The 57,394-nt window shown below is 49.9% G+C and carries 50 protein-coding genes, 4 tRNA genes and 1 pseudogene (2 of these 55 only partly in view); 27 read left to right on the top strand and 28 right to left on the bottom strand.

The annotated features are described in order from the left end of the window. Positions 1 to 422: the 3' portion of a 50S ribosomal protein L9 gene (rplI, locus tag EIH22_RS03865; RefSeq protein WP_124054462.1), read on the top strand. Its footprint begins 25 nt before the window's first position; only the last 422 of its 447 coding nucleotides appear in the window; the start codon falls outside the window, past its left edge; the stop codon is at positions 420 to 422. 127 nt (positions 423 to 549) lie between these two features. Here the strand turns inward: rplI and EIH22_RS03860 are convergent, their stop codons facing one another. The 3 genes from EIH22_RS03860 to EIH22_RS03850 form a co-directional block, all read right to left on the bottom strand. Next, positions 550 to 2,295 (bottom strand): FAD-dependent oxidoreductase, encoded by a 1,746-nt coding sequence (locus tag EIH22_RS03860; RefSeq protein ID WP_124054461.1) that lies wholly within the window; start codon positions 2,293 to 2,295, stop codon positions 550 to 552. Between the two features lie 71 nt (positions 2,296 to 2,366). Beyond that, entirely contained in the window at positions 2,367 to 3,836 is a 1,470-nt protein-coding gene (locus EIH22_RS03855) for a DHA2 family efflux MFS transporter permease subunit (protein ID WP_160149017.1), read from the bottom strand. A 113-nt stretch (positions 3,837 to 3,949) separates the two neighbouring features. Further along, positions 3,950 to 5,314, bottom strand: coding sequence for an MATE family efflux transporter (locus tag EIH22_RS03850; RefSeq protein ID WP_124054459.1), 1,365 nt, complete (start codon positions 5,312 to 5,314; stop codon positions 3,950 to 3,952). Between the two features lie 647 nt (positions 5,315 to 5,961). Between EIH22_RS03850 and dnaB the strand changes: the two genes are divergently transcribed. Then, the gene (gene dnaB / locus EIH22_RS03845) at positions 5,962 to 7,311 is read left to right on the top strand and encodes a replicative DNA helicase (RefSeq protein WP_124054458.1); all 1,350 of its coding nucleotides are present in this window, start codon (positions 5,962 to 5,964) and stop codon (positions 7,309 to 7,311) included. Positions 7,312 to 7,540: 229 nt separating this feature from the next. On the opposite strand, the gene EIH22_RS03840 is transcribed toward dnaB, so the two are convergent. The 3 genes from EIH22_RS03840 to EIH22_RS03830 are packed head-to-tail and all read right to left on the bottom strand — an operon-like array spanning position 7,541 to position 9,909. Then, entirely contained in the window at positions 7,541 to 8,242 is a 702-nt protein-coding gene (locus tag EIH22_RS03840; protein ID WP_124054457.1) for an HD domain-containing protein, read from the bottom strand. After that, the gene (gene thiD / locus EIH22_RS03835) at positions 8,242 to 9,042 is read right to left on the bottom strand and encodes a bifunctional hydroxymethylpyrimidine kinase/phosphomethylpyrimidine kinase (protein ID WP_124054456.1); all 801 of its coding nucleotides are present in this window, start codon (positions 9,040 to 9,042) and stop codon (positions 8,242 to 8,244) included. Before thiD ends, EIH22_RS03840 begins: the two co-directional genes overlap by 1 nt. An 18-nt stretch (positions 9,043 to 9,060) precedes the next feature. Beyond that, the gene (locus EIH22_RS03830) at positions 9,061 to 9,909 is read right to left on the bottom strand and encodes an aldo/keto reductase (protein WP_124054455.1); all 849 of its coding nucleotides are present in this window, start codon (positions 9,907 to 9,909) and stop codon (positions 9,061 to 9,063) included. Between the two features lie 39 nt (positions 9,910 to 9,948). Between EIH22_RS03830 and EIH22_RS03825 the strand changes: the two genes are divergently transcribed. Beyond that, complete coding sequence (locus tag EIH22_RS03825) at positions 9,949 to 10,587, top strand: methylated-DNA--[protein]-cysteine S-methyltransferase (RefSeq protein ID WP_235001763.1); 639 nt, start codon at positions 9,949 to 9,951, stop codon at positions 10,585 to 10,587. Here EIH22_RS03825 and EIH22_RS03820 read toward each other — a convergent pair. From EIH22_RS03820 to ilvA, 4 genes are read right to left on the bottom strand one after another with little or no spacing between them, the layout of a single operon-like run. Beyond that, positions 10,584 to 11,960 (bottom strand): alpha/beta fold hydrolase, encoded by a 1,377-nt coding sequence (locus tag EIH22_RS03820; protein WP_124054454.1) that lies wholly within the window; start codon positions 11,958 to 11,960, stop codon positions 10,584 to 10,586. The two genes, EIH22_RS03825 and EIH22_RS03820, sit on opposite strands and share 4 nt — an antisense overlap. Next, a complete protein-coding gene (locus EIH22_RS03815; RefSeq protein WP_124054453.1) occupies positions 11,957 to 12,559 on the bottom strand; it encodes a 1-acyl-sn-glycerol-3-phosphate acyltransferase in 603 nt (200 codons plus the stop codon). Before EIH22_RS03815 ends, EIH22_RS03820 begins: the two co-directional genes overlap by 4 nt. Before the next feature lie 3 nt (positions 12,560 to 12,562). After that, positions 12,563 to 13,492: a DsbA family protein gene (locus tag EIH22_RS03810; RefSeq protein ID WP_124054452.1), complete on the bottom strand. Its 930-nt coding sequence runs from the start codon at positions 13,490 to 13,492 to the stop codon at positions 12,563 to 12,565. Positions 13,493 to 13,528: 36 nt separating this feature from the next. Continuing rightward, positions 13,529 to 14,806 carry a threonine ammonia-lyase IlvA gene (gene ilvA, locus EIH22_RS03805; RefSeq protein WP_124054725.1) on the bottom strand — a complete coding sequence of 426 codons (1,278 nt, stop codon included), beginning with the start codon at positions 14,804 to 14,806 and terminating at the stop codon, positions 13,529 to 13,531. A gap of 43 nt (positions 14,807 to 14,849) precedes the next feature. Between ilvA and EIH22_RS03800 the strand changes: the two genes are divergently transcribed. Then, on the top strand, positions 14,850 to 15,527 hold the full coding sequence (locus EIH22_RS03800) for a CYTH domain-containing protein (RefSeq protein WP_124054451.1): 678 nt from the start codon (positions 14,850 to 14,852) through the stop codon (positions 15,525 to 15,527). A 353-nt stretch (positions 15,528 to 15,880) separates the two neighbouring features. Here EIH22_RS03800 and EIH22_RS03795 read toward each other — a convergent pair whose 3' ends face one another. Further along, positions 15,881 to 17,665, bottom strand: a complete 1,785-nt coding sequence (locus EIH22_RS03795) for a BCCT family transporter (RefSeq protein ID WP_124054450.1) — start codon at positions 17,663 to 17,665, stop codon at positions 15,881 to 15,883. 170 nt (positions 17,666 to 17,835) lie between these two features. Continuing rightward, on the bottom strand, positions 17,836 to 18,744 hold the full coding sequence (locus EIH22_RS03790; protein ID WP_124054449.1) for a DUF4862 family protein: 909 nt from the start codon (positions 18,742 to 18,744) through the stop codon (positions 17,836 to 17,838). Between the two features lie 114 nt (positions 18,745 to 18,858). Between EIH22_RS03790 and EIH22_RS03785 the strand changes: the two genes are divergently transcribed. From EIH22_RS03785 to EIH22_RS03765, 5 genes are all read left to right on the top strand, one after another. Then, positions 18,859 to 19,692, top strand: coding sequence for a DUF4261 domain-containing protein (locus EIH22_RS03785; protein ID WP_160149016.1), 834 nt, complete (start codon positions 18,859 to 18,861; stop codon positions 19,690 to 19,692). A 52-nt stretch (positions 19,693 to 19,744) separates the two neighbouring features. After that, entirely contained in the window at positions 19,745 to 20,038 is a 294-nt protein-coding gene (locus tag EIH22_RS03780; RefSeq protein ID WP_124054447.1) for a GNAT family N-acetyltransferase, read from the top strand. 265 nt (positions 20,039 to 20,303) lie between these two features. After that, positions 20,304 to 20,984 (top strand): queuosine precursor transporter, encoded by a 681-nt coding sequence (locus tag EIH22_RS03775; protein ID WP_124054724.1) that lies wholly within the window; start codon positions 20,304 to 20,306, stop codon positions 20,982 to 20,984. Between the two features lie 42 nt (positions 20,985 to 21,026). Beyond that, complete coding sequence (gene tgt / locus EIH22_RS03770; protein ID WP_124054446.1) at positions 21,027 to 22,256, top strand: tRNA guanosine(34) transglycosylase Tgt; 1,230 nt, start codon at positions 21,027 to 21,029, stop codon at positions 22,254 to 22,256. A gap of 151 nt (positions 22,257 to 22,407) precedes the next feature. Then, positions 22,408 to 23,682 (top strand): dicarboxylate/amino acid:cation symporter, encoded by a 1,275-nt coding sequence (locus EIH22_RS03765; RefSeq protein WP_124054445.1) that lies wholly within the window; start codon positions 22,408 to 22,410, stop codon positions 23,680 to 23,682. 99 nt (positions 23,683 to 23,781) lie between these two features. Here the strand turns inward: EIH22_RS03765 and EIH22_RS03760 are convergent, their stop codons facing one another. After that, positions 23,782 to 25,101 (bottom strand): hypothetical protein, encoded by a 1,320-nt coding sequence (locus tag EIH22_RS03760; protein ID WP_124054444.1) that lies wholly within the window; start codon positions 25,099 to 25,101, stop codon positions 23,782 to 23,784. A 185-nt stretch (positions 25,102 to 25,286) separates the two neighbouring features. On the opposite strand from EIH22_RS03760, the gene EIH22_RS03755 reads away from it, so the two are divergent. From EIH22_RS03755 to EIH22_RS03730, 6 genes are all read left to right on the top strand, one after another. Next, a complete protein-coding gene (locus EIH22_RS03755; RefSeq protein ID WP_124054443.1) occupies positions 25,287 to 25,916 on the top strand; it encodes a TetR/AcrR family transcriptional regulator in 630 nt (209 codons plus the stop codon). Between the two features lie 59 nt (positions 25,917 to 25,975). Next, positions 25,976 to 26,635, top strand: a complete 660-nt coding sequence (locus tag EIH22_RS03750) for an HAD family hydrolase (RefSeq protein WP_124054442.1) — start codon at positions 25,976 to 25,978, stop codon at positions 26,633 to 26,635. Between the two features lie 111 nt (positions 26,636 to 26,746). After that, entirely contained in the window at positions 26,747 to 27,916 is a 1,170-nt protein-coding gene (locus EIH22_RS03745) for a methyltransferase domain-containing protein (RefSeq protein WP_235001761.1), read from the top strand. Between the two features lie 28 nt (positions 27,917 to 27,944). Beyond that, positions 27,945 to 28,484 carry a GNAT family N-acetyltransferase gene (locus EIH22_RS03740; RefSeq protein WP_124054440.1) on the top strand — a complete coding sequence of 180 codons (540 nt, stop codon included), beginning with the start codon at positions 27,945 to 27,947 and terminating at the stop codon, positions 28,482 to 28,484. A gap of 99 nt (positions 28,485 to 28,583) precedes the next feature. Beyond that, on the top strand, positions 28,584 to 29,498 hold the full coding sequence (gene dapF / locus EIH22_RS03735) for a diaminopimelate epimerase (protein ID WP_200829160.1): 915 nt from the start codon (positions 28,584 to 28,586) through the stop codon (positions 29,496 to 29,498). Positions 29,499 to 29,507: 9 nt separating this feature from the next. After that, on the top strand, positions 29,508 to 30,668 hold the full coding sequence (locus EIH22_RS03730; protein WP_124054439.1) for an LL-diaminopimelate aminotransferase: 1,161 nt from the start codon (positions 29,508 to 29,510) through the stop codon (positions 30,666 to 30,668). 132 nt (positions 30,669 to 30,800) lie between these two features. Here the strand turns inward: EIH22_RS03730 and gdhA are convergent, their stop codons facing one another. Together gdhA and EIH22_RS03720 are read right to left on the bottom strand one after the other, a co-directional pair. Next, positions 30,801 to 32,138, bottom strand: a complete 1,338-nt coding sequence (gene gdhA / locus EIH22_RS03725; RefSeq protein ID WP_124054438.1) for an NADP-specific glutamate dehydrogenase — start codon at positions 32,136 to 32,138, stop codon at positions 30,801 to 30,803. Positions 32,139 to 32,377: 239 nt separating this feature from the next. Then, positions 32,378 to 32,450: transfer RNA gene (locus EIH22_RS03720), tRNA-Arg, on the bottom strand. A 284-nt stretch (positions 32,451 to 32,734) separates the two neighbouring features. Between EIH22_RS03720 and EIH22_RS03715 the strand changes: the two genes are divergently transcribed. Further along, a complete protein-coding gene (locus tag EIH22_RS03715; RefSeq protein WP_148086823.1) occupies positions 32,735 to 33,145 on the top strand; it encodes a DUF1801 domain-containing protein in 411 nt (136 codons plus the stop codon). 78 nt (positions 33,146 to 33,223) lie between these two features. On the opposite strand, the gene EIH22_RS03710 is transcribed toward EIH22_RS03715, so the two are convergent. Beyond that, positions 33,224 to 33,312 (bottom strand) — tRNA-Ser (locus EIH22_RS03710). 95 nt (positions 33,313 to 33,407) lie between these two features. On the opposite strand from EIH22_RS03710, the pseudogene EIH22_RS03705 reads away from it, so the two are divergent. Beyond that, positions 33,408 to 34,348, top strand: a pseudogene (locus EIH22_RS03705) (nucleoside hydrolase). A gap of 134 nt (positions 34,349 to 34,482) precedes the next feature. Continuing rightward, positions 34,483 to 36,420: a solute carrier family 23 protein gene (locus EIH22_RS03700; protein ID WP_235001760.1), complete on the top strand. Its 1,938-nt coding sequence runs from the start codon at positions 34,483 to 34,485 to the stop codon at positions 36,418 to 36,420. Between the two features lie 42 nt (positions 36,421 to 36,462). Here the strand turns inward: EIH22_RS03700 and EIH22_RS03695 are convergent. Then, positions 36,463 to 36,550 (bottom strand) — tRNA-Ser (locus EIH22_RS03695). 151 nt (positions 36,551 to 36,701) lie between these two features. Between EIH22_RS03695 and EIH22_RS03690 the strand changes: the two genes are divergently transcribed. Then, a complete protein-coding gene (locus EIH22_RS03690) occupies positions 36,702 to 37,733 on the top strand; it encodes an NAD(P)H-quinone oxidoreductase (protein WP_124054436.1) in 1,032 nt (343 codons plus the stop codon). On the opposite strand, the gene EIH22_RS03685 is transcribed toward EIH22_RS03690, so the two are convergent. Genes EIH22_RS03685 through serS form a run of 3 tightly spaced genes read right to left on the bottom strand, consistent with a single transcriptional unit; the run spans position 37,624 to position 42,359 of the window. After that, complete coding sequence (locus tag EIH22_RS03685) at positions 37,624 to 40,149, bottom strand: hypothetical protein (protein WP_124054435.1); 2,526 nt, start codon at positions 40,147 to 40,149, stop codon at positions 37,624 to 37,626. The two genes, EIH22_RS03690 and EIH22_RS03685, sit on opposite strands and share 110 nt — an antisense overlap. Positions 40,150 to 40,164: 15 nt before the next feature. After that, a complete protein-coding gene (locus EIH22_RS03680) occupies positions 40,165 to 41,085 on the bottom strand; it encodes an HAD family hydrolase (protein ID WP_235001759.1) in 921 nt (306 codons plus the stop codon). Further along, on the bottom strand, positions 41,082 to 42,359 hold the full coding sequence (serS, locus tag EIH22_RS03675) for a serine--tRNA ligase (protein WP_124054434.1): 1,278 nt from the start codon (positions 42,357 to 42,359) through the stop codon (positions 41,082 to 41,084). Before serS ends, EIH22_RS03680 begins: the two co-directional genes overlap by 4 nt. 73 nt (positions 42,360 to 42,432) lie before the next feature. Here serS and EIH22_RS03670 point away from each other — a divergent pair, with 73 nt between their 5' ends. Further along, on the top strand, positions 42,433 to 43,647 hold the full coding sequence (locus EIH22_RS03670; protein WP_124054433.1) for a diacylglycerol/lipid kinase family protein: 1,215 nt from the start codon (positions 42,433 to 42,435) through the stop codon (positions 43,645 to 43,647). 6 nt (positions 43,648 to 43,653) lie between these two features. On the opposite strand, the gene pheA is transcribed toward EIH22_RS03670, so the two are convergent. Further along, on the bottom strand, positions 43,654 to 44,625 hold the full coding sequence (gene pheA / locus EIH22_RS03665; RefSeq protein WP_124054432.1) for a prephenate dehydratase: 972 nt from the start codon (positions 44,623 to 44,625) through the stop codon (positions 43,654 to 43,656). Positions 44,626 to 44,871: 246 nt separating this feature from the next. On the opposite strand from pheA, the gene EIH22_RS03660 reads away from it, so the two are divergent. After that, complete coding sequence (locus tag EIH22_RS03660) at positions 44,872 to 47,097, top strand: DUF2339 domain-containing protein (RefSeq protein ID WP_124054431.1); 2,226 nt, start codon at positions 44,872 to 44,874, stop codon at positions 47,095 to 47,097. On the opposite strand, the gene EIH22_RS03655 is transcribed toward EIH22_RS03660, so the two are convergent. From EIH22_RS03655 to upp, 3 genes are all read right to left on the bottom strand, one after another. After that, the gene (locus EIH22_RS03655) at positions 47,094 to 47,876 is read right to left on the bottom strand and encodes a glycosyltransferase family 2 protein (RefSeq protein WP_124054430.1); all 783 of its coding nucleotides are present in this window, start codon (positions 47,874 to 47,876) and stop codon (positions 47,094 to 47,096) included. The two genes, EIH22_RS03660 and EIH22_RS03655, sit on opposite strands and share 4 nt — an antisense overlap. 166 nt (positions 47,877 to 48,042) lie before the next feature. Then, complete coding sequence (locus EIH22_RS03650) at positions 48,043 to 48,900, bottom strand: DUF5926 family protein (protein WP_124054429.1); 858 nt, start codon at positions 48,898 to 48,900, stop codon at positions 48,043 to 48,045. Between the two features lie 78 nt (positions 48,901 to 48,978). Continuing rightward, positions 48,979 to 49,617, bottom strand: coding sequence for a uracil phosphoribosyltransferase (gene upp, locus EIH22_RS03645; RefSeq protein ID WP_124054428.1), 639 nt, complete (start codon positions 49,615 to 49,617; stop codon positions 48,979 to 48,981). 50 nt (positions 49,618 to 49,667) lie between these two features. Between upp and EIH22_RS03640 the strand changes: the two genes are divergently transcribed. From EIH22_RS03640 to EIH22_RS03620, 5 genes are all read left to right on the top strand, one after another. Continuing rightward, entirely contained in the window at positions 49,668 to 50,159 is a 492-nt protein-coding gene (locus tag EIH22_RS03640; protein WP_235001758.1) for a nucleoside deaminase, read from the top strand. A 34-nt stretch (positions 50,160 to 50,193) separates the two neighbouring features. Beyond that, positions 50,194 to 50,279, top strand: a tRNA-Ser gene (locus EIH22_RS03635). 294 nt (positions 50,280 to 50,573) lie between these two features. Then, positions 50,574 to 51,374: an Abi family protein gene (locus tag EIH22_RS03630; RefSeq protein ID WP_124054427.1), complete on the top strand. Its 801-nt coding sequence runs from the start codon at positions 50,574 to 50,576 to the stop codon at positions 51,372 to 51,374. Between the two features lie 155 nt (positions 51,375 to 51,529). Beyond that, on the top strand, positions 51,530 to 51,796 hold the full coding sequence (locus EIH22_RS03625; RefSeq protein ID WP_124054426.1) for a MoaD/ThiS family protein: 267 nt from the start codon (positions 51,530 to 51,532) through the stop codon (positions 51,794 to 51,796). Positions 51,797 to 51,800: 4 nt separating this feature from the next. Continuing rightward, positions 51,801 to 52,586 (top strand): HesA/MoeB/ThiF family protein, encoded by a 786-nt coding sequence (locus EIH22_RS03620; protein WP_124054425.1) that lies wholly within the window; start codon positions 51,801 to 51,803, stop codon positions 52,584 to 52,586. Here EIH22_RS03620 and EIH22_RS03615 read toward each other — a convergent pair. Continuing rightward, positions 52,570 to 54,519 carry an ABC transporter permease gene (locus EIH22_RS03615; protein ID WP_124054424.1) on the bottom strand — a complete coding sequence of 650 codons (1,950 nt, stop codon included), beginning with the start codon at positions 54,517 to 54,519 and terminating at the stop codon, positions 52,570 to 52,572. The two genes, EIH22_RS03620 and EIH22_RS03615, sit on opposite strands and share 17 nt — an antisense overlap. Before the next feature lie 59 nt (positions 54,520 to 54,578). Continuing rightward, complete coding sequence (modA, locus tag EIH22_RS03610) at positions 54,579 to 55,373, bottom strand: molybdate ABC transporter substrate-binding protein (RefSeq protein ID WP_235001757.1); 795 nt, start codon at positions 55,371 to 55,373, stop codon at positions 54,579 to 54,581. A 154-nt stretch (positions 55,374 to 55,527) separates the two neighbouring features. Here modA and EIH22_RS03605 point away from each other — a divergent pair, with 154 nt between their 5' ends. Beyond that, positions 55,528 to 56,028: a MogA/MoaB family molybdenum cofactor biosynthesis protein gene (locus EIH22_RS03605; protein WP_124054423.1), complete on the top strand. Its 501-nt coding sequence runs from the start codon at positions 55,528 to 55,530 to the stop codon at positions 56,026 to 56,028. On the opposite strand, the gene EIH22_RS03600 is transcribed toward EIH22_RS03605, so the two are convergent. Together EIH22_RS03600 and moaC are read right to left on the bottom strand one after the other, a co-directional pair. Beyond that, positions 55,997 to 57,301, bottom strand: coding sequence for a molybdopterin molybdotransferase MoeA (locus tag EIH22_RS03600; RefSeq protein WP_124054422.1), 1,305 nt, complete (start codon positions 57,299 to 57,301; stop codon positions 55,997 to 55,999). The genes EIH22_RS03605 and EIH22_RS03600 overlap by 32 nt on opposite strands. Beyond that, positions 57,295 to 57,394: the 3' end of a cyclic pyranopterin monophosphate synthase MoaC gene (gene moaC, locus EIH22_RS03595; RefSeq protein ID WP_456061854.1), read on the bottom strand. 407 nt of this gene lie beyond the right edge of the window; 100 of the gene's 507 nt are visible here — the last part of the coding sequence; the start codon falls outside the window, past its right edge; the stop codon is at positions 57,295 to 57,297. Before moaC ends, EIH22_RS03600 begins: the two co-directional genes overlap by 7 nt.

Here is a 57,394-nt window from a genome sequence, read left to right as displayed (position 1 = left end):
TTAAGGGTTTGGGCGCTGCAGGCGAAGTAGTTTCTGTAAAGGACGGTTACGGTCGTAATTTCCTTATTCCACGCGGCTACGCAACCGTTTGGTCTAAGGGTGCACAGAAGCAGATTGATCAGATTGCTGAGTCCCGCCGCAAGCGTGCGACGGACGACATCGAAGCAGCTCGCGAGCTTCGCGACGCTCTCGAAGCACAGACCATCGTCGTTACGAAGAAGGCTGGCGAAAATGGTCGCCTCTTCGGTGCAGTAACCACTGCTGATGTTGCTGTTGCCGCATCTGAGCTAACCGGAAAGTCAGTTGATCGTCGCTCGGTCAACCTCCACACCACTGTTAAGTCGGTTGGAGACTACACCGGTGTTGTAAAGATTCACGATGAAATCGTGGCAAATATTAAGGTTCAGGTTGTTGCTGCGTGAGCAAGTAGTTCACTGAACGATGCCGCTTAGTGAGCAATCTTGTTCATTAAGCAAAAGCCAAGGTGGTGGGTGAGAATCTAATCAGATTCTCACCCACCACCTATTTTTGATTGCAGATCTAAGATGATCAGTGAGCTACCATCTTCGATGGAAGTTGATCAGCAATCGTATTAGCAGCAACATGACCAAACGCGATAGCTGCTCCGATAGAGGTTCCGCCTGCGGTGTAGGTATGACCGATCACCGACTTGGTGGTGTTGCCTGCCGCGTAGAGACCTTCAATAATAGATCCGTCTTCACGGGTGACGCGTGCCTTGGTGTCGATAACCAAACCTCCGGAAGTTCCGATATCGCCAGGGTAAACGCCTGTTGCGTAGAACGGACCTTTTTTGATTTCACCGAGTGATGGATTCGGCTTATGGTAGCGGTTTCCATAGAAGCGATCATGTTCATCTTCGCCACGATGAAAATCTTCATCCACACCTGTACGAGCGAAGCTGTTAAAGCGATCAAGTGTTTCCTTCAGTTGTACAACCGGTACATTGATTGCCTCAGCAAGTTCTTCGATCGTGTCGCGCTTTATAACTGCGCCAGAATCGTAGAACTCTTGAGGGAGGTCAACGATTGGAAGGTAGCCGTAGGAGAACATGTACTTGTTACGGAACTGTTGGTCGAAGATAAGCCAGGCTGGTAGATTCTCAGCATCTCCTTCGCCCTTACCGAAGTGTCCACCGTATAAACCTTGACCGGCAGTGCAGTAAGGAAGTGCCTCGTTCATGAAGCGTTTTCCTTTACCATTAACAATCATGGTGTGCGGCAGCGAGCGGTCAGGAACAATGAAGCGCTCGACGTCGTCAATAACGATCGGGGCGAATGCTTTGACCTGCGGCAACTGGATAACAGGAGACCAGATTGCGTCTGCCATATTGCTGATAGCGGCACCGTGTTCAACACCGATCTCAATTCCATCGCCGGTATTTCCTTCAACACCAACTGTCCATTCGCCATTAATTGGATGGCGTTGGTACTTCTTGCGCATTTCGTCGTTGCGTTCGAATCCGCCACAGGCAAGGATGACGCCGTGGTTAGCCTTGACTTCGATCTTACGGCCACGTTGCTCAAGAACGATACCGGTGACGCGGTCGCCGTCGCGAATCAAGTCGATGATTGCCGTTTCGAGTTTGACTTCCACGCCGTTCTTCAAAGCGTTGTGCATAATTGCACCGGTGAGAGCGGCACCCATGGTCACAACCTTTTCACCACGGAGCTTTTGCTTTGCGTTACGAAGAGTCAACTTCAATCCGCGTAGAAGTGGCTTAGGGTTCGTGGCAAACAAGAGTAGGTCTGCTGAATCAAAGGAGCTGATGTCGAGGCTAATCATCGGACGGAAGTACGATTTAACGTGCGTGCTCTCCCATTCTCCAAGTAAACGAGTGTCGAATGCGCCGGCCTCAACGCCACGACCCGTCTTTGCGGCGCCCGGAGCGTCCAGCCAGTAATCGGGGTAGCCTTCCATATTGCGCCATTCGAGTTCGGGGCAGGAAGCGGACAAGAAGTCCATCGCTTTAGTTCCCTCAACTAAGAAAGCCTCAATCATTTCGTCGGAAGTGCAATCTCCAACTGTGGCCTTCATGTACTGGCGGCCAAGGTCAATCGAATCGTTCTTTCCAACTTGGGCGAGAATATTGTTTCCTGGAATCCATACCATTCCTGCGGACTTTGCCGTGGAGCCTCCCCATTCAGAGGACTTTTCCACGAGAAGCACGCTCATTCCTCGCCGTGCGGCGGTGAGCGCGGCGGTGAGGCCGGCAGCGCCGGTTCCCACTACTACAACATCGTAAGCGTCTTTGCTTGGAGCGTTATATGCGTTCATATGCAATATGCTAGCGTGTTTTACGCCACTTTTGGGCGAAAACTAAGAATCTGAGTATCAGGTATTTTAGGTTATTTGACCTTGGTTTTTATTTGAGATGCGATGAAGAGAGTAGCTACCAAGCCGAGCGAGAGGAAGATGATCGAGGCCAGGAGAGAGTTAGTTGTTCCGGTCGTAAACAAATCTGGGGTGGTGTGCATGAAGTCCACACCGATTGAGTGTGCCAAGATGGACCCAGCGATGGCGCTTCCGGTGGCACTTCCTAGTTGGCGTACAGTGCTTTGTGTTGCCGACGCCGATCCTGAAAGTGAGCGTGGTACGTCACCAAGTACGGTTGAAGTAAGTTGTGCTGAAGCAAGACCAAGCCCGAAGCCGTAGATTGCTAGTGTTCCTGCGACTTTCCAAGCCGTTGGTGTATGGGTGAGGATGACGATGGTTTGAGCAATTCCAACGAGCTCTAGGACCAAACCAATAATTACAACTTTGATTGGTGAAAGTTTCAGTGCGATGTTTCGTGCCATACCTCCTGCAAAAAAGGCACCGAATGCCATTGCTGCCAAAACCCAACCTGATTGCAGCGCGTCAAGGTGTAAAACAGAAACCAGGAACAGTGGTGTGACGAACACCAGAATGAACTCTCCGATAGAGATCATGGCTGCCGCTACGTTTCCGGCGCTAAAGCTTTTGATTGAAAACAAAGATACGTTAAGCAGCGGCTTTTGTGTGCTGCGCAGTAGGGATTCCCACGCTAAGAAGAAAATGATAGAGATCGCGCCAATGATCAGTGCAACCGGAGCAGCTGAAATTTCCCAGGGCCAGGTGAAGGAGCCAAGGGTGAAGGGCGCCGAGGAAGTCCACCATCCTAGGGAGTTTCCTTCGATAAGGCCGAAGATAACTAGCCCGAAGCCGATGGCACTAAAGATAAGGCCGACGACGTCGAATCCAGTTCCGGCTTCGCCGCGAGTATTTCGGATGAAGATGGAGCCGAAAATGAAGACGATGATGCTGATGGGGATATTGACGATGAAGATCCAGCGCCAAGAATAGGAGGTGGTGAGCCATCCACCTAAAAGGGGGCCGATCGCAGCAGCTCCAGACATTACCGCTCCCCATATTCCGAAAGCGGTGGCGCGTGCTTTTCCTCTGAAGATTGCATTGACTGTGGATAGTGAGCTTGGTAAAACCATAGCTCCACCAATCCCTTGTAGGGCGCGAGCGGTGATCAGTGCGCTGGTGTTGTTGGCAAGTGCAGCCATAAGTGAGGTAGCTGCAAAAATAACGATTCCAAGTAAGAAAATTCTTTGACGCCCACGCGCATCTGCAACTTTACCTACAGAGAGCAGAAGCGCCGCAAAGACTACAGAATAAAGGGAATTCACCCACTGTGCATCGGTGAGGTTGAGTTTTAAATCAGCGATGATTGAAGGTAGTGCAACGCCTACGATCGTTCCGTCTAGGACGATCATGCCAAGTCCAAGTGCAAGCGTGGCCAGACCAACCCAGTCTTTTGCTTGCGGTTTTTGAGGTTCTTCGCAATTCATTATGTACTTCCAAATGATTAAATATTTTAGCGACAAGGTGTCGCGCATAGTGGAAATACTGCTCCTTTGGAGTGTTAAAGTCAAGATAAGGACATGGTGTCCTTAAAGTGTGGTTAGAATCCCATCCAGCTATTGCCACGGACCCGAAAGAACATGGTTATTCCACGAGCTACCATAAAGAGGAGTGCATAGCCACCCCAAAGAAGGAGCATCCCGGGCATCCCCCAACTACTGCCACACAACAAAATTATTAGGGGAACGGGAGCGAAGACGATCAGGGCAGCTACCATATAGCGGGCAAGTTTTCGTGTGTCTCCAGCGCCGATCAACACGCCGTCGAGCATGTATGCAATTGCGGCAATCGGCATTGAAACCGACGTAACCCACATCGTCTGTGTTGCAAGATGCTGAACTGAGGGGTCCGTCGTCATAATTCGAGGGATGAAAAAGGAAAGAGCGCCGAGGATGATTCCAAGTCCAAAGCCGACTCGCGCTCCCCAACTGAGGCAACGGTGGAGAACGTGGTGAACACGGTGTTTGTCTTGCGAACCGAGGTTTTGCCCCACAAGGATCTGTGCTGCCGTTGCCAACGAATCAAGACCGTAGGCTGCAAAGTTCCACACAGTCATAACAATTTGGTTAGCAGCCAGCGCTACTGTTCCAAGCGACGTCGCTGCCGCGATTTGGAGCAGGATAGCGCCACGTAGTGAAAGCGTACGAACGATAAGAGGTATCGCTTCTCGGAGGGAACGAAGTACACCGACGCCGGTGGGTTTGGCGCTTACCTGAAGATGATGAGCGCGTCGACGGATCGCAGACATCAGGTAGATGGCCATTAGTGTTTGAGCGATCGCTGTTCCTAGCCCGGCACCACCGACTCCCATGTGGAGCACATAGATGAGGATGTAATTCAAAGGGATGTTGAGCAAAGCACCTGCGGTAGAGGCATAGAGCGGAGTCTTTGCGTCCGCAAATCCGCGAAGAGTGCCGGTGGCAGCGAGAACTAAAAGCATTCCAGGAAGTCCGAAACAACTGAACTTGGTGTAAAAAATTGCTTGGGCAAGAACTTCTTTGGAGGGATGAAAGAATTCCAATATTACTGGTGAACCAAAGAAGAGGATGGCGCCAAGGATTATTCCAAGCCCGGCCGCCAACCATAGGCTATCAATCCCCTGACGTAGACCTTGCTTGGGTTTTCCGGCTCCGACGAGTCGAGCCGTTGCAGCTGTTGAGGCGTACGCCAAGAAAATACAAAGTCCAACCAACGTGGTCAAAATGGTTGAGGAGAGTGAGAGCCCTGCTAAAGGTGTAGTGCTTAGGCGACCGACCATTGTTGAGTCTGCTGCAACTAAGAGTGGCTCGGCTAAGAGTGTGGCTAGCGAAGGAAGAGCGAGCTTGAGGATCTCAGCATCAACTTGTTGTTTATCGAGTGGATTGACATCGTGATCGGAGCAGGACGTGTTGATGGGCTTAGACATGAAGAAATAATCAAATTCTAGAAAAGTAGCAAATTCATTGAGCTTTGATGCTCAACGAAGCAGTATCGGACTCAAGATAACGCTACCAAAGCAAGATAGTACGAGCATCCTGATAAAAGAGAGAATGAGATGCGCTTGGGCGGTGACACGAGTATGTGATTCGTCTAAAAAATGAGATGTTTACCCTTGACTTACAGTGTTGTTACTTTAAGTTTCTTAAGATTTAAAAATTACCTCGAAGAATTTTTGTAACTCGTTTTATCCACTGTTGTGGGTAAAAATGGGGACGAAATTAAGCCGTTTTCCATAACTAGTCCACAGTTGTGGAAAAAAGATTTCAAGTCTGTGGGTAAGTGGGGTGTGTCGTCCACGGTTTGTCCACGAAATCTACGGCGTGTATCCACAAAATTTCTTAAAGAATCCACAGGTTGAGGTTTTTATGATTTGACATTTTAAGAAAATATCTTCTAGTTTGCCTACCTGCATGATTGTTGAAAACCTGATTTCTACACCGGTTAAACACGGGGTTTCACTAGTTTTTGTCATTTTTAAGCGCTTGGTTTCGCCGTATCCTCAGCCTTAAGGAACGGTGCGATTCCCCTCTAAGTAGGGCATACTTGTAACGTCTAGGAGGAATAGAGGGATATATGTCTACCGTTTCAGAACACGGATTTGATCGTGTGCCACCGCAGAATATTCAAGCCGAACAATCGGTGCTTGGAGGAATGCTCCTAAGCAAGGATGCGATTGCGGACGTCGTGGAAATCTTAAACGTCAAGGACTTCTATAAGCCAGCACACGCAAGTATCTACGGTATTATCCTTGACCTGTTCTCCCGTGGAGAGCCTGCCGATGCAGTTACAGTTGGCAATGAACTCCAGCGCTCAGGTGAATTAGAGCGAATCGGCGGTTTTGCTTACCTTCACTCTCTAGTTCTTTCGGTCCCGACGGCAGCAAATGCCGCCTATTATGCAAATATCGTCAAGGACCAGGCGAAACTTCGTGCACTTGTTGAAGCTGGTACTCGAATTGTGCAACTTGGTTACAACACTGACGGTGGTGAAGTTCAAGGTCTGCTCGATATGGCACAAGCGGAGATGTTCGCAGTCACCGAATCGCATGTAAAAAATGATTACGCGACTTTCCATGAAATTGTTCCATCGGTTATCGAAGAAATCGAAAAAAATGCGGCACGCGATGGTCAACTAGCCGGTCTCGAAACAGGATTTACCGATTTGGACAACGTTCTTTCGGGACTTCGCCCTGGACAGATGATTATCGTGGCCGCCCGTCCCGGTATGGGTAAATCTACGCTTGCTATGGATTTCTGCCGAACCGCAGCAATTAAGAATGGACGCCCAGTGGCGTTCTTTTCCTTAGAAATGAACCGTATCGAATTAACGATGCGTGCGCTCGCGGCAGAGTCAGATGTTTTCCTCAACAACCTTATTAAAGGTGACCTGAAGCAAGATCAGTGGCAGCGAGTTCTTGAAACTTGTGAACGTTTAGATAAAGCACCCTTGATCGTTGACGATTCTCCAAACCTCACCATGACCGAGATTCGAGCAAAGGCACGACGCTTGCGTCAGCAGAACCACATTGAGCTTATCGTAATCGACTACCTTCAGCTTCTCACTTCAGGTGGACGCACGCCTGAATCCCGCCAGCAAGAAGTATCGGAGTTCTCACGTTCGATCAAGCTTCTTGCTAAAGAACTCGATATTCCGATCATTGCGGTTGCGCAGTTGAACCGAAACCCTGAACAGCGAGCCGATAAGAAACCTCAGGTTGCCGACCTTCGTGAATCTGGCTCGCTTGAACAAGACGCGGACGTTATTTTGTTGATACACCGTAAGGATGACGACGGGTCACCAGACATGCCACCGTCAGAAATCATTATTGGTAAACATCGTGCAGGACCAACAGGATCGGTAGAGCTTATGTTCCAAGGAAATCGTGCTAGATTCTCTAACTTTGGTGGAAGTGGAGACTACTAAACGAACGGACAGAACATTCGGCCGGAAAAAGATCATACTTGAGTATGATGCATTTCCTTAGGGTTGCCATAGATAATATTAGTGTCTACTTAATTCGATAACGCCTAACGATTATTCGTTTTCTACGCAGGTCCCTAAGCCTGTTTAAGTAGATTTTTCATTGCCCGGTGTGTTGCATTCCTTCCAACACACCGGGCAAGTTCGTTTTTACGAGTCCTCGTTATTCGAGTTAATGACAGTCGATCTCAATCAATAGCCGTTTGAAGAACATTGCCTGGTAGTTGAGATTTTCGATCCACATCTTTTGAGCCATCTCCGTGGCACACTTCTGATTTCGGCAGGTGTGGAGCGAATCGATATAGTTCATGATCCATTCACGCTGCGAATCCTTATCCATGCCCAGGAAATCTACATAACGCAAGGTATCGCAAATTCGGTAGGTAGAGTAGCGATCGATATTATCGCAATCTCCAATGGACTGAGCTAGAACCGATGGCTCGTGGGCAAATACGATATAGGGCTTACCATGAATGTTTGTGCCGGTTCCTTCGCCGTCGGTGCGGGTATTCCAGTAACCGTCGGTATGCATAGCAATTCCTTGAGCGAGATCAGCACAGATTTCATTTGGCAACTCGGCTTCGGTAAATAAGTCATAAGCAATAAGCGCCCCAGCGCGACCGTGATCTACCGGATCTTCGGCATCCCATTTTCCAATATCGTGCACTAGGCAACCAAGCTCAAGGAGCTCGGCATCCATACCTTCAACTTCTGCAACAAGTCGCCCGATCTTCGCCACACGTTCGCAGTGTTCGATGCGGTAACGTTTCGCACGGTCGGTCGGCCGATCTGCTTGTTGAAGGTTGGCAACTAGCGCTTCGTGAAGAAAAGAGCGCAACTCAGCAAAGGTATCAAATTTTCCGTAAGTATCCATCAGGCGGAGTAAGCTCCTTGCCAAACTGTATCGAATGGGGTGTGGGCGCTAACTCGCGCATTAATACCTTTCGTTACAACTTCTTTGGCAATTCGCACTGCCTCGTGGATATCGGTGCCCTTAGCCAGCTCTGCGGTAATCGCAGCAGCCAAGGTGCAGCCTGCGCCAGATACGCGTTCCTGACCGATCTTCGGCGTGCGGTAGGCGGTGGCTTTCTTTCCGTCCCACAAAACGTCTACGGCGTCGTCGCCAGGGAAATCAATTCCACCCTTGACTATTACGTAACGTGGCCCGAGCGCGGAGATACGGCGTGCGGCTTCTTCGAGGTCCTCGATGGTGTTGAGTGATTCCATCCCAGCAAGAGTGCACGCTTCAAAGTAGTTTGGCGTGGCAACGGTGGCAAGCGGAAGGATCTGCTCGCGTAGTGCGTTGTCGGTATCTAGTGCGTGTCCCGGCTCTTGACCTTTGCAAATCAAAACAGGATCAAGAACGATATTGCGCCATGATTGTTTGCGCAAGCTTTCTGATACTGCCTTAATTGTGTCTGGGTGACCGAGCATACCGATCTTAACGGTATCGAGATCTTGAGCTTCGGTAGCTGATTCGATCTGATCTTTGATCACTTGCGGATCCACAGGGACGAAACGGTGACCCCAGTTGTTCTTAGGGTCGAAGGAAACGATGCAGGTGAGTGCACCCATTCCATACGTTCCAAGCTCGTGGAAGGTCTTTAAGTCTACCTGAAACCCGGCACCGCCGGTGGCTTCAGAACCCGCAATCGTGTATGCGAACGCGACCATAGTGCCGCCAGTCCTCTCTCAGTTAGGTATAAGGTTCATCTCGTCTGGGTGTTTACCCGTTCGACCAGCTTCTCCCTTATCTAACGTGTCTATAGCTTCCATATCGGCAGAACTCAAAGTAACGTTCGCGGATTCGAAGTTTTCGCGCTGACGTTCCACTGAACTTGCCTTCGGAATGGCAATATTACCGTGTTGGAGGTGCCAAGCAAGAATTACCTGTGCCGGTGACGCTCCAATCCGTTGTGCAATCTCCACGATAGTCGGATCTTCGAACTGCCGTCCACGACCAAGTGGAGACCACGCTGTGATTACAATCCCTTGATTGCGGCAAAACTCAGACGTTGCTTTGTTTCGCAAATAAGGATGCAGCTCAATCTGGTTAGTGGCGGGAACAATTGTTGCCTCGCGCAAAATTGGAACCAGATGGTGTGGCTCGAAGTTCGACACACCGATTGCACGTGCACGTTTGTCGATCGCGAATTCTTCCATCACCTTGTAGGTTGTGACGAAGTCGCCATCGTAGAGCTTAGGGAGCGGCCAATGCATCAAGAACATATCGACGTAGTCTGTGCCGAGCTTCTCAAGGGACTCCTCGAACGTACGGCGAGCGTCGTCAGGACGATGGTTGCCGTTGTTGAGCTTCGTGGTGAGGAAGATTTCTTCGCGTGGAATACCTGATTCCTTGATCGCAATACCGACTTCGCGTTCGTTTCCGTACATTTGAGCAGTATCGATGTGGCGGTAGCCGATCTTCAGCGCTTCAAGCACTACTTCGGTTGCGTTGTCTGGGGTGAGCTTGTACGTGCCAAAGCCAAGCTGTGGCATGAGCTTTCCGGTATTTAGCTTCATTGCTGCAATTTCTGTCATGAACCTATTGTGCACAATTTCCCCGCTAAGGTGGTAGGTATGAACACAATTCGAACATCCGCGGTACCGATTTCTGAGGAGTTTTCCACAGCAATTAGGCTCTCAACTGGGCGTTCATTTCTTGATGAACACTACTTTGCCTATTCCTTGGACGACGCCGGTAGTTTAAGTCGCGGATGGATTATGCACGAATTGCTGTGGTCTGATTTTTTAGAGCGTCATGGTGTGGGCTCGAGTGGTTCAAATAAGAGGCTCGTGGGTAGCCTTGCCGATGCTCATACTGCTGTTCGCGAGGCAATCGGCGCATGGTGCCAGCAAGACCCAGATGCGTTCCAGAATCTGAAAATTACCTTTACCGGAACCGAGTTCTTAAAGGCAGCCAGAAAAGCAATGTGCAAAGTACCCTTTGGAGAGATGGTCACCTACGGTGAACTGGCGGCGGAAATTGGGCATCCACGCGCAAGCAGGGCAATCGGGACTGCGTGTGCCACTAACCCAGTTGCGCTGATTGTTCCGTGCCACCGGATTATTCCTCAGTCCACCCGCACCCAGATTTTGCGCAAAGGTAAGGGAAGTTCCAAAGTAATTGATGTAGGAAACTACGGTATCGACGTCGGAAACTATGCCATCGGCTCAAAGCTGAAGTATGAATTACTATCCTTTGAAGGAGCAATTTAGTCATGCAGTGCTTTGAGTAGTTCTCCTACCACTCGAGCTGAATCGGTGCGTAACGCATCATGATGGTAATCCTCTGAAATTAAAGGAACCAGTCCCCTGATGCGATTCGCGGTTTCCATCGAAACCTCAAAAGGTACGAACATATCGTTGCGATAGATCCAGGCTGCCACCGGCACAGAATTTTGTGCGAGTACTTGCGCATCATGCAAAGCCGGGAAATCGGCTCGTTGCGCTAGTAATTCCGTTGCGGGAGCCAACCCCACCAGCGCAGGGTCTTCTTCGCCCTGCCAGGGGAAAACATGCTCACCGGAAAACCGGAATCCAAAACCAGAACGCTGCATTTGTTCTTCGAGTTCCTTTTCACCAGCCGAACCAAGGTGAATATCTGGAACATGGAATTGGGGCAGAGTTTGGCGCACTCGATTAGCAGCCCACTCAGTTGCGCCAGAGGAACACTGAGCGTAGATAGATTCGTGGAGTGCCCAGTAAAGCGGACTTCCACCAAAGCTCAGTTGTTCGCCCATGGAAACCAAGAAACGGCCGCGCAGCTTAGTCTTTCCACCGATTTCCACAAAAGGATCTTCAAGCAGATGGTGGAGTTTTTCTAGCCCGTAGGACCACCCCAAAGAAATGCCGATCATTCGGAATCGCCTTGGTGTGAGGCGCTCACCCGTTGGCAAGAATTCCTTAACGTCAGCTAGGTGTTGGACTATTTTCCAGCAGGTAGCTTCGTCTTCTGGATAACGATCGAAGAACTCACGGTTGCGTTGTTCAGTTTGTTCCCATGTGCGCTCGTAGACGTCGGTTGCGGACCGGTCTACTGACGGTAGCCCAGCGGTGATCATTGCTTCCTTGAGGCCCTGTGGCGCTCGCGAAAGATACGTCGTAATGCAAAATCCACCAAAAGACTGGCCGAGCGTACTCCATGGTTCCTCGCCCTGAAGGGCAATTCGGAGGGCCTCGGCGTCGTCAACAATCGAATCTGCACGGAAACAGGACAGGTAGGCCGCTTGCAACTCCGGTGTGCCGACGTCGGTAACCACAGTGGCATCCAGGGCATGTGAGAGTCCAGTACCTCGTTCGTCAAGAAGAAGCACACGATATTTTTCCAATAAGCACTCAACGAAGCCACCTACCGGCTCTGGTCGCGGTGATGGAGAACCTGGACCGCCTTGAAAATAAACTAAGCGGGGGAGCTCGGCGCCGCCGTCACGAACATATTCACGAGCGAAAACCCGAATAGTCGCTGGAAGCTGAGTGCGCTCAGACTCTGAAAGCAGAGTCCCCTTGTGGTCGAGTGGAACTGTAAGTTGATGCTCGTAAGTCGTGAAACCTGGGATTTTTACTTCGGTGGTGTGTAGCGCAGGGGTCATTTCGACGATTCCTCGTTGCCCAGTGGCTCGCTATCTTCTTCACCTCGCAACCGCGGTGTGCTCTTCCACTGCGGATTGATGCCTTCTTTATCTGCATAGAAAGCACGGATTAGGTCCATGTCTGCTCGCATATCTCCGGTCAACATAATTCCGTGCTCCCAACCGTACGTTTTCGTGGCTGAATCGATGTAACCAAGTACAACCGGAATATTCGCTTTGCGCGCAATGTGGTAGAACCCAGATTTCCAGAACTCGCGCGGAGAACGAGTTCCCTTTGGTGCAATAACCAATAGGAATTCGTCAGACTCAGCAGCTTTCGTGGCGATCTGGTCAACCAGACCGTGGGCGGAACTGCGGTCTACCGAAATCCCACCGACCTTACGAATAATTGGGCCAAAAGGTGATTTCATCGCCGAATCTTTAACGAGAAAATTGAAGTTACGCTTGGCGTCCCAAAAGGCAACCGCCATCAAGATTCCATCCCAGTAGGAGGTGTGTGGACCGCCAATGACGATTGCCTTCTTAGGAAGTTCTTGATACTGGAGCTTTAGGCGTGAAAATTTTTGAAATGTGTGCGAAATAAATGTTGTGAGGGACATGTACTATGCTGCCTTTTCACGTTTGAGTTCGGAATCAACGATCTGCTTAAAAGTATCGAATGGGATGTCGCCCGGAACAAATTGGTACCCGATAAGGAATGCTGGTGTTCCAGTCAGCCCGAGGCGGCGGCCATTATCCATTTCTTTTTTAACAGCTTCGACGGTTTGAGGTGCCGTGATATCTGCGCGGAATTTCTCTAAGTCCTTCACACCGGCTTTCTTAGCAAGATCCGTCAAGCCGTCGACGCTGTAGGTGGCAGACTTCTTGGCAAAAGCCTCATACAAGGCATCGTGGTATTCCCAGAACATTCCTTGATTGGCGGCCGCTTGCGCTGCCTGAGCAGCCATAACAGAGTCCGCTCCCAGAACTGGAAGACTGTTGAACTCGTAACGGATCGTACCGTCGTCGATCATCTTCTTGAGTTGAGGCTCAACGTTCAACGCGAAATTTGCACAGTGACCGCAACGGAAATCGGCGTAAATTTCTACAACTACGCGGGCGTTAACGCCACCCTTCGCACGAGGATCGCCGTCGGTGAGGCGATGCTGAGAATCAATGATCTTGCGAACGTCGTCCGGTACAGCTGGTGCTGGAGCTCCGTCTTTTGGCTTTTTCTCCTGCTGGGATTCATCGGTTCCCGAGCCCTGTTTCTGGGTTCCCTGCTGAGCGCTCTGTGAAGTTTCGGCATTTTTATCGCTCTGATCTGCGTCTCCGTTTCGTGAGAAAAGCAAGACGGTAAGCAAAACCACTACTGCAAGAAGTGCCACCACAATGATTAAAAGCGCCTTGTTGGTACCGTTTCGTTGGGTGTTCGGCGTTGCTTTCGCTGTGGGGGATGACGCCGCTATCGGCGTAGATACCTTTGCTTTAGTCGCCTCAGCCTCACCTTGGAATGTGTTGTTGGAGTCTTGTGGAAAATCAGAGTTAGTCATAAAAACCTCATCGGAAAACGGACACTACCTCTAAGCCTAGAGCAGGAATCCGAAACTTGGGGAGTTTGGCTCGAGCTTCTCGGAATGAATCGCGGACTTATCCATGCGTTCTAGCAGGGAATCAATATTTTTTGGATCGTCAATTTCGATTCCTACCAGTGCGGGACCAGTTTCGCGATTGTTTTTCTTGGTGTATTCGAACAAGATAATGTCTTCGCCGTCGGAAAGAACTTCGTCAAGGAAGGTTCGCAATGCCCCTGGCTGTTGCGGGAAAGTAACTAAGAAGTAGTGGCGCAGGCCCTCATGAATCATAGAGCGCTCAACGATGTCGTCATACCGAGAAACATCGTTATTCCCACCGCTAATAACAAAGGCGATTGGACCGTCAGGGAGCGAATTAAGGTCAAGGTAGCCTCGAAGTGAAGCAACGGAAAGGGCTCCCGAAGGTTCGGTGATAATTCCTTCCACCTGGTAGAGCTCAAGCATCTCTGAGCTGATAGCGCCTTCTGGGACGGTGACGATGTGATCACAGTGGTTGCGAGCCATGTCGAAAGTAATATTTCCAACCCGCGCAACCGCGGTGCCGTCTGCAAAGGAATCAACTTTGGTAAGGGTGACCGGTTCATTTGCTTCGAGTGCGGCTTTCATTGAGGCGGCCCCGCTCGGTTCCACACCTATGACGACGTCGGGATGGAATTGTTTTACCCACGCCAAGGTTCCAGCGAGCAGACCGCCACCACCGATCGGTACGACGACGCTCATAGGAGGTTCATCCGCCTGCTCAAAGATTTCCTTGACCACAGTTCCCTGGCCGGCAATCGTGCGTGGATCATCGAAGGGATGGACGTAGACTCCTCCGTTAGAGATGGCAAATTCCGTTGCTGCGCGCGAACATTCGTCGAAAGTGGTGCCGGCTTCGATAAGGGTGATCCAGTTTCCACCGATATCACGGATGCGATTCCGTTTTTGGCGCGGAGTGGTGGTAGGGATAAAGATTGTGCCTTTAATGTGTAGCGTGTTGCAGGCGAATGCGACGCCTTGGGCATGATTACCAGCTGAAGCACAAATGACTCCACGATCAGCGTCGCTCGCATCAAGGGAAGAAATAAAGTTGAAAGCGCCGCGAACTTTATAGGAACGACCAACTTGGATATCTTCGCGTTTGAGGTAAATCTTGCGACCCGTTTTGGAGCTTAGACGCGCACAGGTATCGAGTGGGGTGCGACGAATGGTTGGTCCAAGTGCTTGAGCTGCAAGAACAACATCGGTACCGGTAGGTAAGGCCGGCTGAGAATCGCTAGAAGTGGCAGTCATGTTAGTCATACAAGCAATGTTAGCTTTCAACTATTATTTGAGCATGAGCATTCCATTTTCATCGGCGGAAGACCGCGATTTCCCTTTCGAGTTTGAACGTAAGTTCTTTGTTAATAGCATCCCGCAGGACGCATTGAAGCACGGATCCGAGCAAATTATTGTTCAAGCTTACGTCTTCGCTGAGGCAGGATATGCGATCCGAGTGCGGATTATTTTCCGTGGGGTTGAGGTAGATTTCCCAAAGTTCGACTATCGCACTGACAACGTAGGAACGTATGAACGTAGGGTTTTGGCTCAGCTTATGGAGATCAAAGACGTTGATTCTAAAGCTGCTGCCACAATGGGAGTGAAATCGCCGTCGGTAAATGGTGAGCGCTATGAATTGGAAACCGAAATTGCCTTGGATGTGGCGGTGCAGATTCTGCAACATTCGACGCACTTGATCTTGAAAAAGCGGTATTCGATTTGGCATGGAGAAGATGGATGGGAGTTCGATCTTTTTGCCGGTCAAAACGACGGATTGATTGTTGCCGAATGTGAACGGCTCACTCCTGTGGTTGATCTAGATATCCCTGATTTCTGTGTCACTGAGTTGACTGGAGATCCTCGTTTTACGAATGATTCGCTTTCTAAAGAGCCGTGGAACCGCTGGGATACGATATATCGGAAAGAGCTTGTTGACCGCGGTCCTTACTTCTTAAATATGAAGAGTGAAAAATAGCGTTTGATTTAGGTGTTTTACCTGAAAAAGGTGATAAATTTCGGAATGTAAGAAAATGTGTGCGTTCGCGAATAAACCATGATAGCTTTGTGCTATAGAAATCTTTGCGCCGCTTCTTGCGAGCGCAAACGAAGGAATTCCTTTTCCTACTGAGGTGAGCGGGAGGTTTTGCGAATCCTTCGTATTTTCTGGCTGGTGCAGGATTTTGCTGTGTTCTGCACCAGCCAGTTTTTTATTTTTAGGGTTATTGAAGTGGTGGGGGCTGATCGGTTGTTAAACCGATCAGCCCCCACCAAGTTTCTAGTGCTAAATCAACCTCTATTTGTGGTTATTTTTCGATTGTCTAGCTATGTCTAGCTATGTCTAGCTTTTGTAGATTTGGCTTCACTGTGATGCCGAGGCTTCGCACGACGCCGCAACCTAGCAATTTCTTCCTTTTCGCGGTGAAGACGGCGTGCCAAAGCTAGTTGCCGTCCGAATCGCTCCTGTTCACGTTGATCGAGGTAGATAACGTCGTTTCGGAGGTCTTTAACCAGCGCAAACATAAGTCCAAACACGATAAACAGGAATGGTGTTGCCGCTACAATCGTGACACTTTGAATATTGTTCAAGGCTGTGTCACCTCCTGAAATCAGAAGCGTCAGACCGATAAGGGCGGTTAAGAGCCCCCAGAGTGCCGACAGCATTGGTTTAGCGGTAACTTGTCCGTTTTGTGAAAGTGAACCCATCACCGTTGATGCTGAATCGGCTGAGGTGATGAAGAAGGTGGCAAGCAAAAGGACTGCAATTAGTCCGAAATAGAAGCCACCGGGGAGATTGTGGAGCAAAGAGAATAGCTGACTCTGAGCGTTTCCATCACCGTAGATCGAGTTTCCGGACTGCTCCATAGAAATCGCAGTTCCACCAAAAATGGCGAACCATACAGTGGAGAGTCCTGATGGAACAAGTAGTACCCCCATACAGAATTCGCGAATTGTTCTTCCACGCGAGATTCGTGCAATGAACATTCCTACGAATGGAGACCACGAAATCCACCAAGCCCAATAGAAAATCGTCCAGCTTGAAAGCCACTTACCGGCGGTTCCGTCTGCTGATGCTGCTGTGCGTCCAGCCATTTCGAAGAAGTTTGAAACATAGGCTCCCAGGGAACCAGGTAGCAGGTTGAGCTGGGTAATTGTTGGACCCAGAACAAAGACTGCCAAAGCGAGCACGGCAGCTAGAGTCATATTAAGGTTTGAAAGAATGCGGATTCCTGCACCGACTCCAGACATTGCGGAAAGAAGGAAAGCCAAGGTGAGTACCGAAACAATGGTGACGATCAAACCTGTTCCCGCGTTGTTCACAATTCCAGCGGCTTCAAGTCCCGCTTTGATCTGAAGCGCGCCCAAGCCTAGCGAACACGCAGTTCCGAAGACGGTAGCGAAGATCGCCAGAACATCGATTGTTTTTCCGACGATGCCGTTGACGTTCTTTTCACCGATCAGAGGCGTAAAAGCGGAGGAAACGAGCTGTTTGCGTCCGACTCGGTAGGTGGAGTAGGCAATTGCCAAACCAACAATTGTGTACATCGCCCACGGGTGAAGTGTCCAATGGAACAGTGCAGTTGCCATCGCCGTACCAACTTCATTGGGGTTGTGCCCCGGTACGCCGTCTCGATAGAAGGAGAGTGGTTCTGATGCGCCGTAGAACATGAGGCCGATACCCATGCCAGCAGCAAACATCATGGCAATCCACGATCCATTAGAAAATTCTGGTTGCTCGTCTGCCGCACCTAGCCTAATCTGACCAAACTTGCTTCCGGCAATAACCAGTACGAAAACCACGAAGATTGTGGTGATTAAAACGAACGCCCAGCCAAGGTTTTCAAGAACCCAGCTGAAAGCAGCCGAGGAGGCGTTTCCGAAATTATCTGGGACTGCCAATCCCCATGTGATCACGCTTATGATCAGGATCATTGCAGGAATGACTACCGGCCATGAAATTGTTGCATTATCTGATTCGGCAGCTAATTCGATGGGCTTTTCACCCAAATCGGATTCGTTTATCTCCTTTTCAACCGAAAGTAGCGCTTCGAAGGCCGACGGCGGTTCGGTAGCTGGCAGTGTATGAGTGCTTTGTCTACTATCATCGTTGTCCATTTCACCATTCTTAAGGAAATGGTCAAGAAAGTTCAACCAAAAAGGAACAAACTAGCCGTAAACGCAGATTTCTCACAATGTGTTGAGGAAAAATCCTAACGATGATAGTAAAAGGCTTTGAAATACCTTATAAAAAGCACAATCTGAGGGTGTAATCGCCTGAGAATTTGTTAAAGAGCACCTGCAGATTCGGCGATTCGCTTCAGCATCGCCATCCGCTCGGTATTGCTTGGAGCAGGGAGGATCGTGGTTTTTGCACCAAGGTAGTGAACTCCGGCTTCGCGAGCGGCGCTTGCGGCGGTATCGACTAGTTCTGGAGTCATGAGTGACTCTGGTACGAATTCTTTGAGTCCAACATGGGCATCTTCCCACTCTGGACCCCAGTCGTTGGCAACGTTGTGGGCACCGGAGAAAATGAGTCCTTCCAAAACGCCTGCACGCGCAGCGTTTTCTACATGGACGAGTGGGAGATCGGCACCTTGACCTTCAATTGCGGAGCGTCCCCAGTTGATTGAAACCCCGACCTTGCCACCAAATTCCTTAGCTGCAACGATTTCGTCGCACAGTTCAAGGAAACCCTTGCTGATGATGCGCTCGGTAGAGAAAGCATCACAGTGTTCGATCGTGAGCTTAGCACCGTCGATCTCCCAAGAGAGCAGTTCCTCAAGCGACTTGAGGAGTGCGTGGACGTTTCCACCGCTACGAGGAGCAGTATGAAGCGCTAGATAAGTGAAGAATTGACGGCCGAGTCGGTCATTAATCCCTTTCATCGCATCTGCAGCGTTACGCAAGAAACCCAACGCTGCCTGGCGACCGTCGTCGTCCACCGATGCAATTCCCCAACTGGTATCACCGACGAAACTCATGGTGCCAGGAATCGGGGTGAGGACGTTTGTAGTGAAGGAATCACCTAATTGGGCAGCGAACCATTCTGGATCATCTTGCAAGCCTTTCGCCATGTACGGAATCTCTAAACCGGATACCCATTCAGCTTCATCAAGTAGCTGGTAAAACTCTTCTTGGGCAGAGCGTTCCTGTGGCTTAGCGGCGTAAGCTCCAATGATGAATGGTGCGTTCATGTTTTCTCCAAAATTTTTACTGCGCGTCGCCCCGATGCGACCTTTCCACGCTACACCCGAAATTTTTGGAGAACGTGTCTGAAAAGTCCCAGTGACCTACGATAAACTATGATCATGGAAAATCTTGGGGTTTCAGCGATACATCCACCGGCACCGGACGTTCTTTCTGCCGTGGCGCTCTTTTCAGCGCCGATCAATATCGACGCCGCGTTGGCACGTCTCAAAGAGCTTTGGTCGCTATCGATTGAGCCGAAATGGCAGCGAGTAGAGTCGGATCCGGAAAACCCTAATCTGGTTGCTGGCGACCTCGTTCATTTTGCTGATCAAGGCGTACAAACAATGATTTCTCCGCTAAATTACCCGCTTCAGTTTGACGGTGGTGCGCTACCGGAACACGTTTTCCATGTTCCGATTACTCTCTATGCTCCGGTCCAAGATGCCGAAGATGGAAAACTTGCGGGTGAAAAGCACCCAGACGCTATTGAATTGCCTGAGTTAAAGCGTCGCAAGCGGATGGTTTCTGCCCACCTATTACTGACGCAGATCATCGATGCGCTTATGCGAGAAGACGCCGCAGTTGGGGTGTTCCGATCCGAGCTTGGTGTAGTCCAACCTCCGAATATGGTGGTGTCAATGGCTGAAAGCTTAACGCGTGGAGAAGCGCCTTTGCCTCTGTGGGTGAATATTCGCACGGTTCAACCGGATCTGACGGTTGGGCGTACCCTCGGTTTGCCTCTTTTTGGTCATCTTGACCTTGAAATTCGTGAGTCGACGAAATCTGAAGACGACGTCTACTCCATGCTCGCAAGTATTGCCAACTACATCATCACTGGTGATACCTACCTTCTTCCCGGTCAAACGCTTGGAAGTTCTGATGGTGAAAAGACGCCGATTACTCAAGAACTTTCGCCGTTTGATAAAAATCCAATTATCCGAGTGATGTATTAGCTAGTGATTACGCAGGAAAACCGGTAGTAAAGACGAAAGAAAGAGGAAGATAATGGGCAACGAAGCCGCTCCATATGAAATCGTCCATAACGAAGAGCAGAGCCAATGGGAAGCAAGGCTGACCGACGGTACTCAAATCATCGGGTACATGACCTATGAGATTCATGACGCTAAGATCTACTTCACCCACACCGTTGTCAAGGGAAGTTTCCGCGGGCAAGGGATTGCTAGTGAGCTGGTGGAGGCAGCATTCGAATTTGAAAAGACGCTCGGTGAAAATGAGATCGTAGCGGTATGCCCGTTTGTGAAGAAATACGTAGCTGAGCATCCCGAATACCTTTCGTAAATCTTTTGATAATATAACTCCCAGAGTTTGAGCGATCGGCTCTACGAGGGAGGGGGTGACGCATCGGCGTCGTCATTTCTTTCGCGCCTCGGTGGTGGCAGTGCCGGGCAAACCAGTTAAATATTTCTTGCTAGGGAAATAGTAGGCGGTTGATTCTACGGCGCTTACTGCACTTTCACTTGGTATGGAATATTCCTTGTTCAATGCTTAGTTGCTGTTATTTCCTTGGAGGGGTTTCTTGTCACGTCCAGTCACGCGCCGTGCGATGTTCGACGTTTTTGCCGTTTGTTTCGTAGCCTTTTTATTACTGTCCAACATCGGTGCCACTAAACTTATTTCCGCCGGTCCATTGATTTTCGACGGCGGTGCCATCCTGTTCCCACTTACATACGTTATCGGTGATGTGCTGTCCGAAGTGTATGGGTTCAAACACGCACGCCGCACTATCATCATGGGATTTGTTATCTCGATTATTGCTTCGGTGGTGTTCTGGCTGGTCATTCTGGCTCCACCAGCGCCTGGCTATGAAAACCAAGCTGCTTTTGAAGCAGTTCTGGGTGTGGTTCCCCGCTTTGTGCTTGCCTCGCTAGCTGGATACCTCGTTGGTCAACTGCTCAACTCCTGGGTGCTGGTGCGCATCAAGGAACGTTTCGGTGAAAATAACCTGTGGTTCCGTTTAATTGGATCGACTGTTGTTGGAGAATTTGCGGACACCGCCATCTTCTGTGTGATTGCATGGATTGGAGTAATGGACTGGGCAACCATCCTTAATCTGATGTTCGTTGGCTATATCTACAAAGTTGGCGTTGAAGTGGTGCTGTTGCCGGTAACCTACCCTGTTGTTTCCTGGGTTAAGCGCCATGAAATCACTTACAGCCCCGCTGGTTCAATGCAATCGCATGAAGCGGACCGTAATATAGAAGCAGCCCAAGAAGCTACCCGCTGATCTCGATTGCAGAGAGCGCACAACGAAAGAAAAGATTCGGCTATGACCTTCGATATTACCACTCGTCTAGAAACTTCCGACGGGAAGGTGCTCGGTAGGACGGGAGTTATTCACACGCCGCATGGGGATATTCAGACGCCGGCATTTATCCCAGTGGGAACGAAGGCAACCGTTAAGGCTGTTTTGCCTGAATCGGTGAAGGCGGTTGGGGCGCAGGCTGTGCTCGCCAACGCCTACCATCTTTATCTTCAGCCAGGATCGGATGTACTCGACGAAGCCGGTGGGCTCGCAGCCTTTATGAATTGGGGAGGTCCAACGTACACGGATTCCGGTGGTTTCCAGGTGATGAGCCTTGGCTCAGGTTTTAAGAAAGTGCTTTCCGAAGAGTTCTCTGGAAAGACGGTTGCCGACGATGCCGTTGCTGCGAACAAGGAACGTCTAGCTAATGTTGACGACGACGGCGTTTGGTTTCGTTCGCACCTAGACGGTTCGAAGCATCGCTTCACTCCCGAAGTATCAATGCGGATTCAGCACGAACTAGGTGCCGATATCATTTTTGCTTTCGATGAGCTGACTACGCTGATGAATTCACGTGGTTATCAGGAAGAATCGTTAGAACGGACGCGACTCTGGGCAGAGCGCTGTTTGCATGCCCATAAAAAACTGACACAGGAACGTTCGGAAAAGCCATATCAACAGTTATTTGGTGTGATCCAAGGTGCGCAATACGAAGACCTGCGCCGCAAGGCTGCCTGTGACCTTGGTTCGATGGAAGTCGAGGGCCAGCGATTCGATGGCTTTGGAATTGGTGGAGCTTTAGAAAAAGAAAACCTTGGCACAATTGTGGGCTGGGTAAGTGAAGAGTTGCCAGAAGACAGAGCTCGGCATCTGCTTGGAATTTCCGAACCTGATGATTTCTTCCGTGCAATTGAAAGTGGAGCAGATACTTTTGACTGCGTCAATCCTTCGCGAGTGGCACGAAACGCTGCAATTTATTCGCCTGATGGACGTTTTAATATTACGCGCGCACAGTTCAAGCGTGACTTTTCGCCGTTAGTTGAAGGCTGTGAATGCTACACATGTACGCATTATTCGAAAGCGTACATGCATCATACTTTCAAAGCGAAGGAAATGATTTCTTCAACTTTAGCAACTATTCATAATGAATATTTCACGGTGACGATGGTAGATAAAATTCGCCGGTCAATCAATGAAGGCTATTACGAAGAATTTAAGAAAGAAACTTTAGGCAGGTTCTACGCAAAGAAGTAAATAGGGCCTTTTATTAGGTCATTTACTTCTGTAAAAACGAATCAAATGGTGGGTGCGTCCAATAGTTGGACGCACCCACCACGTTATGGACACCTCTTCTACGGTTAAGTGTATTCATGCACAAATACACATAGATATCGGGAGTTCCTTTATGACCGCTGCATCATCACCGGAGCAAAGCCTGTGGAAACGAATGTCAAAGACGCTGCTTTTTTGGGTGATTCTGGCTATTGTAGTTGGAGCACTCCTAGGGCAATTTCTTCCAAACTGGGCGATCGTTCCATTTGCGACTTTTAATGATCTTTTCGGAAAATTCCTTTCCTTTATGGTTCCTCTTATCATCGTTGGATTAGTTACTCCGGCTATTTTTGAGCTTGGAAAATCCGGTGGTAAATGGCTCCTTGTGACCGTAGTTCTCGCTTACTCTTCCACGATGATCGCTGGTTTTGGCACGTGGGGTTTAGCGGCACTTATCTTCCCTTCGCTACTCCGCGGGCAAGCCGTGCCTGACCTTGCGACCCCAGAAAACGCCGTCGCCTCTCTTATGGATCCAAGTTTTACTCTGCCACCTGTATTTGGGGTGATGACGGCACTCATTGTGGCCTTTGTTTTCGGCATCGGAATGGTCACAACCCGCGCAGTGAAGATGATGGCGATTTTCGTTGAGTTCCGTGACCTAATGATGATGGTCATCCTTAAAGCGATTGTGCCGCTACTCCCGCTTCACATCTTCGGAATCTTCTTGAATATGTCAAAGTCAGGGCAGTTCGTTGACGTCATCGTAGCGATGGGCAAAGTTATCCTCTTCGCTTTCATTCTCACGCTCGTCATGATGCTTCTTCAATATGGACTCGCGGGCGCTGTAGCGAAACGAAACCCACTCGCTGCTCTCTGGGGAATGCGTGACGCTTACTTCACGGCACTTGGAACAGCGTCGTCGGCGGCAACAATTCCAGTTACAGTGCGTTGTACTCGAGCAAACGGCGTCAGCCACGAAATTTCAGACTTTGTTATTCCACTTTGTGCAACGATCCATTTGGCAGGTTCAACCATCAAAATCACCGCGTTTGCTTTGGCTTTGCAGTACATGATGGGGATTTCTCCAAGTCCAACCCACATGGCGGGATTCATTATGATGCTCGGCGTGATTATGGTTGCGGCTCCCGGCGTTCCTGGTGGTGCTATCACGGCAGCTCAAAGTGTTCTTCAAGGAATCCTTGGCTTCACCGATCCGATGTATGCGATCATGGTCGCAATGTATGTTGCAGTAGATTCCTTCGGAACTGCCACGAACGTAACAGGCGATGGAGCAATTGCCATCATTGTGGATAAATTGGCTGCAGGGTCACTCGGAAATGAAAAAGAGAGTGCACTCGAAGCGGCTGAAGAAATCACTGCGGGACGCGAACTGCGCACTGAAAACTAAATTTTTGGGGGCTTTAGATCGGATCTTGATCTAAAGCCCCCAATTTTGACCTTACAGATGTGCCGTTAATACTTTCAAAGCTGTTGCCGGAGCAAAGATCTAGAATTCACGATCTGCCGATTCTCGTAATTTATCTAGCTGTTGTTCGTTCGGGAAGCCCTTGACGTACCACCGCGGTGGCCAGGCGTTTTCGTCTTTTTCAAAACCTTCTGGCCACACTTCTCGGGCGATATGTGAACGAATTGGAAGATTAACTGCTTGCTCAGGCTCCCACGGATGAGGAGAAGCTGCGCGGGTGAAAATAATGTAGTCGGTCAAGGGAATCGATCCGTACTTATCGATATCGGACCACTCCGTTGTGGAGACTCGCTCGTTATTGCGTAGCCTCCTAGAAGTGAACGTCTTCAGAGCTCCGAATTCTCCCCAGGTACTCATCTCCTTTACCTGTGCCGCGTAGATAGATTCGCGGAATTGGTTGCGTAGTGTGCCGAGTACCTCGGCAAGCTCCGATCCTGGGAATGGAACCCACTCACGCCAGCCGTCGGCAGCAACGGTGTGTGGAAGCGGGTAAACGGCTTCGTTTGAGTCTCGCTGGGCAAGGAGAACCTTGAAGAATTCGGTTAGGTGAGGATCTTCGGAGAAGACGACGAAGAGTTTCGTGCGCGAAGCCGGAACGAAGAGTGGGATGTCATCTGAAAACTGTGCGGAGATTTGTTCTGCTACCTGTTGCATCATGTCAAGATCGCAGAACCAAGATAGTTCGTAGTTTGCCGGTTGTAAAAAGGTTAAAACTCGAGCGCCCACGATATCCATCATCCCGATTTCTACCGTGTGGCGAATCGCTCCGGTCATTTGACGCAAAGTAACCACGGATTCGGCAAGGATCTCACCAACTTCGCGCACGTCGTCTTCAATCTGTGAATAGTAGACTGGCTGAATAGTCTGTGGCAGATCGTAGGCGAGCCCGGCGGCAACGAAATCAGTGAGAGGCAGATAAACCATGGAATCTGCTTCTCGATGTGAGCGAAGGTAGTAGTCTGCCGAGCGTACGATAGGCACGATATTTGCTTCGGGAGGTGGAGTGACTGGATCGTGCGCCGCTGTGCTGGACAAAAGATCTAGGCCGACGTCGCGAACTTTGGAGTCAGAGTGCTCTGGTGCGGGTTGGGAATCTTTGACGATATCTGCTTCGATTTTCGGGGTTTCGGCTTGTGCGATTCCGATGGTGATAAGGCGATTTAGGATATCTGTGCGCTGATCAAGTGGTGCATTTTCGTTTATCAACGCACCTGGCCGGAAGCGGAAAGTACGCCCATCATTGAGAAGAATATCGAGCCAGTCTTCGTCGGACGTAACAAGAGCGTCGTGAAGATCAGGATGTGCGATTGCTGTTTGAAGTGCCCAAGCCATGAAATCCATGTTCCTATTTTGGCAGGTTTCGGGTCCTTTGGGAATTAACACCCAAAATTTTGTGAGTGCTATGGTGAATAACTGGACAGATTGTATGAAATTGATCTATCAATCATTTCTCGATGACTAAAATCCAGTAGCATGACTACTAGATCACGCAAATAAGCACTGCTCTTTGAAGAAAGGATGGAGAAATGCCAAGTATTTCTGCACCCACAGTCAAAGAACATCATCGTATTATGTTCGGTAAGTTGATTGATGCAGCCGAAGAAATCCTGCGTGAGCGCGGGCCCGAAGATCTCACAGCTGGTGCCGTCGCTAAAGTTGCAGGGATTGCTCGAAACTCGATATACCGATATGTTTCCTCGGTTGATGATTTACGCATCTTGGTTCTCGAACGTTACCTTCCTCAATGGCAAGACGCGGTTGACGATGCGATCAACCGTGATTCTACTCCCCAAGAACAAATTCTTGCGCTCGCGGTGGTCAGCCTAGAGTTGGCGCGCAGCACTGGGCATTCTTGGTTGATTAGTGTTATGAAATCGGCGCGAAGTGCGCGGCCAGCGTCGGAACATGACATTCCAGAACAGCGCGCGGAGTATCATTCGGATCTTGTGGCTAATTTCCATATTGAATTTGCGCGAAGAGTCACATTGTTGTGGACTATGGTGGATCCGAAAACGGCTTCGCTTCATTCACGAATTAACCGAGCTTTGCTTGATGTAGGAATGAAATCCCTCGATGCGGGCGAACCGTTCGAGAGTGTTAAGGCTTCTGTGCTAGCTAGCATTTCTGGTTTGTTCACTGTGGTGGACGAAGCTTAATCGCCGAATACCCTTGCCAACATTCGCGCCAAGTCTGTAGGAACCGTAGAATTTCCCTTATGAAAACTCTCCTCTTTGATCTGTACGGCTTGTTTATGAAGACCCAAAGCGATGCTGGTAAGCATGCGATTGAACAAGCTGCACGGTTAGGGGAGCTAGGAGTTGATCCTTCAGAGTTTTGGCAGGTTTATCGTGAGGTCCGCGATCCTCTTGACGCCGGCAGAATTAATTTTGCCGAGTATGTTGATTTGATGGGTGATGAACTCGGAGTTGAGTTCTCTAATTGGGAAGATATTTTCAAAGCAGATTGTGAATCGTGGATCGAGCACGACGACGTTATGGTTGCCTGGCTTGAAGAGCTTAAAGCGAGCGTAGAAGAGGGCTCCCTAAAGGCTCGAGTTGCTTTACTATCTAATATTCCGGCAGCTTTGCTCGCGAAAATCCGTGAAGAAAAGCCGTGGTTGAAGCGCTTTGAGCCCGCATTTTTTTCGTGCGGACTGGGAATTGCCAAGCCTCAGGAAAAGATTTTTACCTATGTGGTCAAGGTGCTTGAAACCACTCCGAAAGAGATTCTGTTCTTTGACGACACGCGCCTGAATGTGGATGTTGCCCAGAAGCTCGGAATTAATGCGCATCATTTCCAAGGAATTGAAGGGGCTAAGCAAGCAGTTTCTGAGTTTCTTGGTGGCAGAAGCACAGATGTATCCGTTGCTAGCTAAGCGTGAGCTCCTAACGATCTGAGAGAAGCATTGTTTATGGGTGCACCTATTATCGATTGTCACTATTTTCGAGAAGGCTTGTGTAGATCATGCACGAACCTTGACGTGCCCATGCCCGAGCAGCTTCAGGTTAAGGAACAGGTTGCATACGATTTGATTGACGCAAGTGAGTGGCTTTCAACTGCTCGTTCGCGCACGGAGTCTTTTCGAAACAAAGTGAAGCTGGTGGTTACCGGATCAGTTTCAAAGCCACAGCTTGGAATTGCGGCGCCAATGGTTCGTGAGCAATTTTCTCCTGTGTATAACGATGGTCGATCGGCTCGTGAGTTTGGAGGTAACGGTGTACCCGGCGTCGACCTTCGCGACTGCCCGCTACCAACGACGGGTATTCGTGCCGCTACTCCCGCGCTTACTCAATTCATTAAGGAGTGCGAGCTTCAGCCCTATAACCCTGTCACAGATCAGGGCGTTCTTAAATACGTGATTGTAGTGGAGTCACCTTCGGGAGATCTGATGCTTCGCTTTGTGGTTCGGCGCCGAGGTGCCCAAGGAATTTTCTTTAAGAAATATGATCGCCTACGCGAATTAGTCCCAATGCTATCGGTGTGCTCAGTGAATGTTCAGCCCGAGCATAAGGCGGTAATCGAAGGTAATGAAGAAATTCTGATCAGTGACCGCGTCTCGATGCCGATGCCTGTTGTTATTTCTGATCCAGCGACGGAAATAGACGACGGTGTTGCCTCGCTCGAGCTTGAGCTTCGGCCCCAGTCGTTCTTCCAGACGAACACTGAGATGGCTGAGGAGCTCTATCGGCGGGCAGCTCAGTGGGCTGCGGGTGCAGAAAACGCCTGGGATCTTTACTGTGGAATCGGTGGTTTTGCTTTTGCCCTCGCCCATGCAGGAGTTACACGTGTGACCGGCGTCGAAACCTCGGAAGACGCCGTCGCTGCCGGTAACAAACATGCCCAGTCGATGAAGGGTGTAGAAATCTCGTTTGTTGCTGCTGATGCCACGCAGTGGGTAAAGAAACAAAGCGAGATTCCGGACTTGGTAGTTGTGAATCCGCCACGTCGGGGAATTGGTGATGAATTGGCTAGGTGGTTGAACGATTCTGGAGTTGAGCGAATTATTTATTCGTCTTGCAATGCGCAAAGTCTTTCGGTTGATCTTGTTCACATGCAGGATTTTCGTGTGCGTTATGCACAGGTTGTAGATATGTTCCCGCATACCAATCACTTTGAAACTATCGTGCTACTAGAGCGGGTTTATAGTATTCATTAAATTTCAGTGATTGTGGAGGAGTTAAACGATGTTGGAAACAGAACGCCTGGTTCTGCGTGAATGGGAAGAAACGGATGCTCAGGAGCTGTTTAAACATGCCCGCGATCCTTTGGTAGGTCTTCCGTGCGGCTGGCCGCCGCATCAGTCGGTAGATGAAAGTGTTGAAGTTATTCGAAACGTTTTAAAAGACCCTGAAACCTACGCAGTGTGCTTGAAAGGTTCAAATGCTCCGATTGGGAGCATGGGGTTGAAATTGGCTGATGTCTCAGATAGCGCTGAGCGTTCGGATGAATGCGAACTCGGTTATTGGATTGGTCAAGCGTACTGGGGGAAGGGGTACATCCCTGAGGCCTGTGAGGAGCTGATTCGCCATGGTTTCGAAGATTTGGGAATGCGCCAAATGCGGTGTTGCTACTTCGAAGGAAACGAAAAATCCAAGCGTGTACAAGAGAAACTCGGGTTCCGGTTTGTAGAGACAAAGCACGATATGGATGTGCCACTTTTAGGTGAAAAGCGAATTAGCCACGTCTCGGTACTTACTAAAGAAGAGTGGGCTATGCTCCAGTGATTTCGTCCATACGCTGAACTACTCGGCGAAATGACGCAAAGCCTGTAAGACTTTCACCAATAGGTTTTATTAATTCGGCTAAGCTAAAGGGATTTCACGATGAGTATCGACTTTATCAAGCTGCACGGTTTAGGTAACGATTTTGTGGTTATCGACGGGATGAAGGGCAACGTGGACGTTGATCCGGCTCAAGTGCGTGCTCTTTGCGACCGGCATTTTGGTATTGGTGCTGACGGCGTGATCGTGGTTCAACCTCCGAAGAATAGTGGTTCAGCTGGGTATATGCATTACATCAATACCGACGGCTCCCTAGCGCAGATGTGCGGAAATGGCGTACGTTGTACCGCAAAGTTCCTTGTTGATGAAGGTTACGTGGATGCCTCGCAAGGTGAATTAACCGTTGATACTTTGGCTGGAAAGCGCCCACTTCAATTCTCGGTAGATACCGGAAAGCTCACGGAAGCCACTGTAAATATGGGTGAGCCGATTTTCGATCCAGAGTTGGTTCCGGTTCGAGCTCCGCAAGAGAGCGTTGCTGATCATGCCGAATCTGGTACTTCTTTTGTTCGTGACTTGAAAGTGCAGACACCGTGGTGCGACGTTACTTTCACTTGTATTTCAATGGGGAATCCGCACGCTCTTTGGTTTATTGATTCCTTTGAGGAACTCCCAGATGCATTATTCAACGGTGAAAAAACCCTTGAGAACATGGATATTGATCGAATTGGTGCGTATTTAGAATCGCATGAGGTTTTCTCTGAGAAATCTAATATTGAATTTGTAGAGTTGCGCGACGGTTTGCTCCACACTCGCGTATTTGAACGCGGGGTTGGCGAAACTCTTGCCTGCGGTACGGGAGCTTGTGCTACCGGCGTCGGCGGATATTTAACTGGCCGAGTGGGACGCGAGGTAGATGTTGTGCTACCAGGTGGAATGTTAAAGATTGAATGGACAGAAGGCGGAGCGGTGAAAATGACCGGTCCAGCAACAGAATCTTATCGAGGAACGATTTAAGGAGAGCGTGTGCAAACAGCAGAATGCTTGAACCAGATTAAGCCCTATCTCTTTGCGGAAATTGACCGTAAGCGAGACGCTTTAAAAGCTCAAGGGATTGACGTAATTTCACTCGGCATTGGTGATCCGGATTTGCCAACACCGCAGCACATTGTTGAGGCAATGGCTGAGGCTATTCGAAAGCCGCAAAACCATCAATACCCTGATTATGCTGGTTCGATAGAGTTCCGCACGGCTGCATCGACGTATATGAAGCGTCGATTTGGTGTTGAGGTTGATCCGAAGACTGAGGTACTAGCACTTATCGGTTCAAAGGAAGGTATTGCCCACCTGCATACTGCATTCGTCAATCCGGGTGAGTATGTGCTTGCTCCGTCGATCGGTTACCCGGTTTACTCAATTGGCGCTACGCTTCAGAGCGCAAACACCTACTTCATGCCTATGAAGGAAGAGAACGGGTTCCTTGCAGACTTTGATGGAATTCCAAATGAGGTGCTTGCTAAGGCAAAGATCATGTTCCTTGGCTACCCCAATAATCCAACCGGAGCGATTGCGCCGGTGGAGTACCTAGATAAGGCGATTGCGTTCTGTAAGGAGCACGATATTCTTCTTGCTCATGACAACGCCTACGCGGATCTGTCTTTCGATGGGTATATTGCTCCGTCGATCTTAGAGCGCCCTGGTGCAAAAGATGTATGTATCGAGTTCTTCAGTCTTTCGAAGCCTTACAACATGACTGGCTGGAGAATCGCATTCGCCTGTGGAAACGAAAAGGCTGTTAAGGCTCTCGGTACGGTGAAGAATAACCTCGATTCTGGTCAATTCACCGCAATCCAAGAAGCCGGATGCGTGGCTTTACTTGAATCAGACGGCTTTGTTGCGGAGATGAATTCGATTTACCAGCGTCGCCGTGACTTAGTTATTGATGCCCTACGCTCAATTGGTGTGACGGTCGAACCACCAAAAGCAACTATTTATGTATGGGCACGTGTTCCTGAAGGTGAAACGTCGGAATCTTTCGCTACAAAGCTACTTGAGAAGGCACACGTGATTGTAACGCCTGGCAGTGGATACGGCCCCGATGGTGAAGGCTATATTCGTATCTCTTTGACCACGCCAGATGATCGATTGCTTGAAGCAGTTGAGCGCATGCGTGAAGCAATGGCTTAACAAAAAGAGTGCTCACCTGCATAGGAAGTGTCACTAGGATAGAGTCTCCCTGAAAGCAAGGTTAGATGTTTCAATCTTGCTTTCAGGGAGACTCTTTTGGTTTTAGTTTAGATGTTTGTTTACTAACAAGCGTTACATAATTCCTTGGTCGATCATCGCGTTAGCTACTTTGATAAAGCCAGCAACATTGGCTCCTACCTGGTAGTCGCCTGGTTGCCCAGCTTGCTCCGAAGCTTCCAAGCAGGTGTCATGGATATTAGCCATAATTTGTTCGAGCTTTTCTTCGACCTTGGCAAAAGTCCACTGGGTCTGGCCATCGTTTTGTTGCATCTCAAGTGCAGACGTTGCCACACCGCCAGCGTTTGCCGCCTTCCCGGGGGCATATAGCACTTTAGCTGCTTTTGCTTCTTCAATAGCCGCATGTGTGAGTGGCATATTCGCACCTTCTGCGATCAACTCCACGCCGCCTTTGACCATCTGGGCGAAGTCCTGAGCATTAACTTCGTTTTGTGTTGCGCAAGGTAGAGCGATCTGTGCCGGAACTCCCCATGGCTTAGCGCCGTCACGGTATTCGGCGCTACTGCGACGTTGTGCGTAATTTGAGATACGAGCACGCTGAACTTCCTTAACGTCCTTTAACAAGGCGACGTCGATACCTTCAGGATCGTAGATGCTTCCGGAGGAATCGGAAACGGTAACGACCTTTGCTCCTAGTTGCTGTGCTTTTTCAACAGCATAGATCGCCACATTTCCAGCACCTGAAATTGCAACAGTCTTACCCTCTAAAACCTCGCCCTTGGTTGCCAACATGTTTTGAGCAAACAAAACTGTTCCATATCCAGTAGCTTCCGTACGGGCAAGTGACCCGCCCCAATTAATTCCTTTTCCAGTTAGCACCCCGGCATCAAAACGATTGGTGATTCGTTTGTATTGACCATAGAGGTAGCCGATCTCGCGTCCACCGACGCCGATGTCCCCGGCTGGAACGTCTGTGTGTGGACCAATGTGGCGGTAGAGCTCGGTCATGAATGCCTGGCAGAAACGCATGATTTCGGCGTCGGACTTTCCGTGAGGATCAAAATCCGATCCTCCTTTTGCGCCACCAATTTGTTGACCGGTCAGAGCATTCTTGAAGATCTGTTCAAATCCAAGGAATTTAATTACGGATAGATTGACTGTGGGATGGAAGCGCAAGCCGCCCTTGTATGGGCCGAGCGCCGAGTTGAATTCGACACGGTAGCCGCGGTTAACGCGAGTGATACCAGCATCGTCCTGCCAGGCGACTCGAAACATAATCTGGCGTTCAGGTTCAACGATACGTTCAAGAATTGCGGCGTCGGTATAATGAGGGTGTGAAACCAAGATTGGTTCTAGGCTGTTCATCACCTCGCGAACAGCTTGCTGGAATTCTGGTTGTTCGCCGTTTCTTTGCAGCATTTCGTCATAAATCATTTCTAATGACGCATCCATCTTGAGATCTCCTACCTGTTTGTTTTCTGCTCGGCGGTGCGGAGCTGCAGTATCACAATAGAACAGAAAAGAAGATGATGCTGAAACAATCCATAAAATGGAACGGTTTACGTAAGGAATTGATAAGAATTTCTCCCTGATTTTGGAGAAGTATTTTCACGGTTTTGCATGTTTTTGGGAGCTGTTTTAGGTAATAAAAATCGGCTCGACAGGGCATAAAGTCAACCATCGAGCCGGAGCGCGCCGAAAGGGACTCGAACCCCCAACCTCCTGATCCGTAGTCAGGTGCTCTATCCATTGAGCTATCGGCGCATGTTCGCTTGGGAACGTCGTTCAGTCTACATTGAAAACCTGGGTTAGTGCCAATTCTTAGAGAGTGGCGGTGCGCACACTGCTTAGAGTCTAGCTGGAGTAATGGAATCCTTTGTTGCGATTGCGCCGGTTTTGTGGGGTGTAGTTGAAAAAGGATTTTCAAGACAAATTCGTTCGGCGCGACTAAACGTGGGTAATGTGCAACGATTGAATACAAGTAAGGATGAAAACGGTGGAGATCAGGGCTCAATAGTTGGGCGAGAATACAGCGGAAGGCGGATGTGATGGTTATGCAAATGATTCAACCATTAGATCCTCAGACGTTTGTACGTTCAATCCCCGACTTAAAAATTCGGCAAGACTGCTGTGAATTAGCACGAATCATGACTGATATTACTGGTCAAGCTCCAGTAATGTGGGGGCCGTCGATCGTGGGGTTCGGCAGACTCGACCGCAAAGAAAACCCAAACTGTATGTGTGATGGTCTTGAAGTGGGATTTGCACCTCGAAATAGGAAGATTTTCTTATACCTGCGCAGGTACTCCCATCATTACGACGATCTTATCGCCAAAATGGGTCAAGTACGCAAAGGACGCGCATCGATTGCCTTCGATTCGTTGGATGAATTAGATCGTTCGGTTCTGGAAGACCTCATCACATATGCTTGGGAAGATTGCTCGATTTCTGAGGGATAATCTCTTTCAACCCTATGGTGAGGAATGAATGTAAAAGGTGCTCCGCCGAATCATCAATTCGGCGGAGCACCTTACCAGCGGAGACGGCGGGATTTGAACCCGCGAGCCGCTTTTAGGCGACTACTCCCTTAGCAGGGGAGCGCTTTCGGCCACTCAGCCACGTCTCCATCTACAAATAGAAATAATAGCGGATCATGCTCTCACTCACCAATTGACGGTTCTAGGTGCAACGAGACATCAAGCACGGTGATACGGTTGCTCTATGAATGGACAGTATCGAGATTTCACCCGTGATCCACGTATCGCTGTAGATGACTCCCTTGGTTTCACAACCAACAAGATTCCTAGAAAAATAATCCTGGACTGCGATCCTGGGCATGATGATGCCATCGCTTTGCTCTTAGCACATGGATCGCCAATGATTGATCTACTCGCAGTTACTACTGTGGGTGGAAACCAAACACTCGAAAAAGTCACTCGCAATGCGACCGCGTTGGCTAGGCTCTACGGTATTACCGGAGTTCCAGTTGCGGCTGGCTGTGCTCGCCCGCTAATCCGTGATCCCCATAATGCTCCATCGATCCACGGCGAATCGGGACTGGACGGCGTCATCCTTCCTGAACCGATTGAGCTCGATTCTCGCCATGGTGTTGACCTCATCATTGAAACGGTGATGGTTCACGAGCCTGGTGAGGTAACTTTGGTTCCAACTGGACCGCTAACGAATATTGCACGGGAAACTGGTCACCGTCGGCTGAATTTAATATCTGGGCAGATCCAGAAGCTGCTCAGATCGTATTTACCGCTGATTGGCCGGTGGTCATGATCGGTCTGGATGTCACCCACCAAGCTGTTGTGAACGACGTCGTAACCAAAAAGATTGCAGAGGTGGGCACGGAAATCTCCCAGTTTGTCCTTGACCTTTTTGCTTTCTTTACTGAGTCGCATGTGGGAACGTTCGGAATGAATGAACCGCCGGTTCATGACCCCTGTGCGGTTGCATATTGTATTGATCCCTCGATCGTGAAAACCGTCCGTGTTCCGGTTGAAATCGAAACACTAGGGAACTTGACGGCGGGTAGAACCGTCGTTGATTTCCGTCAATTGACTGACGATTCCTGCCGTACCTCTATAGGTCTTGAACTGGACTTTGATCGTTTCTGGGAGTTGGTGATTGATTCGATTCGGGCGATTTCTAAATAGCTAATTTGTTCGTAAAGGAGCGAGCGGGGCTCTCGGTTAGAGGTCCCCGCTTTGTTTCCCAGATCTTGAACAAAACCGTCTCAGTTACTGTTTTGTTTTCGTTTCGACGGCTTTTAGGGACTTAGTATTTTTACGTGATAAAGACTAATACCACGAAAGCACCAAATCGCATCGTTGATCCTATCAATGCTGTTCCAGCAGCTCCTAAACTCACTCTTCTTTCTATTCAACACGTGCTGGCATTTTATGCCGGTGCAGTAATCGTTCCACTATTGATTGCGTCATCTCTTAAACTTGATGCTCAAACCACCATACATCTCATTAATGCCGACCTCTTCACCTGCGGTCTTGCCACACTGATTCAGTCGGCTGGTCTTGGACCAAAGATCGGTGTGCGCCTGCCGATTATTCAAGGCGTAACAACCACGTCCGTCGCCCCGATTATCGCAATCGGCCTCGCCGCTACTGGTGGCGAAGGCGGAAAAGAAGGACTTCCTCTCATCTATGGCGCTGTGATCATCGCGGGGCTCTTCACTTTCTTTGTAGCTCCGTACTTCGCTAAGCTCCTTCGCTTCTTCCCATCCGTCGTCACAGGAACCGTTCTATTAGTTATGGGAACGTCACTTCTCGCCGTTTCCACCAATGATTTCGTTAACTACGCCGACGGTGTTCCTGCAGTACGTGACCTTGCCTATGGTTTTGGTACCCTCGCCGTCATCGTTTTGGTACAACGTTTCTTCAAAGGCTTCCTTGGAACAATTGCAGTGCTCATCGGCTTAGTTGGCGGTACCACGATCGCTTACGTACTAGGAGATATCAATCAAGCCAAAGTCGATGCAATCGGCACGGCAGACGTTATCGGTATCACCACGCCGTTTTACTTCGGAATCCCTACCTTCTCATTTACTGCGATTCTCTCGATGATCGTCGTCATGCTTATTACGATGGTCGAAACAACTGGCGACGTCTTTGCAACTGGTGAAATTGTAGGAAAACGCATCAATGCTAAGGACGTAACAGCGGCAATTCGTGCAGATGGACTTTCTACTACCCTCGGTGGTGTCCTTAATTCCTTCCCATATACCTGTTTTGCGCAGAATGTAGGACTTGTTCGAATCACCCGGATCCGTTCGCGCTGGGTGGCTACGGGTTCAGGCGTCCTCATGGTGATCATCGGCTTAATCCCTAAGGCCGGCGCGATCGTCAACTCCATACCTTCGCCAGTCCTAGGCGGTGCATCGCTCGCACTCTTCGCTAATGTGGCTTGGGTTGGTATGCAAACAATTTCCAAGGCGAATATGCGAGATAACCGCAACGCCGTCATCGTTACCACGTCACTCGGCTTGGCGATGCTAGTTACTTTCCGTCCAACGATTTCTCAAGTATTCCCCGACTGGGCCCAGGTTTTCTTTTCCTCGGGAATGTCGATCGGAGCAATTACGGCGATCTTCCTCAACCTACTGTTCTTCCATGTTGGGAATCGGTCCGAAACCAAGGCCGCTGTTGCCCTCGATGGAGATCGAACCGTCTCTCTCGACCAAGTGAACAGCATGGACAAAGAAACCTTCGTTGAGACCTTCCGTTCCCTTTTCAACAACGAGCTGTGGCCATTAACTCAAGCGTGGGAAAGTCGTCCATTTACTGATGTCCACGAGCTACGTGCCGCGATCCAAACGTCCGTGCTCCGTGCTAACGTCTCCGCCCAAGAACGCCTTATCGCGGATTACCCAAGCATGTACGATCTGATTTCGGTGGACGACGACGAAGCAGCACGCATCTCAAAGGACACCGGTTCTCTTGCCCTCGCCTCAGCTACCACGGCAGACCTGAACGAACTTCGTGAACTCTCAGAGCGCTACGAGGAAAAGTTTGGTCTTCCATACGTAGCTCGCCTGGACCGCGAAGATTCGGTTGCTCGGATTATTCATAACGGAGTCCGTCGCCTTGCTAACTCCACAGAGCAGGAACATAACGTGGCGATTTCTGAGGTTGTAGAGATTTCGAACGATCGCCTAGATATCTTGTTGCGTGATGCGAATCCAATTCGCCGTGAGTGGGAGGCTAACCACTGAGTTAAAAGGTCCCGCCAATTCAATGATTGGCGGGACCTTTAGCGGAGAGTGGGGGATTCGAACCCCCGATGCGGGGTCGCCGCATACTGGTTTTCAAGACCAGCTCATTCGGCCGCTCTGACAACTCTCCTTACACAAAACGAGAAACGCATCCAAATCTTTGATTCTGTAACGCGTTCTCAGAACGTGCTTTCTGATTCTAAACGAATTTTCTTAAAGTTAAAACTCCGATAGGGCGAAATCGGTTTTCCTCGTATTAGATCACAGTGCAAGATAGAAGAATGAAGGTTGTAAAAGCAGTCAATAATCACCTTGTCTTTGAGTCAGCACCGATACCCATCCCGGGCCACAATGAGATCCGAATTAGAGTTGTAGCCGCGGGAGTGAATCGTGCAGACCTTCTCCAAGCCGAAGGAAAGTACCCTCCGCCTGCAGGCGCCTCGGATATTCTTGGTCTCGAAGTTTCGGGCGTCGTCGACGCCGTTGGCCAGCTTGATCCACATCTTAAGAAACTGCCTGTCACTAGTGTTGGTACTCCGGTAGCAGCTCTGCTCCAAGGTGGTGGATATGCAGAGTATGTAGTAGTCAACGTACAACTTGCCTACCTGGCTCCAGCTAATTTATCGCTTATTGAAGCTGCTAGTTTTCCTGAAGCGTTCGCAACCGCATATTCCAACCTTGTGATGGTCGGTGGACTCTTCGCTGGAAAACGTACACTGATTCACGGTGGATCAGGCGGCGTCGGTTCCCACGCAATCCAGATAGCATCTGCTTTTGGTGCTGAAGTGTTTGCGACGGCGGGAAGTGAAGACCGAGCTCGAAAGTTACTCTCCTTGGGTGCTCACCATGTAACTGATTACCATGCGTTTACCGAGGAAAAAGATCTCTGCGCTTGGATTATGAAAGAATCCACGACCGATATAGAGAGAAGTAAAAACCCTGGGATCGACGTCGTCCTTGACGTCATGGGAGAGTCAACTTTGGATGCGAATATCCGCACACTTGCCGACGGCGGGCGGATAGTCATTATCGGAACCCAGGGTGGTACACGTCCAACTTTCAATCTAACTCGACTGATGGCGCGGCGTGGTTCGATTATTGGTACAACCTTGCGCTCGCGGCATCTTCAAGATCGAATCGAAGTTCAACAACGCGTTGGCCGTGAAATTGTTCCGCTAGTTGAGTGCGGAAAAATCCGCCCCGTTATCGATCGAGTTTATGCATTTGATGAAGTTCAGGAAGCGCATGATGCACTTGGTCGAGGTGAGGTATTTGGAAAAGTCCTGCTGAAAGTGCAGGAAGGAGAAGAATAGCTCCCATACCAGGTAAAACGATTCCCGAATCGTTCACTACGAAAGCAATGGTTAAACAGGTGGCGATGGCGGTGAGGGTGCATACCTCAATTGACTTAGTGCTTTCGTGGTAGCGCTGCTTTAAAGCTGGGATCACCACCATCAGAACAAAGATAATCCCTGTTAGAACTACCCAGCGGTGCGTCGAAGTAACGAGCAATCGAAGATTGACTCCGATCTTACGGCTGATGATCTCCCAGGCTTCGCCGTCGATGATGGATTGAACGAAATTACCTAGGTGGGTTCGTGAATCGACCGGTCGCATCCAGTCAATCAGCGCAGTTCCGAAGGATGCTACCGCGGCGCATACTGCGAAGAGGAGCAATTTCTTCATTGATGGCAGTTTTCCACTGACTAGCATGATGAAGACGGCGATCGAAGGAACATAAGCTAATGCACCACCGAAATCTGCACCCATAGTTGGCCATACACCAATTATCGAGGAGATAAGTGGTAGAGTGCCCGCAACTAAAGCCACGGCGATCCGGTTCCAGCCACGCCGAAGGAACTGTGAGGCCACAAAGCCAGCAAGAACAAACATTCCGGTAGAAAGCAGAGCAAATGCCTCGTTTCCGAGCCCATAGAAGCGCGCGCCAAGCAAGGTATTGAAGCCCATCGGGGAATCGGAAAGAACTTTAGCTCCGGTGGCAACATCCACCGTAAGTAAGACACCGGTGAGCGAGGCAATCGCCACCGCCGGAAGCCAGATATTGAACCTAAACAAGGTGAAAGCTACCAACCCGATGATCAGGGCAAGTGTCCATGTTGAGTAGATAACTGCTGATTGTGGTTTCGCCGCCTGCCACCAGCTATAAGTCATGGTCACAAGGTGTGAAGCGATTGGCACACTGGAAATGGTTAGTCCGATGATGCTGAGCGTATTTGCAACCCAACGTTTACGAAGGCTTAGAGAAAGGAACTGAAGCTTGCGAACTACCGCCGTGCTCAGTCGAGCCCAACGAGAAGGCGATTGATCGACGTCGCTATCTGTGTTGCGGAAAAGCGGGATAAGGAAAAGAGTTGCGGCAACAACGTATATGATTGTTGACCACGTCATTTCCGCGTAAAATCCACCCCGAACTTTACGAATTTCCGCAGCCTGAAGAGCGCTATCTTGAAGGAGCATACGGCGTTCATGGAAACAGGTGTCCTTGGCGCAGGAGTTCGCCTTACCAGCGGAAACGGATTGAACCGGCGCACCAGATAGCTTGATTTCGTCGGTGGGTAATGCTTCTGGGAGGAGCTTCATTGTACGGAGCTGCTCGAATGCCGTCGGAATTAAAGATGTGAAGCTGATGTTTCCGTTTTGACGTACTTGAGGAGTCCATCCAAGTGCGTCTGCCACTGACGTGTTTCCACCTTGCTTAGAATCCCTGGCGATGCCGTTCGATAGGAATCCGGCTTGCATGGATTCGGCGGCACCTAAGCCTTGAACCGAGGCAAACAAAACCGTGGTACCAGGATCTATCTGGGAAAGGATCTGCTCTGCGCGTATAACGTTGTTCTTTGCCTGGGTATCGCGATAAATCTGGGCGGGGAAGAAATCCAAGCCTGGCGTTGATTCCGGGTCGTTGAGTGGCAGGCGCGTAATGAACACAGATTTCTCGCTGGCCGCTGATTGACGATCTGGATCAAGTACGAAGTTCGATTGCGAAGCGTCAACCACCGTGAACTGGTGCTTGAGTGAAGACCGATGGACCTGTTCAGCTAGCAGATCGTTTCCAAGAGCGGCATCTTCGTACGTCTTTGGCGCTTTTCCTTGCCGATTAGCCAATACGATGCCGGCCTGCGTCCCGATTGCAGCCACGTCTACTCCGTGGGATTCGAGGATCGTTCCCACAGCTCCTGGTACGAGATGAGGTGATTCGGTAGCGGCAGATATCGAAATTGCACCCCAGTTAAGGAGCTCCGTGCTAGGGGATACACTTGGTCCAAGGCACGTCGGTTTTCGCGAAACAGAGGAGTCTGAAAGTTTTCCACCGGCACCCATTGCAATCGACACATCAACTGGGCAGGTCCAGTCAGAGATTGACAGTGGAATAATGTTAAACATCGTTCCGGCTGCGGCCCAGCGTGAAAGTGCCGGTGTATCGCTTGGGTTGATGTAATCCCAGTTTATTGAATCGGTCAAAATGACGACGACGGAAGGCCTCGGTTGTGTGGGAGCGTTAGGGGTTGTAACCGCCTTTGGACCAATCGCCACCACCGGACCGGAACCCATTTTCAGACTTGCAATGCTAGCGCCGTTGGCAAATGCGGGTTGAAAAGCAGAAATCGTAAAGAAGCCAAGAATGAATCCGAATAAAGAAAGTACGAAACGGACCAGAGTCACGGAAGTGCGCCGAGCTGAATGTTCAGTGTGGGACTTGGAAAACATAGCTAGTCCAACAAACTAATCCAGCAAGGCTTCGAGAATGAGCGCACAACCGTCCATAGCCACATCCTCGGTTTTTGCTTTAGCGTAGGAAGCTACGTAATCGGGTGAATTTCCCATCGCAATACCTAGGTGAGCCCAGGCCAGCATTTCGCAATCGTTTCCAGAATCACCAACGGCGACCGTTGCAGTTGAAGAAACCCCGAGCAGTTTCCGAACCTGCTCTAAGCCAACAGCTTTCGAAATCCCTTCAGGTGCAACATCCATCCATGCCGACCATCCCACCGCGTATTCAACGCCATGTAAGCCCAGATTATTAACTGCTTCAAGGAGCTCAGTTGCTGTGAGGTGAGGGGCGCGAACCGTGAGTCGTGTAGCGGCGTGATCAGAGAGCTCAGATACCGGAACGATTCGTGAATCACCCGTGAGTTCGCCAGGTGGAAATTCATCCGTAATTTTGCGAACTTGATCTAGTGTTTCCACAGCCATAATTGCCTCGGGTAAAGCTTTAGCAATGACATCGATCTCATGGGATGGGTCAAAGGTGTTGGATCCGATCAATGACACTTGGGGGAAAGGTTCGCATACGGCGTCGGCAACCGGAGTTACCGGTACGGGAGGGGTTATGTCCCCAACACTCAACATGATTGCGCCGTTAGAGCAAACCGCGTATCCGTGATCGTAATCGAGTTGTTGCATAGCGATCTGAGCACCAGAAATACCACGTCCCGTAGCGATAACCACGTGGGTTCCGACTTCAAGATGAGTCAAAATAGCTTTTTTCACTCGAGGAGACAGTGAAGTGTTGTGGTGAAGAATTGTGCCGTCGATATCAAGAGCTACTAAGAGCTCGGGGCCGGCGGCCGGTAGCGAAGCATCCACAACGGCACCCTGCCACGGTGTGGCAGGGACGTGGAAGCTAGACTGCGCTATATTCACTTTGTAGCTATCGGCTCAATTACTTCACGGCCACCCATATATGGGCGCAAAGCTTCTGGGATATAAAGTGAACCGTCAGCCTGTTGGTGGTTTTCAAACATAGCTACCAGCCAGCGCGTGGTTGCCAAGGTGCCGTTCAAGGTAGCGACGGCGGAGGTACCATTTTCGGTGCGGTAACGGGTGTTCAAACGACGTGCCTGGAATGTAGTGCAGTTCGAGGTAGAAGTGACTTCCATGTAGCGGTTCTGAGTTGGTAGCCACGCTTCACAATCGAACTTTTGAGCCGCGGATGAGCCAAGGTCGCCGGCTGCAGTGTTGATAACTCGATAAGGTAATTCTGCCTTTCCGATCATCTCTTCTTCCCAAGCAAGGAAACGCTGGTGTTCTTCACGCGCATCGGCAGGATCACAGTAGGAGAACATCTCAACTTTATTGAACTGATGAACGCGGATAATTCCGCGGGTATCCTTTCCGTATGAACCAGCTTCGCGGCGGTAACAGGTGGACCATCCAGCGTAGCGCAACGGACCATTGGAAAGATCGACGATTTCATCTTTGTGGAAGCCGGCAAGCGCTACTTCGGAAGTGCCGGTGAGGTAGAGGTCGTCAGCTGGGAGGTAGTAAATTTCATCCGCATGGGCGCCCAAGAATCCGGTTCCGCCCATGATATCTGGGTTAACTAAAGTTGGTGTAGTGAGCAAGGTAAAACCGTACTTCTCAGCTTGATCGGCAGCTGCAGTAAGAAGTGCGAGTTCCAGACGTGCGCCTGTGCCTTTGAGATAGTAGAAACGCGATCCTGAAACCTTGGTCCCGCGAGCCATGTCCACGGCGTCGATGCCTTCGGCGATATCGAGGTGATCCTTCGGATCGAAGCCTTCAGCTGTGAAATCACGAGGTTCACCCACATGTTTGAGAACAACGTAATCGTCTTCGCCACCGGAAGGAACGCCGTCTTCAATCAGGTTAGGAAGCTTTAACATGGCCTCGGTGAATGTTTGGTCGGCGGCATTAGATTCACCTTCAAGTACCTTAACTTGATCTGAGAGCTCCTTTGCCTGAGCTAAAATCGATGGGCGATCCTCAGGAGAGGCCTTTCCGATTGTTCGTGAAAGAGATTTCTGTTCTGAACGTAAATCTTCGAAAGCTTGAAGCGCTTTGCGGCGCTTTTCGTCAGCGTCCAAAATGAGATCTATTACGGTTTCATCTGCGCCACGAGCACGTTGCGAGGCACGTACAGCCTCAGGATTTTCACGAATAATACGGATGTCGATCATGTAATAAGGATATGCGCTACCGGTGACGTCATGCGAATTTGCGCGCCGATTGTTCACAATTACACTGCGTCGAATGCTTCAGTCACGTACTGTTGTGACTATGAATGCTGCATTAACTGTTTCCATCGTCGCGTTAGTCCTTGCGTTTATCGCGGTTTGCCTTGGTTGTGTCCTTTTATTTATACAGGTTAAGCAACGGAAATTTGTTTATTCAAGCAATTCACATGCAGTCCTTTCCTATGAAGACGACGACATACCAGTTCTCGATGGACCGCCGTGCGTCATCTATAACCCTAGTAAGACCGCCGATTGGAAGTTGATTCGTAAAGAACTAATGAAAGCTGCTCAAGCAGCTAGATTGCCTGAACCAGTGTGGATTAAGACGACGGAAGACGATCCGGGCGAGGGCCAAGCCAAACGTGCCTTAGAAATGCGAGCTTGCGTCGTTATTGCTGCCGGTGGAGATGGAACCGTGCGGCTTGTGGCCCAAGCGGTGGCTGGAACTTCGACCCCGATGGGGCTTATTCCGGTGGGAACAGGGAATTTACTAGCAAGGAACCTAGACCTTCCCTTGGGGTCAATCAAAGATTTGGCTCAGATCGCAATTATGGGCGTAGACAAGAAATTCGATGTTGGACGGATTGATGTCCAGGAACCTAGCGCAGGAAACGATGCAACCGAAACTGGCGCTTCCCATGAATCTGAGGGGTGTGGAGTTGGTTCGGGGCAAGAAATCGCTAGAGGATCACATACGTTTATGGTGATGGGTGGAGTTGGGTTTGATGCCGACATCATGGATTCCACAAATTCAAACCTTAAAAAGAAAATTGGTTGGTTAGCGTACGTGCAGGCAGCCGGTCCAAACCTATTTGCTCCGAAACTCAAAGCAAAGCTTAGAGTCTCATCGGGTGAACGCTTCGCGGATGTGGAAGCACGTTCAATCATGTTTCTCAACTGCGGCGAGCTCACTGGTGGTATCGTGCTAGATCCGTCAACAGATCCGGCCGACCAGTGGCTCGACCTGGCAGTTCTTGATGTACGCGGCGGGATTCTCGGTTGGCTGGACTTGGTTCGGCGCGTTGTGCTCAAGGGAGTTGGCTTTCAACCGCGTGACGTCATCAGCCAAAACATTGTGGCTGGAGAGATTTCAACGCGCCGCTTCCGCGAATGTCATATTGAGTTGGAAGAGCCTCAACAACTTCAGCTCGACGGCGATGTAATCGGTTGTGTCCAGCATTTTGATGTGGAAGTTTTGCGGGGAGCTCTTCAGATTCGCGTTAGAAGCTGAATCTATCTAGTTTCCGTTCGACCTTTTAACCAGGCTATTAACCCAGGCACGGGCAGCAGTGAAATCAGAATCAGCAGTTCCTGCCTCCAATTTGATCGCAATTTTATCTGCTGATGGATACGATCCTAAGAATGTTACCCGCGGGCTCACGCGGTGCAACGCAATTAATGTTGACTGGATGCGTTCATCGAAAATATGGCCTTCGGCGTCGATCGAAAAGGTGTAGCGTCCCAAGGAATCACCGAGTGGTCGCGACTCAATGCGCGTCAAGTTCACTCCGCGCGCCGCGAACTGTTCCAACATGGCGAGTAAGGCACCCGATTCTTCGGCAGGAAGTTGCACCATCAGCGTCGTCTTATCAGCGCCGGTTCGTTCTGGAACTACGCCAGCTGCCCCGATCATAACGAATCGCGTCACGGCATCGGGATTATCAGCAACGTCGCTCCTCAGAACCTCTAAACCATACTGTTCTGCGGCTAGAGGAGATACTAGTGTGGCTTCGTATCCGGCGTCGTCATAAGGTTTGGTGAGGCCCTCCGCTCCCGCGGCTGTAGAAGTGGCAGGGAGATGGATAACGTTGGGAAGGTTTTCCATCAACCAGTTACGGCACTGTGTCCAGGCGGCGTGGTGGGTGGACAGCCTGTGGATTTGTTCCATTTTAGTGCCTGGTCGGACCGCTAGCACAAAGGAAATTTTGACTAGGACTTCTGCAGTGATGATAAGGTCTGAGCTCTTGGCCAGCGAGTCGAGAGTAGCATTGATGCCACCCTCGACCGAGTTTTCAATAGGGACGACGGCGAAATCAGCTTTCCTATCCCTCACCATTTTGATAGCACGAGGTGCATCGATAGCTGGAATATGTATGGCTTCATCTTCGGAAGCGATTGTGTTCAGTGCCTGTTGGCAGAAGGTGCCACGGGGCCCGAGAAAGGAAAATCGAAGTTGCTCCTGGGCGGACTGTGCATTATCAATTGTCATTGGGCCTCCTTAATCGTCATCATCGATGATCCTAACCGCTTTAGCCTATGCTTTTCTGGATGTTCCGAGTTTTGATGGTCTTTGGTAGGTATTCTGGATTCTGGAGCCTGATTTTCATTAGTGGTTTAATCAGCGTTGGATCTCGTGTTTTCATGCGCTACACAAATTTACGGGTTACTTACTTTAAGATGGTGTTGTTCCATGCAGACACTGCAGTTCCAGAAAGTAAAGAAGAGTTATCCGCACGTGAGCCAATTTATTTCGAACATCCGCAAGTCACCTTCCTTTGTGGTGATTGTGATTGCCTTGGGTATGTGCGCGATATTATTGACTTCGCTCTTGCGGCCGAGCCCAGAGATTCGTAATTTTCATCCATCCGCACCAGAGGATAAGCCTTGGACGAATCCCGTGGTTGTGATCGGCTTTTCGGGAGTTCAATGGAATCACGTCGATCCACAAACAACTCCGCACCTAGCTGCTTTCGCTCAGGAGGCGGCAAGCGCGAACCTCGTCGTTCGAACACTTGATACAACAACGTGCCCCGATGCGGGGTGGTTGATGATCAACACCGGTCTTAGAACTGCCTCGCCAGATGGACCAGGTGGTTCATGTGCACAGATGCCAGCAGTTATTGCTTCCAATGGAGGAACAAGGATTGCGAACTGGCAAACTTTTAACGATGCGAATGCCTCCAATGCATATAAACCTCAGCTGGGATTGCTTGGAAGGCAGTTGTATGAGGCAAAAAAGAAAGTCGCTGCTGTTGGTTCTGGGGCGGCACTAGCGGTTGCGGACGAAAGTGGATCGATTCCAGGTGAATATTTTTCCGACCTGTCAAATATTGGTTCGATAGTAAAAAACCACGATATGACCGTCGTTGATCTAGGTGCGGCGCGTCATCCAAATTGGCCACTCGGGCAGAAAGAAGGAGCGCTCGCAGGCTCCGAATTTAAAGCAGCGTTTATGCCGGCTCCAAAAGCGCCTGAAGATTTAATTAACCAGGTAAAAGGTATTGACGCGCGCCTGGGTGAGATCCTATCTCAACTCGATCCGAATACTACCGTGGTGTTGGCTTCCGTTGCGGATTCCGATCAGTTGACCGCGCGCATGCAGTATTTTGCAGTTCGAACAGCGGCAACGAAAGAGAGCGATGTTGGTGCGCTCGCTAATACCGGGTCAACTCGCCAGCTAGGAATTGTGCAGCTCACGGATCTTCTCCCTACCCTTGAAAAGCTGTTGAATATCCCCTATGGAAAGGGAATCACGGGTAGTCCGATGTGGTTTTCGCTTGATGAGCGATCCGCGCAAGAACGAATTACATATCTAACCGACGTTGAACAACGAGCAGTTTCTGCTCGTCCAGCTGTGGGACCGTTTTATATTATCTTCGCGCTGTTTGCGCTTTCGGCACTAGTTGTAGCGTTTGTGGAATACCGACGACGTCGCTGGAACTCTCTAACTGTATTCGCCTTATTCTTTGCTGCGGCTCTTCCTGTTTCTACGTTTTTACTCAACTTGATTCCGTGGTGGCAGCTTCCCTATGCGAACTTTGCACTTCTTGGGTGTGTTTTTCTTGTGGCTATGGCACTAGCGGGGGTTGCTTCCCGATTGACGATTTTCAATCATCTGGCGGGAGCGCTGTTTATTGCCACTTTAACGATGCTAGTTCTTTCACTCGACGCTGCGTTAGGATCCTCGTTGCATTTTTCTTCGATCATGGGTGACCAGCCACAGTCTGGTGGACGTTTCTATGGAATCAGTAATGCCCCATTCGTAGTGTTTGCGACGTCTACGTTATTTGCGCTCGGTGTGGTCCTTAATCTGCTGAGGAAGAAGTCTGCTCCTATCCACCTGAGGTACGCGACGATTTTCCTATTCGCGGTGTTCGCCGTCATCATTGATGGGTCCCCGAGCATCGGAGCAGATTTCGGCGGTCCACCAGCGCTTCTTATGGCGTTTGTGGCAGTATTATTCCTCCACGCAGAACAGAGGCTAGGGTTCGTTCACCTTTTCCTTATCATCGTGCTCGGAGTTGGTGGAATGATCGGAATTTCCTATCTCGACTGGAACCGTCCCGAAGAAGACTGGTCTCACCTAGGAAGATTCTTTGATTCTATCGTGACCGGCAATGTGCTTTCTGTAATTTCGCGTAAGTTCGACTGGCTAATTACATCTGTGCCATTGGCTGTTTGGCTCATCGTGCTGCCGATCGTTGCAATGGGAATCTGGATCGCTGTTAAGAAGCGCTCCAAGATCTTGGATCTCACGCGTGAGCATACTGGAGCAGTTCCTGCACCCAAAGTATTCCCACCAGATATTGTTATCGCTCTGATCGGCATGGTGGTGCTAGTGTTTGTTGGTCTAGTGGTCAACGATTCTGGTCTAGTACTACCGATGATGGGTGTTTTATATGGGCTTCCGCTGTGGTTTGGAGCGGCTAAGATTAACGCTAGGCAAATTAGCGACAATTAGCGACGATATGCGTTATATGGCTCGCCTGGTGCGCTTGATTCAGCATTCCGCTCAGACTTATTTACCCCAATGCGGCGAAGACGCCGGCTGTTGACGGCAAGGAGCACGTCCTTGTACTGCATTGCGCGGTGAATCTGGCCGGAAAGGTCATTGGCTGTCGCGCGATGCTTGAGCTTGCACGGAACTTCTTGAACAGTGAAACCTGAGGTTAGTAGATCGATCGTCATGCCAACTTCTACGCCCCAACCGGTTGCAAGCGGCTGGACCGAGTCGAAGGCTTCGCGAGTGATACATCGTTGACCGGAAAGTGGTTGCTGTGGAGACCATCCTGTGAGCTTTTCGATTGCTTTTCGTCCGAGTCCGGTTACGAATCCATGACCACCTGCACCTGCCTGTGGCGGAAGATAGGCGATTGTGCAGTCCACATTACCTTCGAGAATCGGGGTGATAAGCGGTGCACATTCTGCTGCGGAGTCACCTAAGTCAGCATCAAGGAACAGTAGTGCACGTGGTGGTACACCTTCGGCATCGCGCATACCGGCTACGGACGCACCGGTTCCCATAGCGGATGCCTTGCCACGATTGTGTGAATGGCGTACAACGGTCGCGCCTGCTGCGCGAGCGACTTTCTGCGTATCGTCTTCGGAACCATCGTCGACGACGATCACCAAGTCCACACGTGGGAGAGCCCAAGCGGCTCGAATCGTGGCACCGATTCGATCGGACTCATCTTTAGCTGGGATGACTACGGCTACGCGTTGGTTCTCTTGTACGTTCACGGTTCAAATTATACGGATTTTGTAAAGACTTTCCCGAATATTTGCAAAGTTTCGCGTACTGAGAATGCAAGGTCACAGATCGTCAACGAAAAAGTGGGTTTTTCAAGGTGCTTGAAACACCCTTGAAAAACCCACTTCCTGAGTCAGATAGTCGACGAAGCCGAACTTAGCGCAGGGTTACCTGACGTGAAACAATTCCAGCTTTTGCACGCCGTTCTTCCGGAGTAAGAGGTTGGGTGGACTCGATTTCAGCAGTGAGTACCTTGTTGAACTCAGCCATTGGCTTCGCGAGTTCGTCAGCCTCGGTGCCCGGTTCGAGCTCGAATACAGGGATCAATAGACCAAGTGCGCGGAATGCGCCAACGAAGCGAGCGTCATCGAAGGAAAGTTCTCGACGAGTCTGGAGGCGTGCGAGGGCATTTAGGATAGCATCCTCGTCCTCGGTTCGTACCCAGCGAACGAATTCGCGCTGCATACGAGTCCAGTAAGCGCCTTCAACACCCTCAACCTGAGCGGTCGGGATGATCTGGTCCTTGGTCTGGCTAATTGCCTGTGCAACATCGGGCTTTGCCGCTTCTTCTTCGTCGATCCAAAAACCGAAGTCTTCTTCAAGAGTCAGCTTCGATTCGAAACTTAAATCTAGAATATCTTGGAGGCGTGAGCCTGGTTCTGGCTGCTCGGTCTGATTAAAGGTTTCGCCGTTCTCAAGTTCAATACCCCACAGAATACGATCTGCGATGTCCGTTGAGGCATCACCAGAGCTCATTACCGTCTGTGCTGCAACGAGTAGCTTTCCGTCTGCGCGACGAATAGCGCCAACCATCTGTGGCAACATCGTCACCAGTAGGATTTCTTCAGCGCCGTGCTCTTCGGTGGTACGAACGGGGAGTGTAGCGGCAGGGATGATTTCACTCATAGCTACGAGCTCAGCTTCGAAAGGTAGTCCTTCGAATGGGCGCTCAACAAACTGCACGCGGGCACGCTTTGGCTTGTTTTCTTTTGCGCGACGGCTCTTCTTACCCATATAGATATCTCCGTTTTAAGTTAGGAATGGAAGTGGTCGTTAGAAAATTTAGCTCCCTAGATGGAGCAGTTGACTGGACTAGTCAACGACACCGTAGAGACGGTCGCCAGCGTCGCCAAGACCAGGAACGATGAATCCCTTTTCGTTGAGTTTTTCGTCGACGGCGGCAACGATGATCTTGACATCGCCACGATCGCCGATATGGTCTTCGAGTGTCTTGAGGCCTTCAGGAGCTGCAAGAATGCAAATTGCGGTCACGTCCTTTGCTCCGCGCTCAAGGAGGTAGTCGATAGCTGCGATAAGCGTGTGACCGGTAGCGAGCATCGGATCAAGAACGAAGCATTGACGATCGGTTAGGTCATCAGGTAGGCGGTTAGCGTAGGTGATTGCCTCGAGTGTTTCTTCGTCACGCTTCAGCCCAAGGAAGCCGACCTCTGCTGTTGGCATGAGGCGAGTCATTCCCTCAAGCATGCCAAGACCCGCACGAAGAATCGGAACGACGATCGGGCGTGGCTTCGAAAGTTTCGCAGCCGTCATTGGTGCTACAGGCGTGTTGATAGCCTTTGGTGTGATTGCGACGTTGCGAGTTGATTCGTAAGCGAGCAACATAATGAGCTCTTCAACGAGCTGCCGAAAAACCGGGGACGGTGTATTTTCATCGCGTAAAACGGTTAGTTTATGGGTGACAAGAGGGTGATCGATAACCTGAAGTTTCATACTTCCAAATGTACCGTGTTTGAGGTGTTCTCGGGTAATACCATAGACACATGTTTGAAAATGAATCCAAACTCATGGAACGAGCGATAGAGCTTGCGGAACATGCTGGCTGTGCTGGTGACGTGCCCGTGGGCGCCGTCGTCGTCGGTAAAAACGGGGAGATTATCGGCGAAGGTTTCAACACACGCGAGGTTGACGACGATCCGGTAGGTCACGCCGAAGTTAATGCTCTTCGTGAAGCTGCGAAGGTGATGGGCACGTGGAATCTGAGCGGATGCTCCTTGGTAGTGACTTTGGAACCCTGCACGATGTGTGCCGGAGCGATCATTAATTCACGAATCTCACGTGTGGTTTTTGGGGCGTGGGATGAGAAAGCAGGTGCCGCGGGGAGTGTACGCGATGTACTTCGTGATGCAAGGCTTTCGCATACGGTTGAAGTTGTAGGTGGCGTGTGCGAGGCGCAGACACGTAAGCAACTTATTGACTGGTTCGTGCACGAAGTTCGTGTGAAGTCGGTAGCACCGCCTATAGCTGAGTTGTAGATTTTGGTGAAATCCGGCTAGGATTACAAGCCGAGGTGACGTGTCCGAGCGGCCGAAGGTGCAGCACTCGAAATGCTGTGTAGTTAATAGCTACCGTGGGTTCAAATCCCACCGTCACCGCTACTAAAACGCTGGTAAGCAACGAAATGTGCTTACCAGCGTTTTTGGTTTTTGTTGGGATGTGTATTTTAGAATTCAATATAATTGTGTGAGTGAAATTATTGCCAAATCTTACTACTAGGGTTTTATGCTGTGTATACTGGGGTGCCATCAGCGCCCACCCAAGGCTATGACCTTTTGGTTAACCTAAAATGCGGTGGGCCAATGTTTTAGGAATTCCCATGCAACAAAAGAATTTCAAATCTATCCCAGAGCTAGCAGATTTATTAATTCAACGAGGTCTTATTGTAAAAAGTGCTAGAAAGCGCTTCTGAACTTGAGTGCTTTCTTGAAAAGACCGCCTATTATAGATTTAGCGGATATTTCAGGGAATTTCAGGTCGATCCGCGTCACGGTGAAAACGAGTTCGTCCAAGGTACGACTTTGAATGAGCTTGCCGAATTAATTGAGCTTGATGCTCGACTACGTGTGAAGCTTCTGGAAGCGTTGACGATTATTGAACTTAGGGCTAGGACTGCTTTTTCTCATCAGGCAGGTAGAGTTTTGGGAGAGAAAGCATTTTACTTGAATCCTGAATATTATCTAAATGTTCCGGGTAAGGTGGATGGATTGATCCAAAAAATTGAACGTGATCTTAAAAGGTCAATGCTTCCAACGATAAATCGATACAAAGTCGGCGATGATTTGAGTCGGATTCCTATTTGGGTAGCGATCGAAACAATGACATTTGGTACGTTAGCAAAAACCTCTACGTATTTGAAAGAAAAAGAAGTTATAAGTGCAGCGGCTAGCTCTCTCAACATTGCAACGACGGGTTTTTCTGATTCGCTTCATGCCTTCTCGGCTCTAAGGAATCGATGCGCTCACCATTCACAATTGTGGAATAGGTCATTCGATATTGCTTTTAAAGTATTGCCAAAGGAGAAGAAAGGTGCACCGAAGTTCTCACATCCAGGTAGCTATGCGGCCATAATTGTGACCGGTCGTTGGATGAAAAGAATGGGATATGGATCCTCGTGGTTTGAGTCCGTAGTGGAACTTCTTTCAGAGAATAGGACGTTTGAAAAGGGAATTTTAGAGCCTTCAATGAAGTAGTTGCTCACAAAAATAATACTCTGTCTAGCAAACTCCCCAAGTACGTTCTTCTCGGTCATTTTGGTAGGCTCGACGTGTCCGAAACGGGACACGATAAACGGCTCATTAAAACCGTGACCATCTAAATTAATAGTTTCGATTCTTGATAGGAAAAGATGAACATCAAGCTCAGGTATTTTGCCAGTGCAGCTGCAGCCGCAGGGGTTTCTGAAGAACACTACGAACTTCCTGAAAACTCCACGATTGCGAACCTAATCGAAGCGATTAACGATAAACACAAACCTATGCCCAATGGGGCGGACTTGGCGCGGATTCTTGGCTTCAGCTCGTTTTTGCTCAACGGTGCACGGGCCAACGTGGATGCCCAAATTCCCGACGGCGAAGCCTCGGTTGATGTGCTCCCACCTTTCGCAGGGGGATGAGTAGATGAAGCCGCTTGTAGATGTAGGGCCTGAGCTTTCGCCAAGTCAAAAGGAACGTTTCGCTCGTCACCTTGTTCTTACTGAGCTCGGAGAAGAGGGCCAGCGCCGCCTGTGTAACGCACGTGTTTTGATGGTCGGAGCGGGTGGTTTGGGTTCGCCCGCGCTCCTTTACCTTGCCGCCGCAGGTATCGGCACCATCGGTATTGTGGACGACGACGTCGTCTCTCTTTCGAATCTTCAACGCCAGGTGATCCATTCCAACGCTGCGATCGGAGAACCTAAGGTAGAGAGTGCAAAGCGTCGACTTTTGGAACTTGATCCAGATCTGACGATTAACACCTACCAATTACGTCTCGATGATTCGAACGTGGACGAGATCCTTGCTGATTACGACCTCGTCGTCGAAGGAACCGACAATCAAAAAGTTCGCTTTGTTATCTCTGATGCAGCGGCGCGGGCGCAGAAACCAATGATCTGGGCTTCGGTTCAGTGTTGGCAGGCTCAAATATCTGTCTTTTGGGCAGGTGAGCGCGCAGTCGAGCACGGGATGCCAGCACCGAACGGAATCACTTTGCGTGACGTTTTCCCAGCCGAAGCACCTTCCGATGCGATTCCAAGCTCGGTTGATATTGGTCTGCTGGGTGCACTACCTGGTCAAACAGGTGTGATTGAGGCTATCGAAGCAATCAAAGTAATCACAGGGATTGGAACTCCGCTGGTAGGCAGAATCAAATTTATTGATTTGCTCAATGCTACGGACGTTGATATTCCAATCAGCCCCGCGCCGTAATCTTCACCTGGGTTGCTTTCACTTCCGCAATCACGGCGTCGCCGATGCTCAGCGCAAGTTGAGTCATTGCCGACGCCGTGATCAGCGATTTGATGTAGGTTTGCGGAGCAATTTCTACCGTGACCACAAAGTTTGTGTGTTGGGATTGGATCTGAGAGACATGGCCCTGCCAGGCGTTTCGTGGAGAGCCTTCAGAAGTTGTTTTTCGAAGAGCGACCGCTGCGGGTTCGCAAATGGCAGCTGCGGAGTCACCGTCAATTAGCTTGGTTTCTTCACTCAAGATTCCAGCAACGTGGAGCCCAGATGTGAGCCGCACTCCGGCGTCGTCAAAAATCCCCACCAACATATTTACGCCTAAGAAATCGGCAACAAAGCTGGTAGGAGGGTTGTCGAGGATTTCAGAAACAGTGCCGGTTGCTTTTAGGTGTCCGTCTTCAAGCACAGCTACTCGATCTGCCAAAGAAATAACGTCCAATAGCTCGTGAGTAATGAGTACGACGCCGAGTCCACGCCGGGTGCGTTCTTGGATGATTGATCGCAAACCGGATTGAGCACGATGATCAAGACCAGAAAATGGCTCATCGAGTACCAGGAGCTGAGGGTTTACTGCGAGTGCCCGAGCAAGCGCAACCCGCTGGGCTTGACCACCGGAAAGCTGATGTGGTGGACGTTTGGCAAATTCTTCCATGCTTACTGCGGCTAACTCGTGGCGAGCGATTTCTAGAGCTTTTGACGACGCTAAGCCCTGGCAACGTGGACCGAACGCCACATTTTCTAAAACCGTCATATGTGGGAAGAGTGCAGGCTTCTGATGGAGGAAAGAAATTCGCTTTGGGAAATTGTCGGACCTTTCAGCACTGTCAGATTTTCCAGAGCGGTTCGGAGCTCGCAGAAGGTCTCCTGCTAAGTACTGTGCCGTCGTCGATTTTCCTGCACCGTTAGGACCGATCAAAGCGATAACTTCGCTGGTCTTAGACTTTAACCGGATATCAACTCCGCGTGATGGAACTAGGGCACGAATGGACCACGGTGTGTATCCGGTTCCGGCGTCGGAATGGTAGGGATGCCGAGGAAGTAGTTTAGATGAGGTGTCCACGCGATCGTGAGGGGAATTTAGAATCGTGCTTTGTGGCGCAAATCGTTTGGCGTTATATGTCTCAATCAGAGTTGTGAGTAGGGTTAATATCAAGGCAAATACAATTAGCACCATGGAAAGAGCCAAGGCGGTATCCGTATCTACTTCGCGTTGAAGGTAGACCTCGAGGGGGAGTGTTCGAGTGGTGCCTTGCATCGAACCGGCGAAAGTGATGGTTGCACCAAATTCCCCGAGGCTTCGCGCAGCAGCAAGAGCAGCTCCTGACAGAAGCGAAGGTGTAAGGAGTGGAATGGTAATCCGCGAAAACTGTCTCCATCTACTTGCGCCTAGGTGGCTTGCTGCTCGTTCAAAGTCGCAGCCGAGCGTCTTAACGGCAGTCTCAACGGTGATGATGAGAAACGGCATCGAAACGAAGGTTTGAGCAAAGATAACCGCTACAGTGGTGAATGGAACGGTAACCCCGAATGCACTGAGGCTGGGTCCGAGTATACCTGAACGACCGAAAGCCGTGAGCAGTGCGATACCGGCAACCACCGGTGGCATCACCAGAGGAACAGTCACAACGGCCCGTACCGTTGCTAACCACGCCGGCAATCTTCCCTGCTCTCCGTAGCGTCCAAAAATTAGCGCCAGTGGAACGCCAAGCAGCACGCTTAATGCTGTTGAAATGAGGCAGGTGAAGACCGAAAGTTGAATTGCTTCTGTGGCGGCCGGCGTCGAAAGGATTTGAGGAATATTGCTCCAAGGCAAACGCAACGCGACCGCCAACAGCGGTAATCCGAGGAATACCGTTGCAACTGTTGCGGGAATCCACAACCAGCGGGGAAGAAATCGCATAAGCGTTCGCTCTTTCCTAGGAACCTCTTAAAGAATTGCAACGTGGATTGGAGAACATACTATTTGATCTCCGTGAAGCCATACTTTTCCAGAATTTTCTTGCCTTCAGGTGAATTAACAGCTTTGATAAATGCTTTGGCAGCTTCGGAATTCTGGCTCTTCTTAATCTCTGCAATCATATAGAAATTGCGAACCTTATCGGTGCCCGGTACATCAATCACTTCAACTTTCTTTCCTGAAAGTTTAGCGTCGGTGAAGTAAACCATCCCGGCGTCGGCTTCCCCGGATTCAACCTTGGTGCGCACTCCCGTGACGTTCTGTTCTTCTGATACAGGATTGAGCTTGATACCAAGTTGTTCTTCGAGTTTCTTGGTTGCTTTTCCGCACGGAACTTGGCTCGCGCACATCACGAATTTCTTTCCCTCAAGGTCTTTCAAACCGGTAATGCGTGCAGGGTTACCGGCAGGAACAATGAGACGTAGGGTGTTGGAGGTGAACTTCTTTGGCTCAATCACGAAGTTATCCACCTTGTGCATGTTGTTTTCATCTGCCGATGCAAAAACACTGGCTGGAGCTCCGTTCTTAATTTGCTCAGCAAGGTTTGATGATCCATCAAAAGAGAACTTAACGTCAATGTTTGGATTTTCTTTATGGAGTACATTATCTACGATGTCTGGGAATGCGGCATTCAATGAAGCTGCTGCGAATACCGTGATTTCAGTCTTTGCTTCCTTATTTCCGTCGGGTTTAGCATCTGTTTCACCAGCTCCACAAGCTGCTAGGAGTGATGCTCCGATTGCAAGAGCTATTGTGGGTTTAATAATGCGCTTCTTTGTAAAACGTGAAAAGGTCACGGAAAAATCTCCTTGAATTGTTTGAATAGACTTATTTACCAGTGTAATTACTAATCATCCATAATGTGAACACCCTTTGGTGTATTAGGAATGTGACTCGCGCTGAGCTACGATACTGCTAAGGATTTCATCAAGGAACAGTAAAGAGGAAGTAATGAACGGTAGGAAAATTACAGCGGCTGTCATCACCATCTCGGATCGCTCTGCCGCGGGTCAGCGCGAAGATCTATCAGGGCCTTTGGCAGTGAAGCTTCTCTCTGAAGCCGGTGTTGAAGTTCAGTACACCGGTATTACCCGTGACGACGTTCGAGCGATCGCTGAAGAAGTCCAAACCGCAGCTATTCATGAAGTTGACTTTGTGTTTACGACAGGCGGAACAGGCATTGCCCCACAGGATTTCACTGCACGCGCGATGGACACCCTGCTTCGCTTTGATATTCCTGGAATCGCAGAAGCCATTCGTTATGAAGGGTGGAAGCGTGGAATTCATGGCGCCGCTCTTTCACGTGGACGCGCAGGAGTGTTGGTTACCGGCCTGCACCGCGTGTTAGTGGTCAACGCACCAGGATCACCGAACGGTGTTAAAGATGCTCTAAACGTCCTCATCCCGATGCTTGAGCACACTATCTCTCAGATGCACGGAGAAGATCACTGATCTGGTAGACACTAACCATATCTCCCCTGGTTACGAATACGGTCTCGTCGTCGACGACGGCGAGGGCGTTCGCTTGGGCTAGAGAAGCTACCAAGTGGGAACCTGATCCCAGGGAATGGATCGGTGTGATCTGAAGTTCACTGCCGTTTGACGTTAAGCGACCTGGCAGGTACTGACGTCGGCCGCTCGCTGACTTCCAGTCTGCACCGGCTTTAACTTTAACTGGTACGGCTCTTGAAACCTTGGTCTTTCCAAGCATTGCATCCAGTACCGGGCTCACAAAAAGGAAGAACGATACCGCTACCGAAACAGGGTTTCCTGGTAGGCACAGAACGCAAGTTTTGTGTTCGCCGTCGGAAACTAGTCCGTGACCTTGTGGCTTGCCTGGTTGCATTGCAACCTTTTGGAAAGTGAAACCGTTTGCCAGTCCAAATTCTTTTACCGGATCGTACGCGCCCATCGACACTCCGCCAGAGGTAATAACTATATCCGCTACCGCGGCTGCTTTGATCAGGGTAGCTCCGAAGTTTTCGGCGGTATCACATGCTCGGAAAATTCCCACAACCTCAGCACCGGCCTCTTGGGCAAGGTGGCTGATCAACACAGAATTTGAATCAGGGATCTGACCTTCACCAAGTGCTTCGCCTGCGTCAACAAGTTCCGATCCCGTGGAAATCACAGCGACGCGCGGTTTTTGACGTACCTCAACGCTTCCGTGACCGGTGGAAACAAGTGTTGAAAGCGCATAAGCATTCAATGTGTGACCAGCTCGTAAAACAACGTCGCCAACATGAACATCCTCTCCGGCACGTCGGATATTTTGCCCAACCTTTGGGAGAATGTTGATCTTGACGGTGTCTGGCATCCTAGAGGCGCCGTGAGGAGCGTTGGTGTCCTCAACCTTGATGACGGCGTCTGCCCAGCTTGGCACGGGTGCGCCGGTCATAATACGCGCCGCTATGCCCAGCGTTCCAGTATCGGTACCTTGGGCATCGTCGGCATTCTGGTTATCGCTTGAATTTACGGAATATCCTGCTGCGATATCGGTAATTACCCGAAAATGATAGGGTGCTTCTCCGTAAAAATCTGCGGTCCGCACAGCAAAACCATCCATTGCCGAATTAGTGAATGAGGGAACGTTCAATTCAGCATGTACGTCAGATGCAAGAGTATAACCTGAACTTTTGTGAAACGGAACGCGAATGGTTTCTGTTAGCTTCGGCTGAAGATTATTAAAAATAAGCGCTTCGTATTCTTCGGGGGTTATCAACATTTTTCTTCGAGCTCCTCTTCGAATCCTGGGCGAATCCAATTGCCGGATCGTCCGCCCGATTTGTGGGTGATCAGGCAGTCAGTGATCGCAGCT

This window comes from Arcanobacterium ihumii (assembly GCF_900604515.1).
GTDB classification, from domain to species: domain Bacteria; phylum Actinomycetota; class Actinomycetes; order Actinomycetales; family Actinomycetaceae; genus Arcanobacterium_A; species Arcanobacterium_A ihumii.
Note: the sequence above shows the minus strand (reverse complement) of the source record. Positions and strands in the feature narration are given on the sequence as shown.

What these genes read in the sequence shown, in the direction of transcription:
- EIH22_RS03860 (WP_124054461.1), bottom strand. Translation starts at nt 2,295, where the DNA reads ATGAACGCATATAACGCTCCAAGCAAAGACGCTTACGATGTTGTAGTA.
- EIH22_RS03855 (WP_160149017.1), bottom strand. Translation starts at nt 3,836, where the DNA reads ATGAATTGCGAAGAACCTCAAAAACCGCAAGCAAAAGACTGGGTTGGT.
- EIH22_RS03850 (WP_124054459.1), bottom strand. Translation starts at nt 5,314, where the DNA reads ATGTCTAAGCCCATCAACACGTCCTGCTCCGATCACGATGTCAATCCA.
- dnaB (WP_124054458.1), top strand. Translation starts at nt 5,962, where the DNA reads ATGTCTACCGTTTCAGAACACGGATTTGATCGTGTGCCACCGCAGAAT.
- EIH22_RS03840 (WP_124054457.1), bottom strand. Translation starts at nt 8,242, where the DNA reads ATGGATACTTACGGAAAATTTGATACCTTTGCTGAGTTGCGCTCTTTT.
- thiD (WP_124054456.1), bottom strand. Translation starts at nt 9,042, where the DNA reads ATGGTCGCGTTCGCATACACGATTGCGGGTTCTGAAGCCACCGGCGGT.
- EIH22_RS03830 (WP_124054455.1), bottom strand. Translation starts at nt 9,909, where the DNA reads ATGACAGAAATTGCAGCAATGAAGCTAAATACCGGAAAGCTCATGCCA.
- EIH22_RS03825 (WP_235001763.1), top strand. Translation starts at nt 9,949, where the DNA reads ATGAACACAATTCGAACATCCGCGGTACCGATTTCTGAGGAGTTTTCC.
- EIH22_RS03820 (WP_124054454.1), bottom strand. Translation starts at nt 11,960, where the DNA reads ATGACCCCTGCGCTACACACCACCGAAGTAAAAATCCCAGGTTTCACG.
- EIH22_RS03815 (WP_124054453.1), bottom strand. Translation starts at nt 12,559, where the DNA reads ATGTCCCTCACAACATTTATTTCGCACACATTTCAAAAATTTTCACGC.
- EIH22_RS03810 (WP_124054452.1), bottom strand. Translation starts at nt 13,492, where the DNA reads ATGACTAACTCTGATTTTCCACAAGACTCCAACAACACATTCCAAGGT.
- ilvA (WP_124054725.1), bottom strand. Translation starts at nt 14,806, where the DNA reads ATGACTGCCACTTCTAGCGATTCTCAGCCGGCCTTACCTACCGGTACC.
- EIH22_RS03800 (WP_124054451.1), top strand. Translation starts at nt 14,850, where the DNA reads ATGAGCATTCCATTTTCATCGGCGGAAGACCGCGATTTCCCTTTCGAG.
- EIH22_RS03795 (WP_124054450.1), bottom strand. Translation starts at nt 17,665, where the DNA reads ATGGACAACGATGATAGTAGACAAAGCACTCATACACTGCCAGCTACC.
- EIH22_RS03790 (WP_124054449.1), bottom strand. Translation starts at nt 18,744, where the DNA reads ATGAACGCACCATTCATCATTGGAGCTTACGCCGCTAAGCCACAGGAA.
- EIH22_RS03785 (WP_160149016.1), top strand. Translation starts at nt 18,859, where the DNA reads ATGGAAAATCTTGGGGTTTCAGCGATACATCCACCGGCACCGGACGTT.
- EIH22_RS03780 (WP_124054447.1), top strand. Translation starts at nt 19,745, where the DNA reads ATGGGCAACGAAGCCGCTCCATATGAAATCGTCCATAACGAAGAGCAG.
- EIH22_RS03775 (WP_124054724.1), top strand. Translation starts at nt 20,304, where the DNA reads ATGTTCGACGTTTTTGCCGTTTGTTTCGTAGCCTTTTTATTACTGTCC.
- tgt (WP_124054446.1), top strand. Translation starts at nt 21,027, where the DNA reads ATGACCTTCGATATTACCACTCGTCTAGAAACTTCCGACGGGAAGGTG.
- EIH22_RS03765 (WP_124054445.1), top strand. Translation starts at nt 22,408, where the DNA reads ATGACCGCTGCATCATCACCGGAGCAAAGCCTGTGGAAACGAATGTCA.
- EIH22_RS03760 (WP_124054444.1), bottom strand. Translation starts at nt 25,101, where the DNA reads ATGGATTTCATGGCTTGGGCACTTCAAACAGCAATCGCACATCCTGAT.
- EIH22_RS03755 (WP_124054443.1), top strand. Translation starts at nt 25,287, where the DNA reads ATGCCAAGTATTTCTGCACCCACAGTCAAAGAACATCATCGTATTATG.
- EIH22_RS03750 (WP_124054442.1), top strand. Translation starts at nt 25,976, where the DNA reads ATGAAAACTCTCCTCTTTGATCTGTACGGCTTGTTTATGAAGACCCAA.
- EIH22_RS03745 (WP_235001761.1), top strand. Translation starts at nt 26,747, where the DNA reads ATGCCCGAGCAGCTTCAGGTTAAGGAACAGGTTGCATACGATTTGATT.
- EIH22_RS03740 (WP_124054440.1), top strand. Translation starts at nt 27,945, where the DNA reads ATGTTGGAAACAGAACGCCTGGTTCTGCGTGAATGGGAAGAAACGGAT.
- dapF (WP_200829160.1), top strand. Translation starts at nt 28,584, where the DNA reads ATGAGTATCGACTTTATCAAGCTGCACGGTTTAGGTAACGATTTTGTG.
- gdhA (WP_124054438.1), bottom strand. Translation starts at nt 32,138, where the DNA reads ATGGATGCGTCATTAGAAATGATTTATGACGAAATGCTGCAAAGAAAC.
- EIH22_RS03715 (WP_148086823.1), top strand. Translation starts at nt 32,735, where the DNA reads ATGGTTATGCAAATGATTCAACCATTAGATCCTCAGACGTTTGTACGT.
- EIH22_RS03690 (WP_124054436.1), top strand. Translation starts at nt 36,702, where the DNA reads ATGAAGGTTGTAAAAGCAGTCAATAATCACCTTGTCTTTGAGTCAGCA.
- EIH22_RS03685 (WP_124054435.1), bottom strand. Translation starts at nt 40,149, where the DNA reads ATGTTTTCCAAGTCCCACACTGAACATTCAGCTCGGCGCACTTCCGTG.
- serS (WP_124054434.1), bottom strand. Translation starts at nt 42,359, where the DNA reads ATGATCGACATCCGTATTATTCGTGAAAATCCTGAGGCTGTACGTGCC.
- EIH22_RS03670 (WP_124054433.1), top strand. Translation starts at nt 42,433, where the DNA reads ATGCTTCAGTCACGTACTGTTGTGACTATGAATGCTGCATTAACTGTT.
- pheA (WP_124054432.1), bottom strand. Translation starts at nt 44,625, where the DNA reads ATGACAATTGATAATGCACAGTCCGCCCAGGAGCAACTTCGATTTTCC.
- EIH22_RS03650 (WP_124054429.1), bottom strand. Translation starts at nt 48,900, where the DNA reads ATGGGTAAGAAGAGCCGTCGCGCAAAAGAAAACAAGCCAAAGCGTGCC.
- upp (WP_124054428.1), bottom strand. Translation starts at nt 49,617, where the DNA reads ATGAAACTTCAGGTTATCGATCACCCTCTTGTCACCCATAAACTAACC.
- EIH22_RS03640 (WP_235001758.1), top strand. Translation starts at nt 49,668, where the DNA reads ATGTTTGAAAATGAATCCAAACTCATGGAACGAGCGATAGAGCTTGCG.
- EIH22_RS03625 (WP_124054426.1), top strand. Translation starts at nt 51,530, where the DNA reads ATGAACATCAAGCTCAGGTATTTTGCCAGTGCAGCTGCAGCCGCAGGG.
- EIH22_RS03620 (WP_124054425.1), top strand. Translation starts at nt 51,801, where the DNA reads ATGAAGCCGCTTGTAGATGTAGGGCCTGAGCTTTCGCCAAGTCAAAAG.
- EIH22_RS03615 (WP_124054424.1), bottom strand. Translation starts at nt 54,519, where the DNA reads ATGCGATTTCTTCCCCGCTGGTTGTGGATTCCCGCAACAGTTGCAACG.
- EIH22_RS03605 (WP_124054423.1), top strand. Translation starts at nt 55,528, where the DNA reads ATGAACGGTAGGAAAATTACAGCGGCTGTCATCACCATCTCGGATCGC.
- EIH22_RS03600 (WP_124054422.1), bottom strand. Translation starts at nt 57,301, where the DNA reads ATGTTGATAACCCCCGAAGAATACGAAGCGCTTATTTTTAATAATCTT.